Consider the following 57463-nt stretch of genomic DNA (forward strand, 5'->3'; position numbering starts at 1 on the left):
TCCCATCACTTCGAGTGAGTAAGATCCCTCAGAGACGATGAGGTTGATAGGTCCGAGGTGGAAGCGTGGTGACACGTGGAGCTGACGGATACTAATAGATCGAGGACTTAACTAATTAATACTGATGTAATGTTGATGTAGAGCTCTTATTTAGTTTTTAGGGTATAAATTTACAAAAAGCCCTTGCATTTTTTCTTGAAAATGCATATAATATATTTTGTCTTTCAATTTAAGGACATGTCTGGTAGCATTAGCGGAGAGGACACACCTGTTCCCATGCCGAACACAGTAGTTAAGCTCTCCAGCGCCGATGGTAGTTGGGGCTTTGCCCCTGCAAGAGTAGGACGCCGCCAGGCATTATAAAAAGCTAAGGTACAACATTGTATCTTAGCTTTTTTATATAGAAATTTATAAATTGCCTTTTGCCTAATTAACGATGCAACTGATTCTACTACCCAGCTTAAGCAGCAGTGGGGTTTTGAGTCCATTACCTTGCCGACCGGTGGCCAAAGTTCATACTTTCATATGCTCGCTCAGAATTTAAATTCGTTCAAGACATTGAGATAATTTCCTTCAGAACTTACAGATAAAGCAACTTCAGTTATCATGAACGTCCACATCTTTTAGCTCTTGTAAGCGCTAAAGCCAAAAGTGCTATCACACCCTTTAGATTAGTCAGTTATCATTGTGATTTCTGAATGGAGCATCATCTTTTTCATAAGAGGTGCATTGGATTTCCTGTTGGTGTTTGGCTATTAACGATCGAAAAACGAGTAAGTCCTATAATTGTGTAAAAAGAAAATTAGAAAACTTAGCTTATCGTCAAGCCTTAATATAGAAAATCCTTAGTTGCACTTATGCAATAAGAAAGTATTTATACTTTCTTATCTGCTAAAGAAGGGCCAAATTAATTCCTTATGATAAAATGTTTATCAACCACGAAAAACAAGGAGGAATTGATTATAACCCATCTACATTTTAACCTAAATAAGGACTTTTTAAATGACTCATCAATGAACTCAAATATCTATAATGTTGTTAAATATTCTATTAGTTTAGTGAGTAAATGAAAAAAGAGCGTAATCAGTATTTAGAAGTGCTACATAAACTATTCTTTTATGTAGCAAGCCGTATCTGATCTGACTTTCAACCAACGCTTAAAAGCGATGGACTTTCTCGTTCGTGAAAATTTGTAATTTAGTTTAAAATAAAAGGATATATATGTGGTGAGGAGGATAGTGGATGATTGAATATATAAATCAATTTTTTGGCGATAATTTTTTAATTATTATGGTTCGTGTATTGATAGCTTTGTTACTTTCAGGTTTAATCGGATTTGAACGAGAAATAAAAAATCATTCTGCAGGATTTCGGACCCATATTTTGGTAGGGGTTGGCTCTTGTTTAATGATGTTATTATCTTTATATGGTTTTGAAGAATTTATTGGCGAATACGATAATATTCGGTTTGATCCAGCTCGTATACCTTCTTATGTAATAAGTGGCATCGGTTTTCTTGGTGCGGGTACTATTATTGTTAATGGAATGACTATTCGTGGGCTAACTACTGCAGCGTCTATATGGGCTGTTGCTGGACTAGGACTAGTAGTAGGTGCTGGGATGTATGCTCCTGCAATGTTTACAACACTAATTATTTTGTTAAGTTTAGTATTTCTAAACAATTTTGAAAAGCTATTTACTAAAGGACGATCATCTTACTTAATTGAAATCGTTGCGATGCCTGATTTAAAAGTTAATAATATTGTATCAATATTTGAAGAGTATAATTTATCTATTAAGCAAGTCGAAATCGAACGTGTTGATAACGATCTTCGCAATATCTTTATTAAGATTGACCGGGATAAGGATTTAGATCGGGTATCGCTGTTCGCTGAAGTATCAAAAATAAAGCATGTCAAAAATATTATCGAACGAAAATAAAACTGAGAACCTTACGATTAATTTTGTAAGGTTTTTTTAAAAGACTTTTTTACTGCATAAGTGGAATTAAGGGTTATCTATATTAAAGGCTTTACGATAAGCCAAGTTTTCTAATGTTTCATTTAGCTTCAACTTGTCTAAAATAGGTATAGATCATTGTATTTGCATATGAATTAATTTAAAGTATAATAAAAATATAGTCAAAGTTAGTCAAAGTCAAAGCTTAAAATTAAAAAGTGCAGGAAAGACATATAAATGTAATTCATAAGATGAAAGAGGGGGAGGGTATATGAGTAACATTTCGGATATTATAGAACAACATTTAAAGAAAATTCTGGAGGCTGCAAGGCAGGATGCGATTGAGATTAAGCGAAGTGAGATTGCTGATCAATTTCATTGTGTGCCATCACAAATTAACTATGTGATTAATACACGCTTCACTGTGGAAAAAGGATATATAGTTGAAAGTAAGCGTGGTGGTGGAGGTTATATTCGGATTATCCGGATTCAGCATCAGGACAAATCTGAATTAATTGATGATATTTTAGAAATGATAACTCCCCAAGTAACACAGCAGGCTGCTCTTGATATACTGGAAAGGTTGCTGGAAGAAGAAATTGTTACAGAGCGTGAAGCAAAAATTATTTTAAGCGCAATTGGCAGAAATACACTGGCATTTCAATTGCCATTGCGCGATGAGGTTCGTGCCCGTATATTAACCTCGATGCTGTCGACTTTAAAATATTTAAACAAATAAAGGGGGAGATAAGAATGGAATGCCAAAAGTGCCATAAACGGCAAGCTACCCTCCATTTTTCACAAGTTATAAATGGAAATAAAACAGAAGTGCACGTTTGTGAAGTCTGTGCAAAAGAAAAAGGATATATGTCCTATCCTGAAGAAGCGTATTCTCTTCATAATTTATTATCCGGTTTATTCAACTTTGATTCTTCATCTATAGACAGTCCAAAAGGCTCATCACATAAACAGGCTGAAGATTTGCAGTGCCCGCAATGTGAAATGACGTTTTCTGAATTTAAACGTGTCGGTAAGTTTGGCTGTGCTGAATGCTACCGGACTTTTTCAGAACGTCTGGATCCAATTCTTCGTCGTGTGCATAGCGGAAATACGAAGCACCACGGCAAGATCCCTACCCGTAAAGGTGGAGATTTGCATTTGAAGAAGGAAATAGAGTCACATAAGGCAGAACTGCACCATCTAATTGAAAATGAGGCTTTCGAGGATGCTGCAAAGGTCCGGGACGAAATTAAGGAATTGGAAAAACAGATGCGAGGTGATAAAACATGACCTTACAACAATTTATGAATGAAGCTATTAGTCCATGGATGAGAGAAGATGGCCCTGACAGTGATATTGTTTTAAGTAGCCGGATTAGACTGGCTCGTAATTTTGCAGATTACTCCTATCCAATATTAGCTAACCAGAAGGATCTTCAAAGTATCAGTAAGTTTATCCAAGATGAATATGAACAGAAGTCTTTTCAGGATTATCAGAATTTCGAATTTATATCTCTCAGTGAATTAAAACCGGTGGAAAAACGTGTTTTGGTCGAAAAACATTTAATTAGCCCGCATCTAGTAGAGCACGGAGACTTTGCAGCAACACTCATTTCAAAAAATGAGCAAGTATCTGTTATGATAAATGAAGAGGATCACATCCGGGCCCAGCTTTATTTTCCCGGGTTTCAATTAAATGAGGCACTTGAAAAAGCTTTTGAATTTGATGATTGGCTGGAGGAAAAAATTGATTATGCATTTGATGAAAAACATGGTTATTTAACAACTTGCCCGACAAATGTTGGAACGGGAATGCGTGCTTCTGTTATGATGCATCTTCCAGCATTAGCCTGGACTCAGCAAATCAATCGGATGATACCGTCAATTAATCAGCTTGGGCTTGTAGTTCGTGGTATCTATGGTGAGGGAAGCGAATCAATTGGAAATATATTCCAAATTTCCAATCAGATTACACTTGGCAAGTCTGAAGAAGATATTGTTGAGGATTTACAAAGTGTTGTCCAACAGTTAATTGAACACGAACGTAATGCCAGAAATAGAATAATGGAACAGTCGAGTATTAAGTTAGAGAACAGAATTTATCGCTCATACGGAGTATTGGAATATAGTAGAATACTGGAATCAAAAGAAGCCGCAAAATGTTTATCAAATGTTCGGCTGGGAATTGATTTGGGAATTATAGAAAAAGTACCACGTAATATACTTAGCGAGTTAATGGTTCTCACGCAACCTGGTTTTTTACAGCAATATGCAAAAAAGACTTTAACAGCGGATGAGCGAGATGTGTTTAGAGCATCACTAGTTCGTGAACGGCTGCAATTAGAGAAATAGGTAGGAGGAAATCGATATGATGTTTGGACGATTTACGGAAAGAGCTCAAAAAGTGTTGGCATTATCCCAGGAAGAAGCAGTACGGCTGGGCCACAATAATATTGGTACAGAGCATGTATTGTTAGGACTTGTCCGTGAAGGGGAAGGAATCGCTGCAAAAGCATTGCAATCATTAGGATTAGAGGTTCCGAAAATACAGGAGGAAGTGGAGAAGCTAATTGGTGTAGGCAAACAGCCAATGCAAACGATTCATTATACGCCGCGTGCCAAAAAAGTAGTCGAGTTATCTCAGGATGAGGCACGTAAGCTAGGTCATTCCTATGTAGGAACAGAACATATTCTATTAGGTTTAATTCGTGAAGGCGAAGGTGTTGCAGCACGTGTTCTTAATAACCTTGGTGTTAGCTTGAATAAGGCACGGCAACAAGTACTTCAGCTATTAGGCAGTAACGAATCACAAGCAGGTCGCCAGGGACGTGGTAATGCACAAGCATCAAGTGCAAACACTCCGACATTAGATTCTTTGGCACGTGACTTAACTGTTAGTGCAAAAGAAGGAAATGTTGATCCGGTTATTGGCCGTGGAAAAGAAATTGAAAGAGTAATTCAAGTACTTAGTCGCCGAACTAAAAACAATCCTGTCTTAATCGGGGAGCCGGGTGTTGGTAAAACCGCTGTTGCGGAAGGATTGGCTCAGCAAATAGTCGATAATGAGATTCCAGAAACATTACGTGATAAACGTGTTATGACACTTGATATGGGAACTGTTGTTGCAGGAACCAAATATCGTGGTGAATTTGAAGACCGGCTTAAAAAAGTGATGGAGGAAATTCGTCAGGCAGGAAACATTATCCTGTTCATTGACGAATTGCATACATTAATTGGAGCTGGTGGTGCGGAAGGTGCTATCGATGCATCCAATATTCTTAAACCAGCATTATCCCGTGGCGAACTGCAATGTATTGGTGCCACTACACTTGACGAATACCGTAAATATATTGAAAAAGATGCTGCGCTAGAACGTAGATTCCAGCCAATACAGGTCGATGAGCCAACATTGGAAGAAACAGTTCAAATCTTGAGGGGATTACGTGATCGCTATGAGGCCCATCATCGTGTGACGATTCCGGATGAGGCTGTAGAGGCAGCTGCAAATCTGTCAAACCGTTATATTACCGACCGGTTTTTACCAGATAAGGCAATTGATTTAATCGATGAAGCAGGATCTAAAGTTCGATTGCGTTCGTATACAATTCCGCCAAACTTAAAAGAACTGGAACAGAAACTGGAAGAAGTTCGCAAAGAGAAGGATTCCGCAGTACAAAGTCAGGAATTTGAAAAAGCTGCATCGCTACGTGATTCAGAACAGCGTCTGCGTGAAGAATTAGAAGAAACCAAGAGTAAGTGGAAAGAAAAGCAAGGTCAGGAAACTTCTGAGGTAACGGTAGAAGATATTGCTAAAGTTGTTTCTACATGGACCGGTGTGCCTGTTTCTAATCTCACTAAAGATGAAAGTGACCGACTGTTAAACCTCGAAAAAACGTTACATGGCCGTGTTATCGGTCAAGAAGAGTCCGTAAACGCAGTATCAAAAGCAATCCGTCGCGCTCGTGCTGGATTAAAAGATCCTAAACGGCCAATTGGTTCATTCATTTTCCTAGGTCCAACAGGAGTTGGTAAAACCGAGCTTGCACGTGCGTTAGCTGAGGCAATGTTTGCTGATGAGGAAGCGATGATTCGAATTGATATGTCTGAATACATGGAAAAACATTCAACTTCCCGTCTTGTAGGTTCACCACCCGGATATGTAGGTTATGAAGAAGGTGGCCAGCTTACGGAGAAAGTACGAAGAAAACCTTATTCTGTTGTATTATTAGATGAAGTTGAGAAGGCCCACCCGGAAGTATTCAATATCTTACTGCAGGTACTTGAGGATGGTCGTTTAACTGATTCAAAGGGCCGCGTCATTGATTTTCGTAATACCGTTCTCATCATGACTTCCAACGTAGGTGCAGATGAATTGAGGCGGAATAAATATGTTGGTTTTAACTTAGAAGAAGAGAATCAGGATTACAATAATATGAAAACCAAAGTAACCGAAGAGTTGAAAAAAGCATTTAGACCAGAGTTCTTGAATCGAATTGATGAAACGATTGTATTCCATTCATTAGAGCGTAAACACATGAAAGATATTGTGACACTAATGATAAAACAATTGCAGCAACGCTTGAAACAACAGGAAATCGAATTTACGCTTACCGATAAAGCGATTGAAAAGATTGCTAATGAAGGATTTAATCCGGAATATGGGGCACGCCCATTACGCAGATCCATTCAAAAGAATATAGAAGATTTACTATCTGAAGAATTGCTGAAAGAAACAATCTCAAAAGGTGAAAAAGTAAAAATAGGGTTAAATAACAAGGGAGAATTTACTGTCTTAACCTAAAACCAATTAAATACCCTGCAAAAAGCTGAAAGGGAACTCCCTTTCAGCTTTTTTATGCAATGGCTAAAAGTTATTGATTTAACTCAACTTTCGCATTTATAGAAAAAGCTCAAACAGCTATCCGCATAATCCCAGAACCTTTTTAAATTGTTGCCTCAACAATATTGATTAAAGTATTTTGTACACATAAGATATAAAATGCGACGTAGTGTAGATAAATACTTGAGTGCTATGACACCGCTCCGGAAATACACTTCGCGCACCTAGGGCGGCTGATGAGCCTCCTTGCTCCTACGTCGCTGCGTAGTCTCATCTAGGCCTCAGCTCCCACAGGAGTCTACGTGTATTTCCTTCGCTGGGTTTTGCTCACTTTATCCTGTAAATTAATTAATGCTTATTGTGACATTGTTTCTTAGCCATAGGGAACAACTTCAGTAGTGAAGGCTTTCTGATTAATGCGTAGTTATAGTCCAGGAGTTCATGGAGTTATTCTAAGCTGCGGAAAAATGCGAGACTCCTATGGGTCATCGGCTAAGAACGGTCACGTCCTGTGACCAACGCCGATACTAGAACGTCCTGTTCGTCGAAGGAACAGTCTGAAGACCCCGCAACGAGCGATTTTTGCTCGTGAGGAGGCTGAAGCGTTCCCCATGGAAAGCGAGTATTTTTCCGAAGCGTTGGATTAGCACTCATATTATAAAGAATGGAAGGAATTTACGATAAAGTTACTTTGCTGGCAAACATCAATCTCACTAGAAGAGCATTAGCAGTTAAGAAAGCTCTTACTCTCAACATAGCAAAACATCAGAATCCTTTTAACGATTAGTCAGGATTTCTAATTCATCACCCTTAACAGGGAAAGATGTTAAACTAGTTCTTGTGGCATAAGTATGTAAATTTTTTTGTTTAATTGATAGAATTCTGTAACCTTCATGTTATGTTTTTCGTATAGAATAGAAGTTGAACTGAAAGGGTTGAATCACATTGGCAAAACGAAAAGTTAAGTTTGTTTGTCAGGATTGCGGCTATGAATCTGCAAAATGGATGGGTAAATGTCCAGGCTGTCATAATTGGAACACATTAGTAGAAGAAATTGAAGCATCAAGTATGAAAAACAGACATACAGTAGGTGGGGAAGCAAAAGCAGCCCGTAAACCTGAGAGTATTACAGCAATAGATTCAGAGAAAGAACCACGTATGACAACAACGATGATTGAATTTAATCGTGTGCTAGGCGGTGGTATTGTTCCGGGTTCACTAGCGTTAATTGGTGGTGACCCAGGTATCGGAAAATCTACATTACTTTTACAAATCTCAGCCCAATTAGCTGAAAAGCAATTGCCTGTTCTTTATATATCTGGTGAGGAATCTACCCGCCAAACAAAGCTCCGTGCTGACAGATTGGGAGTCAAGTCTGATTTGTTATATGTATTGGCAGAAACTAATTTACTTGATATCACTAACCAAATTGAACAAATTAAACCATCTTTCGTTGTAATTGATTCCATTCAGACTATTTTTCGTGAAGAAGTTACAAGTGCACCAGGAAGTGTATCCCAAGTGCGTGAATGTACGAGTGAATTAATGAGGATTGCCAAAACAAATGGGATTCCTATCTTTATTGTTGGACACGTAACGAAAGAGGGTGCCATTGCGGGGCCTCGAATGCTTGAACATATGGTTGATGCAGTTCTTTATTTTGAAGGGGAACAACATCATACACATCGTATTTTGCGCGGGGTTAAGAATCGCTTTGGAAGTACACATGAAATGGGAATATTTGAAATGAAGGAAGAAGGACTTAGGGAAGTGTTAAATCCTTCTGAAATTTTCCTAGAGGAACGCTCCCAAGGTACGTCAGGATCAACTGTTGTTGCCTCCATGGAGGGGACAAGACCCGTTTTGGTTGAAATTCAGGCATTAATATCACCTTCAAGCTTTGGAAATCCAAGACGAATGGCAACAGGAATTGACTCAAATCGTGTTCCATTGTTAATGGCTGTATTAGAGAAACGTGTTGGATTGATGCTACAGAACCAGGATGCCTATATAAAAGTAGCTGGAGGAGTTAAGCTTGATGAACCAGCAATAGACTTAGCGGTTGCGGTGAGTATTGCGTCGAGTTTCCGTGATCAGGCTACCAAGCCGGAAGATATAATTATTGGAGAGGTAGGACTGACAGGAGAAATAAGGCGTGTATCCCGAATTGAGCAACGCGTCCAGGAAGCGGCAAAACTGGGATTTAAACGAGTCATTTGTCCAAAGAAAAACCTAGAGGGCTGGAATGCACCTGAATCGATACAGGTTGTTGGTGTTAATACTGTACAAGAAGCATTGGATATTGGATTGGATAGATAGATCATTAATTCAGTGTGAAATTAATTGACAGGTATAATGTCATGTGTTAAAATTTATTGTTTATTAAATTGACTGTTAATTGCAGTTATGCTATGGTTTAGTTGATATTATAAGTTTTTTACACTTCCAAGATTATTTTTATTTAGGGTTATTTTTAGAAAAATAGGTAATAATAAAAAGATAGGAGGTGACGGTGGTGCTGAAAAAAATTGTCCATTTATTTTTTATCATTAGTGGAGGTACCATTGGGTATTTATATATACCGGATATTATAGAATTATTAGATTTTACAGATGCAAGTTGGATAGCATCCCCATATGTTGGTTTAGTTTTGGGTGCAATTATACTATCTCTTATTTCTTATTGGCTGACTGATTATATTGTCGGATTATTAAGGTGGATCGAGGAGGCACTCATTAAGGTGCCTGTTGGCGATTTATTTTTTGGCAGCCTAGGATTAATTATTGGTTTAGTTGTTGCATATCTGATCAATATTGCACTGAAGGATATTGATATTGAGTTTGTTTCACAGGTGATTCCATTATTTGTTACCATTTTACTTGGTTACTTTGGTTTTCAGGTTGGGTTTAGACGAAGAGAAGAATTCGTGAACTTATTAAATATCAGTAAAAAGGAACGCGATAAGCGGAATACAACTGATGGTGACTCTAGTGAACAGACACAGCCTAAAGCTAAAATCTTAGATACAAGTGTTATTATTGATGGACGTATCGCGGATATTTGCCAAACTAGTTTCTTAGAAGGAACCATTGTAATTCCACAGTTTGTATTAGGAGAATTGCAGCATATTGCTGACTCATCAGATGTATTGAAACGTAACCGCGGACGACGTGGGTTGGACGTTTTGAATCGTATTCAAAAGGAATTGCCGGTTAAAGTTGAAATATACGAAGGTGACTTTGAAGAGATTCAGGAAGTTGACAGTAAACTGATAAAACTAGCAAAAGTGATCAATGGTATCGTTGTTACAAATGACTTTAATCTGAACAAAGTATGTGACCTTCAAGGTGTACACGTGCTAAATATTAATGATCTTGCAAATGCTGTGAAACCAGTAGTACTTCCGGGAGAAGAACTGATGGTTCAAGTAATAAAAGACGGTAAAGAACAAAATCAGGGTATTGCTTATTTGGATGACGGCACCATGATTGTTGTTGAAGAAGGCCGTGATTACATCGGTAAAACAATAGAGGTACTTATTACTAGTGTTCTGCAAACATCTGCAGGTCGAATGATTTTTGCTAAACCGAAATTACTTGAAAAAGCACTGTAAAAAAGGTATAACTTATAGAGGATGAAAAAGTGATAACGTAGTATGTTATCACTTTTTTCTAATACTAAATGTACTGTTCTTTATATATTGTTAACTAATAGAAAGGGGTACCTAACATGACAGATCAAGTTCGTGTTCGTTATGCGCCAAGTCCTACTGGTAATTTACATATAGGGAATGCGCGGACGGCACTGTTTAATTATTTATATGCGAAACATTTTGATGGGAAGTTCATTATCCGGACGGAGGATACTGATGAGAAGCGAAATGTAGCCGGAGGAGAAGAGAGTCAGCTTAAATATTTAAAATGGCTCGGCATCGAATGGGATGAAGGTGCTGACATTGGTGGAGACTATGGCCCATACCGTCAGATGGAACGACTGGATATATATGATAAATACGTAGATGAATTGCTTGAAAAGGGTTTAGCCTACAAATGTTATATGACCGAAGAAGAACTTGATCAGGAACGAGAAGAGCAACGTGCTAAAGGACAAGTCCCAAAATACTCTGGTGCACACGGTGATTTAACGGCAGAAGATATTGTCCAGTTTGAACAGGAAGGACGTAAGCCGAGTATCCGTATGCGTGTTCCTGCTAATAAGGATTATACGTTTAATGATATTGTACGGGGTAACATAAAGTTTGAATCAAGTGATTTTGGTGACTGGGTTATTGTTAAGAAAAGTGGGACACCAACATACAATTTTGCCGTTGCGATTGATGATCATTTAATGCAGATTTCACATATCCTGCGCGGTGAAGAGCATATTTCCAACACGCCTAAACAAATGATGGTGTATGATGCCTTTGGATGGGAAGCGCCAAGATTTGGTCATATGACTCTCATTCTGAATGAAGATCGTAAAAAACTGAGCAAACGTGATGAGCATATTCTGCAATTTATTGAACAATATCGTAACTTAGGCTATTTGCCTGAAGCATTATTTAACTTCATTACGTTGCTTGGCTGGTCTCCGGTAGGCGAAGATGAAATCTTTAATCAAGAAAAATTAATTGAGATTTTTGATCCTGAGCGGTTATCCACGTCTGCGGCAATTTTTGATCAGCATAAATTAAAATGGATGAATAACGAGTATATTAAAGCAACTGATATTGAGAAAGTAATAGAATTAGCAATGCCACACCTGATTGAGGCTGGAAGATTACCTGAAGACATGGATGCTTCTACAAGGGAATGGGCAGATAATGTTATCACATTGTATCGGGAACAACTGCGATACGGAGCAGAAATCGTTGAATTAACGGAGTTGTTTTTCAAGGAATCCATAGAATATGATGAAAATGCTATGGAAATATTGCAACAGGAGCAGGTACCTGAAGTATTGCAGGTTTTTGCTGATAAACTAATCCATCTGGATGACTTTACGAAGGATTCTATTAAAGCTGAAATTAAGGCAACGCAAAAAGAAACAGGCCACCGAGGTAAAAAGCTATTCATGCCTATTCGTGTTGCAACAACAGGACAAGCACATGGACCTGAGCTTCCAATGGCGATAGAATTATTAGGAAAAGAAATTATTTTAAGCAGACTGGATAAAGTGTTAAATAAATTAGAAGCTTAATTAATTCACATCGAGCCAAAAATATAATATAGTAGTAATACAATATTGAGCGTTGATAAGGAGAAGTAAAAAACGGAGGACTTATCCAGAGAGAATCGCCTGGGCTGGGAGCGATTTAAAGTACCGTTTTTGAAATGCACCTTTGAGCCCGTTATGGAAGAAATGTACATAACGGCGGTACTCTGCCGTTATTAGAGTATAAGTTGGGAGAAGCAATTATCTCCAAACAGAGTGGAACCGCGCCATAAGCGTCTCTGTGTATTGAATACACAGAGGCGTTTTTTAATGCAAAGATTTTGGGGAGGAGGCGTTGTTATCATGGGATTTTTTAAACGAATAAAAGAAGATATGGATGTAGTTTTTGAACAGGATCCGGCAGCACGGAACTATTTTGAAGTATGCTTAACATATTCCGGTTTGCATGCAATTTGGAATCACCGTATTGCCCATTTTTTCTTTAAGCGCCGATTATATTTTATTGCACGTGCTATATCGCAAATAAGCCGCTTTTTAACTGGTATTGAAATACACCCTGGTGCGAAAATCGGCAGGAAGTTTTTTATCGACCATGGCATGGGAGTTGTGATTGGTGAAACCTGTGAGATAGGTGATAATGTTACCGTTTTTCAGGGGGTAACGTTAGGAGGAACAGGCAAAGAAAAAGGAAAACGTCATCCTACTATTAAAGACAATGCCCTTATCGCTACAGGCGCCAAGGTGCTTGGCTCTATAACCATCGGCGAAAGTTCAAAGGTCGGTGGTGGTTCGGTAGTACTAAAAGATGTACCTGATCACTCAACGGTTGTGGGGGTTCCTGGACGTGTTGTTGTTCAGAACGGTCAAAAGTTACGTAAAAATCTCGACCACCATAAATTGCCGGATCCTGTAGCAGATCGCTGTGATCAGCTTCAAGAGGAAATTAACTCATTACAAGAAGAATTAGCAAAGCTGAAAGAAGGGAAGCAAAATGCCGATAACCATTTATAATACATTAACCCGTCAAAAAGAAGTGTTTAAGCCACTTGAAGAAGGCAGAGTCAGCATGTACGTGTGTGGCCCGACTGTCTACAATTATATTCATATAGGGAATGCACGTCCTGCAATTGTTTTTGATACGGTACGAAGGTATCTGGAATATAAGGAATATCAAGTCGACTATGTATTAAATTTTACAGATGTTGATGATAAGATCATTAAGGCGGCAAATGAGTTAGGTAATGAAGTATCGGATGTGGCAAATCGCTTTATTGACGCTTATTTGGAGGATGTTGAATCACTAGGCGTGAAAAAGGCAACCTATAATCCACGTGTTACCGAATCAATGAATGATATCTTAACTTTTATTGAAGCGTTAATTGCAAAAGGATATGCATATGAAGTCGACGGGGATGTCTACTTTAAGCCTCGTTCATTTGATGGATATGGAAAATTATCACACCAATCAATTGATGAATTGCGCTCAGGTGCACGAATCAAGGTTGGTGAGAAAAAAGAAGACCCACTTGATTTTGCGTTGTGGAAAAAAGCAAAGGATGATGAAATAGCCTGGGACTCTCCGTGGGGACAAGGCAGGCCGGGGTGGCATATCGAGTGCTCCGCAATGGCCAAAAAATACCTTGCTGAAACAATTGATATTCATGCCGGTGGACAGGATTTAGCGTTTCCGCATCATGAAAATGAAATCGCACAATCTGAGGCAATGACAGGTAAATCTTTTGCGAGATACTGGATGCATAATGGATACATTAATATTGATAATGAAAAAATGTCCAAATCGCTGGGTAATTTCGTATTAACGCGGGATATCATTCAACAGCATGACCCGCAGGTGGTTCGGTTCTTTATGCTAAGTGTTCATTATCGTAATCCGATAAATTTTACCGAGGAATTGCTGGATGGCGCCAAAAATAGCCTGGACCGTATTAAAAATGCATACTTCAACTTGGAGCATCGTAAGCAAACAAGTATGGACATGGATAAAAATGCAGAACAGTGGCTGGAAAAAGTTACGAAGCTGAATGAGCAATTTGAGGAATCGATGGATGATGACTTTAATACTGCAAATGCAATTTCGGTCTTATTTGAATTGACTAAAGAAGCGAACCTCTATCTGCAGGGAAAACACACCTCCATAAAAGTAATTGAAGAAATTCAAAACAGCTTCACCACTTTACTGGATGTGTTAGGGATTTATATTGAGCAGGAAGAGGAATTACTTGATGAAGAAATCGAAGCACTATTGCAAGAACGAGTAGAAGCCAGAAAGAAGCGTAACTTTAATCGGGCAGACGAAATACGCGATAGTCTAAAAGAAAAGAATATTATCTTAGAGGATACGCCTCAAGGAACCCGCTGGAAAAGGGATAGTAATGAATCCTGATGTGAAGCTGATGAAAAGTTTAGCTCTTGCTTACATGGGTGATGCTGTTTATGAAGTCCATGTAAGAGAGTATTTATTACAAACTGGCAATGTGAAACCGAATCAGTTACATCGATCGGCCATTTCCTTTGTGTCGGCAAAGGCACAAGCTGCAGTTATATTACATTGGCTGGAAACGGAACTTCTTTCTAATGAAGAGAAAGGAGTTGTTTCCAGAGGGCGTAATGCAAAGTCTGGAACAGTCCCTAAAAATACGAGTGTACAGGCGTATAATTATAGTACGGCGTTTGAGGCGTTAATCGGTTATCATTACTTGCAAAAGAATGAAAGCAGGTTAGAAGAATTGATAACACAAGCAATTCAATTCAGTGAAGGGAGGAGAGGCTAACCATGGATCAGGAGATTATTATCGGTAAGAACCCTGTAATCGAGGCACTGAACTCTGGTCGATCAGTAAACAAGGTATTAGTATCAGAACAACTGAACAAACAATTGTTTGGGAAACTGCAAAAACTTAGCAGGAATGCTGGCACTACGATTCAGAAAGTACCTAAAAAGAAGCTTGATCAGCTTGTGGAAGGTTCGCATCAAGGTATTGCAGCCTATGTGGCATCCTATCAGTATGCTTCTTTGGAAGACCTGTTTGATAAAGCAGAGAACAAAAAAGAAATGCCGTTTTTTATCATACTGGACGAGTTAGAGGATCCTCATAATTTAGGATCAATCTTAAGGACTGCTGATGCCACAGGTGTTCACGGGGTAATTATTCCAAAACACAGGTCAGTTGGTCTAACTTCAACCGTGGCAAAAACTGCAGCAGGCGCACTGGAGCATATTCCTGTTGCCAGGGTGACGAATATTGCAAATACCATTGATGAATTAAAGCAACGTTATGTCTGGGTTGTTGGAACAGCAGCTGATGGTACAGAAGATTACCGTGAGCTTGATGGTGATATATCAATAGCCGTTGTGATTGGAAATGAAGGTAAAGGGATAAGCCGTTTGGTTAAAGACAAGTGCGATTGGACTGTTAGCCTTCCCATGACTGGACATGTTTCCTCCTTGAACGCGTCTGTTGCATGCAGTTTATTGTTGTATGAAATATATCGAAAAAGATTTCCGCTTGGTGATTAGTGATGTTTATACTAGTAGTTGACGGTTATAATATCATCGGAGCGTGGGAAGAACTGCAGAAACTTAAGGAAAAAGATATCGGACAGGCGCGGGACAGGTTAATTGAACGTATGGCAGAATATCAGTCATATTCAGGTTCCCGGGTTATCATTGTATTTGATGCTTACTACGTAAAAGGTATTGAAAGCAAGCATAAATCATACAAGGTTGAGGTTATTTACACAAAAGAAAATGAAACAGCCGACGAGTGTATTGAAAGGCTTGTTAAGGGACTGAAGAATGTTAAAAATCAAGTGTATGTCGCAACTTCAGACTATGCAGAACAGCGAACTATTTTTGGGCGTGGAGCTTTACGGAAGTCAGCGAGAGAATTATATATTGAATTCAAGGATATTGAAAGAGAGATTGAAAAAGATATAGAAGTTCACAAGCAGGTACAACCTAAAATTAAAATCCCATTAAGAAAAGAAGTACAAGAAAAATTTGAAAAGTGGAGACGAGGGGGCAAGTGATCCTGGTTCTCCGCTTTTTTGCGTTTAATAAACCAACATGGCTACCGAGTGTCCGCTGAAAAAACAAAAGGCTTGAAAATATGTATTTAATTAATTCAACTTTTCGCAGCGTAAATGAACGCACGCATAAACCTTGAAGGAATAAGAAAGGTTGAAGATACACCACTTGAGTTAACTTTGGATCAACGGTACGTATTTGATATAAAATGCGGAGTAGACTGAAGGTAACCGATTGGTAGTATTTAGTGTAGTTCTCTAACCACGCAGTTGGAATATACTCGCTTTCCGTGGGCTCACCACGAGCCTCCGACGCACAGGACGTGCTAGTGCAGACGTTGTCACAGGACGTGGCGTACTTAGTCTGCCTTGCTCGCAAAGAACGCTCCCTGTGGGGTCTCTTAGGATCGCTGTCCCACAGGAGTCTTGCATATTCCAACTGCTAGTTTAGTGGTATAAAATCTTGTTTTATAAGTTCTAGTGAGCAAAACCCAGCGGAATGTATTCCCGGAGCGGTGTCATAGCACTCAGCTATTTTTCCATGTTACTTCGCACTTTATATCCTATGTTTACAAAAAATTTATCAATGTTGTTTAGAAAACTTAACATTCGCCAATCCTTAATGGCGAATGCCTTAGTTTATGCAGTAAGAAAGGATTTATACTTTCTTGACTGCCAATGCAAACAAGTAAAATCGTTCTGAGATTATCAAGATAGCTGTTTGAACATATTCTATAGATGTAAAAATTGAGTAATTAATTCTTTTATAAAGCAGTTAAAGAATCTCCGTGGTTCCGCAACGCGCAGTTATTATCTATATTGCCTTTGTAAAACCCCCTTTTAACAACCGGACAAGTTTTCTAGTAATTACCAGATAGTATTGACGTTAGTAAAGCGCTTACTGTATAATACGTTTAAATTGACTACACTGTAGTCGGGGGGTCATTTTTGGTGAGTGTCAAGCTAGCAGCAGAAAAGAACCAAAGCCTAAAGACGCTGGATGATGATAGTATTATCCTTCTTGTGCATGAAGGGAATAGTCAAGCACTGGATTTTTTAATAAATAAATATATCAGTTTTGTACGAGCTAAAGCACGGACTTATTTCATTATTGGCGCAGACAAAGAGGATATTATACAAGAAGGCATGATAGGGCTGTATAAGGCAATTCGCGACTATGATGGGGACAAGCTATCATCATTTAAAGCGTTTGCCGAACTTTGTGTGACCCGACAAATTATTACAGCAATTAAAACAGCTACACGACAAAAACATATACCTCTTAATTCGTATGTATCACTTGATAAACCAATTTATGACGAAGAATCAGATAGGACTTTGCTGGATGTTGTAGCTGGGTCAAAGGCAATTGATCCACAGGAATTACTCGTAAACAGAGAAAAATTTGGTGATATGGAAACTAGATTGTCAGAATTACTTAGCGAGTTAGAGAAAGAAGTATTGCGATTATATCTCGATGGACAAACTTATCAGGAGATTTCAGTCAAATTAAAACGTCACGTGAAATCGATAGATAATGCTTTGCAGCGGGTGAAACGTAAACTCGAACAACTCCTGGAATCGAATGAAACAGCACATAACAGCCATTGACACATCGAGGGAACCGTGCTACAGTTATATGAGTAAAAAACCCTAAAATGGGGTGATATAGTGAATAAAAAGATAACATTAGCGTGTGCAATTTGTTCCAATAGAAACTATACAACTAGTAAAAATGTATCCACACAACCTATGCGTATGGAAGTGAAAAAGTATTGCAAAACATGTGGGAAGCATACATTGCACCGTGAGACGAAATAATAGCACTCTTCGGGTAGAGTTTGGGGGTACAAGCATGAATCTTGTTCAATTTTTTAAGAATGTATCTCGGGAAATGAAAAAGGTAAGTTGGCCAAAAGGTCGTGAATTGACTAGTTACACAATAACCGTTATTTCAACAGTAGTGTTTGTGGCATTGTTTTTCACAGTAATAGATCTTGGCATTTCCGAAATTTTAAGTTCATTCTTTGAATAATTAAGCTATAAATATGTTATAATGGAATATAATATTTCGATTAAAAAAAACCCGGTGTAAACGGGTTTTTTAATATTGCAATACTTTTGGGCAGTTAGAAAGTGTAAACACTTTCCTGCTGTACAAGTGTAACTAGAGATTTCGCCATTAAGGCCTGGCTGGCAACAATAAGCCGGAGTTTTCAAGGGGTAACTTTAAAGTTTTAAGCTAAGGGAGGGAAGGGCAAGTAAATTTGTCCTGCTGAAATGGAAAAAAATTGGTATGCAGTTCATACATATTCGGGGTATGAAAACAAAGTAAAAACAAATTTAGAGAAACGTGTGGAATCGATGGGCATGGAAGATAGAATCTTTCGTGTGATCGTGCCTGAAGATGAAGAAACGGAAATTAAAAACGGCAAGAAAAAAGTTGTTAAAAAGAAATTCTTCCCTGGGTATGTTCTGGCAGAGATGGTCATGACTGATGATTCATGGTATGTTGTTCGAAATACACCTGGCGTAACCGGATTCGTGGGATCAAGTGGACATGGAACGAAACCGACATCGCTTTTACCTGACGAGGTAGATGCAGTTCTGAAGCGTATGGGAGTAGCCGAACCTGTTATGCAGATTGACTTTGAAATAAAAGAAAATGTACGAGTCAACGATGGACCGTTCACAAACTTCACAGGAACAATTGAGCATATTGATGTTGATAAGCAAAAAGTTAAGGTACATGTTAATATGTTCGGGCGTGAGACACCAGTTGAACTGGATTTCTCGCAGATTGAAAAATTATAAAAGGAATAGTTTATGGCTGTTTTATAAAAGTGTTTCAACAAAACCTTGCATAATTTTATGATTCATGCTAAAATTCTTTTGTTATTTATGTTCTCGATATTCGAGGGAAATGGCTAATAATGAGTGGGAGGGGAATTTCCCCAATTACCACATCACGGACTTTAAGGAGGTGTGTCTCGTGGCTAAAAAAGTAATCAAGTTAGTTAAATTACAAATTCCAGCTGGTAAAGCAAACCCAGCACCACCAGTAGGGCCGGCTTTAGGCCAAGCAGGTGTTAATATCATGGGATTCTGTAAGGAATTTAATGCGCGTACGCAAGATGATGCTGGTATGATTATTCCGGTTGAAATCACGGTATTTGAAGACCGTTCATTTACATTTATCACTAAAACCCCACCCGCTGCTGTATTGTTGAAAAAAGCAGCTGGTATTGAAACAGCTTCAGGTGAACCAAACCGTAATAAAGTTGCTACTGTTAAGCGTGATAAAGTACAGGAAATTGCGGAAACAAAAATGCCTGATTTAAACGCCGCTGATCTAGAAGCAGCGATGCGCATGGTTGAAGGAACTGCACGCAGTATGGGCATTACGATTGAAGACTAATGTCTAACAATTTTTAATATGTATAGGTTGCGGAAATGGATTACCATCCATCGCAACCTTTTTGCAAGCTATAAAAGTATTCGTGCTTTTATAAGTGGGAGGTCTTACCGCTATAACCACAATTGAGGAGGAAACAAAATGGCTAAAAAGAGTAAACGACTTCAAGAAGCTGCTAAGCTTGTTGATCGTACGAAATCATATGAAGTAGAAGAATCTGTTGCATTGTTGAAAGAAACAGCAAAAGCAAACTTTGATGAAACTGTAGAAGCAGCATTTCGTTTAGGTGTAGACCCTAAGAAAGCTGATCAGCAAATTCGTGGAGCAATGGTATTGCCGCATGGTACTGGTAAAACACAACGTGTACTAGTATTTGCAAAAGGTGATAAAGCGAAAGAAGCTGAAGAAGCTGGAGCAGATTATGTTGGAGAACAAGATCTAATCAATAAAATCAACCAAGGTTGGTTTGAGTTTGATGTAATTGTTGCAACTCCCGACATGATGGCTGAAGTTGGTAAACTTGGTCGTGTATTAGGACCAAAAGGACTAATGCCTAACCCGAAAACCGGCACAGTTACGTTTGAAATTGAAAAAGCTGTTAACGATATTAAAGCTGGTAAAGTGGAATATCGTGTTGATAAATCAGCTAACATTCATGTTCCAATTGGAAAAATTTCATTCGACAATCAAAAATTAATCGAAAACTTTGAAGCAATTACAGAAGCACTTGTGAAAGCTAAGCCACAAGCTGCTAAAGGTATCTACATGCGTAATGCATCCGTGACTTCAACAATGGGACCTGGAATCAAAGTAGATATCTCAAGTTATGTTCGCGGCTAATTTGCTGTTGACATTCTAACAACAATTAGGTATACTAAATTGCGTTGTAAAAATGAATACGTTGTACCGTAGACAGTAGGTGCGAGCAATCGCTTAATTTCCTGCCGAGGTGTTTAAAAGCAGATTAAATGATCGTTGTTGATTATAAATTTGTCATAAAAGCCTCCATGTCTACATGGGGGCTTTATTAGTCTCGTTATCGGTAACGTTAAAACGTTAATAGGAGGTGGAACAATGTCCAATAGCAATATTATTGAACAAAAACAACAACTCGTACAAGAGATTGCTTCTAAATTTCGTGACAGCCAATCTACTTTGCTAGTAGATTATCGTGGTCTTGATGTAGCGGAAGTAACAGAATTGCGTAAGCAGCTTCGTGAAGCCGACGTTGAATTCAAAGTTTACAAAAACTCAATGGCTCGTCGTGCTGCGGATGCTGTAGAACTAGGGGAGTTATCAGATACATTGGTTGGCCCAACTGCAATTGCATTTAGTAATGAGGATGTAGTGGCACCAGCTAAAATTTTGAATAACTTCGCAAAAGATCATAACGAACTAGAAATTAAAGGTGGCGTAATTGAAGGTCAGGTTGCATCACTAGAGCAAATTAAAGAACTTGCCGATCTGCCAAATTACGAAGGTATGGTATCTATGCTTCTTAGCGTATTACAAGCACCTATCCGTAACCTTGCTTACGCAACACAAGCAATTGCAGATCAAAAAGAAGAAGAACAAGGTGCATAAATTGCCTCTAGTGCAATTTGGCATTCCGGAAATATTAAATTAAAAGAAAAATGGAGGAATATATCATGACTAATGAACAAATCATTGAAGCGGTTAAAGAAATGTCTGTTTTAGAACTAAACGATCTTGTTAAAGCAATTGAAGAAGAATTTGGTGTAAGTGCTGCAGCTCCAGTTGCTGCTGCCGGTGCTGCTGGTGGAGCAGAAGAAGTTGAAGAACAAACTGAATTTGACGTAGTACTTGAAAGTGCTGGAGATTCAAAAATTAAAGTAGTTAAAGCTGTTCGCGAAATTACTGGTCTTGGTCTTAAAGACGCAAAAGACCTAGTAGACAACGCTCCTAAAGCAGTTAAAGAAGGTACTTCTAAAGAAGACGCTGAAGAAATCAAAGGCAAGCTTGAAGAAGTTGGAGCATCAATCGAAGTTAAGTAATATTATTTTTTATGAAAAGAGCTCGTCGGAATATACGACGGGCTCTATATATATTTATTTCTTCAGAATACACACAAAGTAGGTGCCCTAATGTCAGAGCATTACTTTTCGCAAAATCCTCAATCTAAAAGTTCACCCAAGAAATGGAATTACCAATTAAGGGGCAAAGTTTACACATTTGAAAGTGATTATGGTGTTTTTTCGAAAAATGAAGTGGACTTTGGCTCACGTTTACTGATTGAAGCATTTAAAGAACCATTGATAACAGGCGATTTTCTAGACCTGGGTTGTGGTTATGGCCCAATTGGAATTACATTAGCAGATTGTTATAATGACCGAACCATGATTTTGACAGATATTAACGAACGCGCTATCAACCTTGCCCAAAAAAATGCCGACTATAATAATGTAGTAAATACAGAATTTGTGCAAAGTGATCGTTTTAGTAATCTAACAAACCGTTCATTTGCTGCTATAGTGACTAATCCACCGATTAGAGCAGGAAAAAAAGTAGTTCATCAAATGTTTGAAGACAGCAAGAATGCTCTATTAAAAGATGGTCAATTGTGGGTAGTTATTCAGAAGAAGCAAGGCGCCCCGTCAGCTAAAGCAAAATTAAATGAATTATTTGAGAATGTTGAGGTAGTTCAGCGGGATAAAGGGTATTTTATATTGAAGGCTACAAATGATTGACCTTATAATTTACATGTGTTAATATAGTAAAATGCTAACATGGGACTTCCTTTGTCAAGGGGAAATTTCATGAGAAATGAAACGTATAATTCATTGGTAATCGGAGACACTGTTAAAATCCCAAAAATTAAACACATTGTCAAAAGGCTATTTTCGCAGTTTAAGACTGTGAGAGTGTTTAAAGTCTACACTCCAAGGTGATAAGGGTTTCGGGGAAGGTAAAACATGCTTTCAGGAAACCTATTAACGATAAGTCGTGTTTTCTAATATTTTTAATTATATCACATTATAGCGTGTTATATTACTGATGAATGATTTTTTTTACTTGTATAACTCCGAATTACAAGTTTGTTCAGCATGTTTTGCGGATGGTGGCAATTGGCTATCGTTGATTCGCATTAACACAAAAATAGGATTCAAAAAACAACTGATTTAAGCACTATTTAATCAGTTCGTTTTTGCTAAATATTATTAGTCATTTTTCAACAGGGCGTATTAACGCTTTATGAGAAATGCTTGATTTGAGGGGTGAAGTTGTTGACAGGTCAACTAGTTCAGTATGGACGGCACCGCCAACGCAGGAGCTATGCGCGTATTAGCGAGGTGTTAGAATTACCAAATCTAATCGAGATTCAAACCGCTTCTTATGAGTGGTTTTTAGAAGAAGGTTTGAGAGAAATGTTTAAGGATATTTCTCCTATTGAGGATTTTACAGGCAACCTTTCGCTGGAATTTGTAGATTACAGTCTGGGGGAACCAAAATATCCTGTAGATGAATCAAAAGATCGAGATGTCACGTATAATGCTCCGCTTCGCGTGAAGGTTCGTTTAATCAATAATGAGACCGGTGAAGTAAAAGAACAAGAAGTATTCATGGGTGATTTCCCACTTATGACAGACACAGGTACATTTATCATAAATGGGGCTGAACGTGTCATCGTTTCCCAGCTTGTACGTTCACCTAGTGTTTATTATAACGAAAAATTCGACAAAAATGGTAAACGCGGTGTTACAGCAACGGTTATTCCGAATCGTGGTGCATGGCTGGAGTTTGAAACAGATGCCAAAGATGTCGCATATGTAAGAATTGATCGCACACGTAAATTGCCAATCACGGTACTTTTACGTGCACTTGGTTTTGGTTCAGATCAGGAAATCATCGATCTGCTGGGTGAAAGCGAGTACCTTAAGAATACATTGGAAAAAGATAATACCGAAACAACGGATAAAGCCTTGTTAGAAATTTATGAACGTCTGCGCCCTGGTGAACCACCAACAGTAGATAATGCCAAGAGTTTACTGGTTTCACGTTTCTTTGATCCGAAGCGTTACGACCTGGCACATGTAGGTCGCTATAAAATGAATAAAAAGCTGGATATTAAAAACCGCCTGTTTAATCAGGTGCTGGCTGAACCAATTGTCGATCCGGAAACTGGCGAAGTTCTAGCACAAAAAGGTGATAAATTAGAGCGGAAACTGCTTGATAAGATAATTCCTTATTTGGAAAAAGATGAAGAGAAACTCGGTGAAAAAAGCGTTGAACTGCAGGAAAGTGTTCTTGAAGACCCGATTCTTGTACAATCCATTAAAATAGTAGACCCTACTGATCCAAGTGGTGAAAGAGAATTGAATGTTGTTGGCAATGCTGGTGTGGACAGAGACGTTAAGAATATAATGCCTGCTGACATTCTATCAGCGGTCAATTATTTCTTTAACCTACTGCACCATGTTGGAGGCACAGATGACATAGACCATCTGGGTAACCGCAGACTTCGTTCTGTTGGGGAGTTATTACAAAATCAATTCCGTATTGGGTTGTCTCGTATGGAACGTGTTGTGCGTGAAAGAATGTCGATTCAGGATACGTCCAGTATTACACCACAACAACTAATAAATATTCGACCTGTGATTGCATCGATTAAGGAATTTTTCGGTAGTTCACAGTTATCACAATTTATGGACCAAACAAATCCATTAGCAGAATTAACGCATAAGCGTCGTTTGTCTGCCTTGGGACCAGGTGGTTTAACACGTGAGCGTGCAGGATTCGAAGTTCGTGACGTTCACTATTCTCACTATGGTCGAATGTGTCCGATTGAGACACCAGAGGGGCCGAATATCGGTTTAATAAACTCGTTGTCAAGTTATGCGAAAGTTAATGAATTTGGCTTTATCGAAACGCCGTATCGCAGGGTTGATCCTGAAACAGGCAGAGTAACAGCACGAATTGATTACCTTACAGCAGATGAAGAGGATAATTACATTGTAGCTCAGGCTAATGCTCGTTTAAACGAAGATGGTAGTTTTACAGACGAGGAAGTAATTGCTCGTTTCCGTGGTGAGAACACAGCTGTACCACGTGAACAACTTGATTACATGGATGTATCTCCTAAACAAGTTGTTTCTGCTGCAACAGCATGTATTCCATTCTTGGAAAACGATGACTCAAACCGTGCGTTAATGGGAGCTAACATGCAACGTCAAGCAGTACCATTGTTGCAACCTGAAGCCCCTGTTGTTGGAACCGGTATGGAATATGTGTCTGGGAAAGACTCAGGCGCGGCAATTATTTGCAGTAATGATGGTGTTGTTGAACGTGTAGAAGCAAAAGAAGTTCATGTTCGTCGTGTTTCTGAAGTAGACGGAAAAGAAGTTAAAGGTGATTTAGACACTTATCGTTTGCAAAAATATATTCGTTCGAACCAAGGAAGCTGTTACAACCAACGCCCTATCGTAAGCGAAGGAGATCGTGTTACAAAAGGCGAAATCCTTGCAGATGGTCCTTCAATGGAAGATGGGGAACTAGCGTTAGGCCGAAATGTCCTAACAGGCTTCATGACTTGGGAAGGTTATAACTACGAAGATGCGATCATCATGAGCGAACGACTTGTGAAGGATGACGTTTATACTTCAATTCATATAGAAGAGTACGAATCTGAAGCTCGTGATACAAAACTCGGGCCAGAGGAAATTACCAGAGATATTCCGAATGTTGGCGAGGATGCCTTGAAGGATCTGGATGAAGAAGGGATCATTCGTGTAGGTGCTGAAGTCACGGATGGTGATATCCTGGTTGGAAAGGTTACGCCTAAAGGGGTAACTGAACTATCTGCTGAAGAACGTTTATTACATGCAATATTTGGCGAAAAAGCACGTGAAGTTCGTGACACATCTTTACGAGTACCCCATGGTGCTGGCGGAATTGTTCTGGATGTTAAAATCTTCAACCGTGAAGATGGCGATGAACTCCCACCAGGTGTTAATCAGCTTGTCCGAGCATATATTGTTCAGAAGCGTAAGATATCTGAAGGTGATAAAATGGCTGGGCGACATGGTAACAAAGGTGTTATTTCCAAAATATTGCCTGAAGAAGATATGCCGTTCTTACCAGATGGGACACCAATCGACATTATGCTTAACCCATTAGGTGTACCATCGCGTATGAATATCGGACAGGTGTTCGAAATGCACTTGGGTATGGCTGCACGTCAGCTTGGTCTCCATGTTGCAACACCAGTATTTGATGGTGCCTCAGAGCAAGATGTATGGGATACTCTGGAAGAGGCAGGAATGCCAAAAGACGCTAAGTCGATTTTATATGATGGAAGAACGGGAGAGCCGTTTGATAATCGTATATCAGTAGGTGTCATGTACATGATTAAACTTGCGCACATGGTCGATGACAAGTTACACGCTCGTTCAACAGGTCCATATTCACTTGTGACACAGCAACCACTAGGCGGGAAAGCACAATTTGGTGGACAGCGTTTCGGTGAAATGGAAGTTTGGGCACTTGAAGCGTACGGTGCCGCTTATACACTTCAGGAAATCCTGACGGTTAAATCAGATGATATTGTCGGTCGTGTCAAAACGTATGAGTCAATCGTTAAAGGTGATAATGTTGCCGAACCAGGTGTACCAGAATCCTTTAAAGTCCTTATTAAGGAATTACAGAGTCTTGGTATGGACGTTAAGATGCTCGCAAGCGATGAATCTGAAATAGAGATGCGTGACCTCGAAGAAGAGGAAACGCAAGCAGCAAGCAAACTGAACTTAGAAGTAGAAGGCAACTAAAAATAACGGAGTGCTGACTCTATGCCGGGTCAGCACCTCCATCTATATAATTCTAAGTAAATGGTAAAATCGGACACTAAAAGGGAGGTAGGCCCCTTGCTAGATGTAAATAACTTTGAGTATATGAAAATAGGTTTAGCTTCATCAGAAAAAATACGCTCTTGGTCATACGGCGAGGTCAAAAAACCAGAAACGATTAACTACCGCACATTAAAACCAGAGAAAGATGGTTTATTTTGTGAACGGATTTTCGGCCCACAGAAGGACTGGGAATGTCATTGCGGGAAATATAAGCGTGTACGGTATAAAGGCGTTGTTTGTGATCGATGTGGTGTAGAAGTTACGAAAGCTAAAGTACGTCGTGAGCGTATGGGTCATATTGAACTAGCTGCACCCGTTTCACATATCTGGTATTTTAAAGGAATCCCGAGTCGAATGGGTCTTGTATTAGATATGTCACCACGTGCGTTAGAAGAAGTAATTTATTTTGCTGCATATATTGTTACAGAAACAGGCGATACACCATTAGAGAAAAAACAACTTCTATCTGAAAAAGAGTATCGTGCATATTATGACAAATATGGCAAAACATTCAAGGCGCAAATGGGTGCTGAAGCGATTCGCAAGCTTTTGCAGGATATCGACCTTGAAAAAGAAGTTGAAACATTGCAGGAAGAGCTGAAAACAGCTCAAGGACAACGCAGAACCCGTGCGATCAAACGTTTAGATGTTTTAGAGGCATTTCGCCATTCAGGTAATGATACTTCATGGATGGTTCTTGATGTTCTTCCAATTATTCCACCAGAAATTCGCCCAATGGTACAGCTTGATGGTGGACGCTTTGCCACATCCGATCTGAACGATTTATATCGTCGTGTTATTAACCGTAATAATCGTTTGAAACGTTTATTGGATCTTGGTGCACCAAGTATTATTGTGCAAAACGAGAAACGTATGCTGCAGGAAGCTGTTGACGCATTGGTTGACAATGGTCGTCGCGGCCGTCCTGTTACAGGCCCAGGAAACAGACCGTTAAAATCCTTATCTCATATGTTAAAAGGTAAGCAAGGCCGTTTCCGTCAGAATCTACTTGGTAAACGTGTAGACTATTCCGGTCGTTCGGTAATTGTTGTAGGTCCAAGTCTGAAAATGTATCAGTGTGGTTTGCCGAAAGAAATGGCGCTTGAGTTATTTAAGCCATTTATTATGAAAGAACTCGTTGAAAGAGGAATAGCTCATAATATTAAATCAGCAAAACGCAAAATTGAACGCGTGCATCCAGATGTTTGGGATGTATTAGAAGAAGTAATTAAAGAGCACCCTGTATTGCTTAACCGTGCTCCAACATTGCACCGTTTGGGTATTCAGGCGTTCGAACCTACATTGGTAGAAGGGCGGGCAATTCGCCTTCACCCATTAGTGTGTACAGCTTATAACGCTGACTTTGATGGTGACCAAATGGCGGTCCACGTGCCACTATCAGCTGAGGCACAAGCCGAGGCACGTATTCTAATGCTTGCTGCTCAAAACATTTTGAATCCAAAAGATGGTAAACCTGTTGTAACACCATCACAGGATATGGTATTAGGAAACTATTACGTGACACTAGAACGTGAGAATGCAATCGGAGAAGGAAGCGTATTTAAAGATCTCGATGAGGCGCTGATAGCTTATCAAAATGGCTATGTTCATTTACACACAAGAGTTGCCGTGCAGGCATCCAGCTTGAACAAAAAATCATTTACTGATGAACAGCAGACCCAATTGTTAATAACGACAGTAGGTAAGCTTATCTTTAATGAGATATTACCGGAATCGTTCCCGTATATTAACGAACCAACAAATGACAACCTGGAAATTAAGACGCCAGGAAAGTATTTTGTTGAAAAAGGAACAAATATTGGAGAAGAAATTAAAACACGTGAAATTATTCCTCCATTTAAGAAAGGAATACTTGGAGATATAATTGCTGAAGTGTTTAAACGGTTTAAAATTAGCGAAACATCGAAAATGCTTGACCGCATGAAAGACCTTGGATTCAGTTATTCCACAAAAGCGGGTATGACTGTTGGTGTATCTGATATCGTTGTATTAGCTGAAAAACAAACTATAATTGAAAAGTCACAAACTAAAGTTGATACTGTATCTAAACAGTTCAGACGTGGTTTGATTACTGACGAAGAGCGTTATGACCGAGTTATAGCTATTTGGTCTAAAGCAAAAGACGATATTCAGGAACGATTAATGCAATCACTTAACCCAAGAAACCCAATATTTATGATGAGTGATTCAGGTGCAAGAGGTAACGCATCTAACTTTACACAGCTTGCAGGTATGCGTGGTTTAATGGCCAACCCGGCTGGTAAAATCATTGAATTACCGATCAAATCAAGTTTCCGTGAAGGGTTAACAGTATTGGAATACTTTATTTCTACACACGGTGCTCGTAAAGGGCTTGCCGATACAGCACTAAAAACAGCTGACTCTGGTTACTTAACCCGTCGTCTGGTGGATGTAGCGCAGGATGTAATCATTCGCGAAGATGATTGTGGTACAGACCGCGGATTAACTGTCTCAGCATTGACAGATGGAACGGAATTAATCGAACCACTGTTGGATCGCCTAATCGGACGTACAGCATTTGAAAAGGTTAGTCATCCTGAAACAGGCGAAGTCATTGTCGATACCAATGAAGTTATTTCAGAAGACCAAGCGAAACAAATTATTGAAGCAGGGCACGAGCAGGTATTAATAAGAACTGCCTTCACATGTAATACAAAACATGGCGTTTGTAAGAAATGCTATGGTCGTAACCTAGCAACTGGCGATGAGGTAGAAGTTGGTGAAGCGGTAGGTATTATTGCTGCACAATCTATTGGTGAGCCAGGTACACAGCTTACTATGCGTACATTCCACACAGGTGGGGTTGCAGGAGACGATATTACTCAAGGTCTACCGCGTATTCAGGAACTGGTTGAAGCGCGTCATCCTAAAGGGCAGGCAGTTATCAGTGAAGTTCACGGTACTGTCCATGAAATAAAAGAAGTGAAAGATAAGCAGGAAATTGTTGTTCAAGGTGATGTAGAACAACGTTCCTATCCTGTTCCGTACAATGCGCGCATGAAAGTGACTGTTGGTGATGAAGTGGCTGCCGGTCAAGAACTTACAGAAGGTTCTGTTGATCCAAAAGAACTTCTTCGTGCACAAGGCGTTCAGGGTGTTCAATCTTACTTGTTACGTGAAGTGCAGCGTGTTTACCGCATGCAAGGTGTTGAAATCGGGGATAAACACGTAGAGGTAATGGTTCGCCAGATGCTTCGTAAAATTCGTGTTGTTGAATCCGGAGATACAAATGTACTTCCTGGGTCATTACTCGAAATTCACCAATTTAAAGAAGCAAACAATGCAGTATTACAGGAAGGAAAACAGCCAGCTGTTGGTAAACCTGTATTACTGGGAATCACAAAAGCGTCACTGGAAACTGATTCATTCTTATCAGCTGCATCCTTCCAGGAAACAACTCGTGTGTTAACGGATGCTGCTATTAAAGGTAAACGTGACGAACTGCTAGGACTTAAAGAGAATGTTATTATTGGTAAACTGGTTCCTGCCGGGACAGGGATGAACCGTTACCGAAAAATCAAATCATCTTTAGATCAGCCAAAAGAAAATGAAGAAGAGCAAGAAGAAACAGAAACGGTAAAATAACCATTTTTAAAACAAGTGACTAAAATTCGGAAGCACTTAAAAATAGTAAAATTTCAGTTGACATTAAAAAACGAGAATGATACTATATTTAAGGTGTTTCCGATTCTACTTGTTACTTTGGAGGATATGCTAATGTCTTATGAAAAAGTAACTCAGGTTCAAACACAGTTGATAATCGGAACGAAGCAAACACTTAAAGCTATGAAAAATGGTGATGTAAGTGAAGTTTTTATTGCTGATGATGCAGACCAACAAATCACACAAAAGGTAGAGCGTTTAGCTAATGAGCTGGATGTGCCTTGTCACCGTGTTGATTCGATGGAACGACTAGGCGCTGCTTGCGGCATAGACGTTGGTGCATCGACAGTAGCAGTAAAACAATAGAGGTTTTGGCGAAGATTTTCGCGAAGGCTTTGTTTTTTGCTAAAGGATGAACCACCTGGATATGTGGGATTACAAATAACCAAAAATTGGGTGGCAACTGGTTTTTACTAGTTTATAAACAAGAAGGGAGGATAACAATTATGCCTACAATAAATCAACTTGTACGTAAAGGTCGTGTGAACAAACCAAAAAAGTCTGACTCTCCTGCACTAAATAGAGGGTACAACAGCTTTAAGAAAAGAGCTACAGATGAAAATTCACCACACAAACGTGGCGTTTGCACACGTGTCGGTACATTAACTCCGAAGAAACCGAACTCTGCACTTCGTAAGTATGCGCGTGTTCGTTTGTCAAACAACATGGAGGTAACTGCATATATTCCTGGAATTGGACACAATCTACAGGAGCACAGTGTAGTATTGATCCGTGGCGGTCGTGTTAAAGACTTACCTGGTGTTCGTTACCACATTGTACGTGGGGCGCTTGATACCGCTGGTGTACAAGGCCGTGCACAAGGTCGTTCTAAATATGGTGCAAAAAAACCTAAAAAGAAATAATATTATAATATAGATATAGGAAAGGAGGGGGACATATGCCACGTAAAGGACCAGTACCTAAACGCGATGTCTTGCCAGATCCGCTTTATAATTCAAAGCTAGTTACACGTTTAATCAATCAAATCATGATAGACGGTAAAAGAGGTAAAGCACAAAAAATTCTTTATAATGCGTTTGAACTTGTTGCAGAAAGAAGTGGACAAAACGCAATGGAAGTCTTTGAACAAGCAATGAAGAATGTAATGCCAGTACTTGAGGTTCGTGCACGTCGTGTTGGTGGTTCAAACTACCAAGTACCGATGGAAGTACGCCCAGAACGCCGTCAAGCACTAGGTTTACGTTATGTTGTTAATTACTCACGTCTTCGCGGAGAAAAAACTATGGAAGAGCGACTTGCTAATGAAATTCTTGACGCTTCCAACAACACAGGTTCATCAGTTAAAAAACGCGAAGAATTGCATAAGATGGCTGAAGCAAACAAAGCATTTGCTCACTATCGCTGGTAATAAAACAAAATAAAGATTTTAACAGGAAGGAGAAGAATACATGGCTAGAGAGTTCTCCTTGGAAAAGACGCGTAATCTTGGTATTATGGCACACATTGATGCAGGTAAGACCACTACTACTGAGCGTATTCTTTTCTATACAGGACGTATTCATAAAATTGGTGAAACTCACGAAGGCGCTTCTCAAATGGACTGGATGGAGCAGGAACAAGAGCGCGGAATCACAATCACATCTGCAGCAACTACTGCTCAATGGAAAGGTTATCGTATTAACATCATTGATACTCCAGGACACGTTGACTTCACAGTAGAAGTGGAACGTTCACTGCGTGTACTTGATGGGGCGGTAACTGTTCTTGATGCGCAATCAGGTGTGGAACCACAAACCGAAACTGTATGGCGCCAGGCAACGACTTACGGTGTGCCTAGAGTGGTATTCATTAACAAAATGGATAAAGTGGGCGCGGATTTCCTTTACTCCACTAATACACTTAAAGAACGTTTAGGTGCTAATGCTCATCCAGTTCAGCTACCAATCGGTGCTGAGGATGATTTTGAGGGTATTATTGACCTCATTACAATGGAAGCTTACTATTATCTTGATGATCTTGGTACTCGTGCAGAATCGCGCGAAATTCCAGCAGAATATAAAGAAAAAGCAGAAGAACTGCGTGCTAGCTTAGTAGAAGCTGTATCTGAGCTTGACGAAGAGCTTATGATGAAGTATCTAGAAGGAGAAGAAGTCTCCAATGAGGAACTTAAAAAAGCAATTCGTACGGCTACACTAAACATTGAGTTTTACCCTGTATTTGTTGGTTCAGCATTTAAAAACAAAGGTGTTCAACTAATGTTGGATGGTGTAATTGACTATCTGCCAGCACCAACTGATGTACCTCCAATTGAAGGGAAAATACCTGGTACGGAAGAGCAAGTAGTTCGTGAGTCATCTGATGACGCACCTTTTTCTGCACTGGCATTTAAAGTAGCGACAGACCCATTCGTTGGTAAGTTAACATTCTTCCGCGTATATTCCGGGACATTATCTGCTGGTACTTATGTTAAAAACTCAGTAAAAGATAAGCGTGAACGTGTAGGACGGATCCTGCAAATGCACGCAAATTCCCGTGAAGAGATATCGACTGTATATGCCGGAGAGATTGCCGCCGGAATTGGTTTGAAAGATACATCAACAGGGGATACACTTTGTGGTGAAAAGGATCTTGTAGTCTTAGAGTCAATGGACTTCCCGGAACCGGTAATCGGTGTTGCAATTGAGCCTAAAACAAAAGCTGACCAAGATAAAATGGCAATTGCTTTAGGTAAACTTGCTGAAGAGGATCCAACATTCAGAACAGAAACAGACGTAGAAACTGGTCAAACCATTATATCTGGTATGGGTGAGCTTCACCTTGACATTATCGTTGATCGTCTGAAAAGAGAATTCAAAGTAGATGCAACAGTTGGTGCGCCACAGGTAGCATACCGTGAAACATTCCGAGGATCAGCTGAAGTTGAAGGTAAATTTGTACGTCAGTCTGGTGGTCGTGGACAATACGGTCACGTTTGGGTTAAATTTGAGCCAAACGAAGAGGGTGCAGGCTTCGAATTTGCGAATAAAATCGTTGGTGGTGTTGTACCACGTGAATACATCGCATCTGTTGAACATGGTATTAGAGAATCAACAGCGAATGGTGTATTAGCTGGTTACCCATTAATCGATATTAAAGCAACTTTATATGATGGAAGCTATCATGATGTAGACTCGAACGAGATGGCATTTAAAATAGCTGGGTCAATGGCTTTAAAGGCTGCTAAAAATAAATGTCAGCCAGTTCTTTTAGAGCCTATGATGAAAGTGGAAATTGTTATCCCTGAAGAATACATGGGAGATATCATGGGTGATGTTACTTCTCGTCGTGGACGTGTAGAAGGAATGGAACCACGTGGACCAGCACAGCTTGTTAAATCATTTGTTCCACTTTCAGAAATGTTCGGTTATGCAACTGCATTACGTTCAAATACGCAAGGCCGTGGGACATTCACAATGCACTTTGATCACTATGAACAAGTACCAAAAAGCATTTCAGAAGAAATAATCAAGAAAAATTCTGGTGAATAATTGATTTTTTTGTAATTCTGAAGTATAACTTTTATTGAAGGCTAAGAGATAACATTAATCGTTATTTCTTAGCTGGACATATAAAATAAAATAAACTTTTACTTATTTAAGGAGGAACTATAAATGGCTAAAGAAAAGTTCGATCGCTCAAAAAGTCACGTTAACATTGGTACAATTGGACACGTTGACCATGGTAAAACGACATTAACTGCTGCAATTACTACTACATTGCACAAACAATCTGGTGAGGGTACTGCAATGGCATTTGACCAAATCGACCATGCTCCAGAAGAAAGAGAACGTGGTATTACAATCGCAACATCTCACGTTGAGTACGAAACAGAAACTCGTCACTATGCTCACGTTGACTGCCCAGGACACGCTGACTATGTTAAAAACATGATCACAGGTGCAGCGCAAATGGATGGTGCAATTCTAGTTGTATCTGCTGCTGATGGTCCAATGCCACAAACACGTGAACACATCTTGCTTTCACGCAACGTTGGTGTTCCGGCAATTGTTGTTTTCCTTAACAAAACAGATATGGTAGATGACGAAGAATTACTAGAACTAGTTGAAATGGAAGTTCGCGATTTATTAACAGAATATGACTTCCCTGGTGACGATATCCCAGTAATTAAAGGTTCTGCACTTAAAGCTCTTGAAGGAGATGCAGATTACGAAGAAAAAATCTTCGAACTTATGGCTGCGGTTGATGAGTATATTCCAACTCCAGAACGTGACAATAACAAGCCGTTCATGATGCCAGTTGAGGATGTATTCTCAATTACTGGCCGTGGAACAGTTGCAACTGGCCGTGTTGAACGTGGATCAATTAAAGTTGGTGACGATATTGAGATTATCGGTCTTGCTGAAGCACCATCAAAAAGTACTGTAACTGGTGTTGAAATGTTCCGTAAGCTTCTTGATTACGCTGAAGCAGGTGACAATATTGGTGCACTTCTACGTGGGGTATCACGCGATGATATCAACCGTGGTCAAGTACTAGCTAAACCAGGTTCAATCACACCACATACAAATTTTAAAGCAGAAGTTTATGTTCTATCTAAGGAAGAAGGTGGACGTCATACTCCATTCTTCGCTAACTACCGTCCACAGTTCTACTTCCGTACAACTGACGTAACTGGAGTTATTCAACTTCCAGAAGGAGTAGAAATGGTAATGCCTGGTGATAACATCGAAATGGATGTTGAGCTAATTTCAAAAATCGCTATTGAAGACGGTACTCGTTTCTCAATCCGAGAAGGCGGACGTACTGTTGGGTCAGGCGTCGTAACTTCAATTCAAAAATAATTATAGTTTAGATTAAAAGCAGACAGCGTGACGACGCTGTCTGCTTTTTAGTTACGCTCTTTTCGGCAGGTAAGAAAGTAACTTGGCTGTCGAATGCGCAGCAACCATTTGTCATGAAAATTATTTTTTATATAGCCAATTTGAGGTTAACGGACACCAGGGACCTTATTTGGCAAAGCCCACGAAAATGGTGGTGTTTTCGGACACCAAGGACCTAATTTCACACATATAACAGTTAAATAATCATGATATATGATTCAATAGTACAGATTTCTAAATCACAGGCTTCTTTCTTCCAACAATAGAAAATTACGTAAAAATTGGTATACCATTTCGGAACGAGGATCCGTTTCGACTGTTTGGCGGATCCTCATTCCGTTATTTCCCTAAAAACCCTCGTTTCGAGTCTGGGTTCGGATCCTCGTTCCGCTATTTGTCATTTTCAACTCAAAATTTGCTGATTTCCATCTATTAGCGGAATGAGGATCCGTCTCACTCCCCCAAGAGTACCTTTTATACTATTTAGCGGAATGAGGATTCATCTCAATTGTTCTGTCGGATCCTTGTTCCGTTATTTCAGCGAAAACCCTCGTTTAAGCTTGGGTTCAGACCATCATTCCGAGTGGCAAACTTCATACCTCAAGGTACGCGTAGTAAATTTCCGGCGAGTTATTATGAGTTGGTAAAAGTGCCTGGCATTTGCGGTAATTCTCGAGATACATCAAATGATAACTCAATAATAAAATGAGAGATTAAGTTGAGTGGTCACGCACCCAAAACCCGCTCAACAGAACTTAATTAGACCATATTGGAATCCGATTTCCGGTTTCAGCAAATTTCTACAAAAAAATTTCCTCAACTCCTTGCAATCAGTGGAATATGTTTGTATAATACATAGATGTGCAATCAAATTGTTATTTATAAAAAAAGGTTGCATTGACCACGTTTTTTCTTTATAATATTAATGTTGGTCCAAAAAAGGCGATGAAGTGAAAGGTTGTTGACACACCCGGCCCCTTTGCCATGGCGGATGGTCAAGAAATTTTCACGGAGAATGTCTGTTATAAAATGGGCGAAAAGGAGGGAAAATAATGGCAAAAGAAAAGATTAGAATTCGATTAAAAGCATATGATCACCGTATTTTAGATCAGTCCTCTGAAAAGATTGTAGATACAGCGAAACGTTCTGGTGCAAATGTTTCTGGACCGATTCCGTTGCCTACAGAAAGATCTGTTTACACTGTATTACGTGCCGTGCACAAATACAAAGATGCTCGTGAGCAGTTCGAAATGCGTACTCATAAGCGCTTGATCGACATTGTTAATCCAACACCACAAACGGTTGATTCACTAATGCGTCTTGACTTACCATCTGGTGTGGATATTGAAATTAAATTATAAATTATTGAATTATATAGGAGGTGTAACGGATGACGAAAGGAATCTTAGGTCGTAAAATCGGCATGACTCAGTTATTTTCTGACGAGGGAGAATTAGTCCCGGTAACAGTTGTTCAGGCTGAGCCAAACGTAGTATTACAAAAAAGAACACTTGAAAATGATGGCTATGAAGCACTACAAATCGGTTTTGCAGATGAAAAGGAATCACGTACAAACAAAGCGGAAAAAGGCCATGCTGATAAAGCAAACACAGCCCCTAAGCGCTGCGTTCGTGAATTCCGTAACGCAAATCTTGATGAATATGATGTTGGTCAAGAGATCAGTGTTGATATTTTTCAGACTGGCGATAAAGTAGATGTTACCGGAACTTCTAAAGGGAAAGGTTTCCAAGGGGTTATCAAACGCCACGGACAACAACGCGGACCGTCAACTCACGGGTCCCATTTCCATAGATCGCCAGGTGCAATGGGTGTAATTGACCCAATGCGTGTTTTCAAAGGTAAGAAACTTCCAGGTCAAATGGGTGGTAGACAAATCACTATTGAAAACCTTGATATTGTAAAAGTAGATACTGAACGCAATCTTCTTTTAATCAGAGGTAATATTCCTGGTGCAAAAAAATCATTCGTAAGAATTGCGAGTGCATTAAAGGCTAACTAATCATATACACGAAGGGAGGATATGTCATGCCTAAAGTAGCACTATTAAAACAAGACGGATCGAAAGCCGGAGATTTTGAATTAAATGACTCCGTATTCGGTATCGAACCGAACAAACATGTTTTGAATGAAGCAGTACTAATGCAACGTTCATCACTACGTCAAGGCACACATGCTGTTAAGAATCGTTCACAAGTTCGCGGCGGCGGTGCTAAACCGTGGAGACAAAAAGGAACAGGTCGTGCACGTCAAGGTTCAACCCGTTCACCGCAATGGGTAGGTGGCGGAACAGTTTTTGGTCCAACACCACGTAGCTATAGCTACAAATTACCGAAAAAAGTACGTCGACTAGCTCTTAAGTCTGCACTTTCTTCAAAAGCAAAGGAAGAGGACTTAATTGTAGTGGAAAACATTGCAATTGATGCTCCAAAAACAAAAGAAGTAGTACAGATGCTAAATGCGCTTAATGCAGATAAAAAAGTATTAATCGTTACAGCTGACAGAGATGAAACAGTAGTTCGCTCTGCAAATAATCTTCAGAAAGTAAATGTACTTACTGTAGAAGAAGTAAATGTACTAGACTTGCTTACGCATGACAAGCTGATCATAACCAAGGATGCAGCTGAAAAAGCAGGGGAGGTGCTTGCATAATGAAAGATCCACGTGATATTATAAAGCGCCCTGTCATTACAGAAGGTTCTGCTGACTTAATGGCAGAAAAAAAATATACGTTCGAAGTAACTCCAAAGGCAAATAAAACAGAGATTAAAGATGCTGTTGAACTAGTATTTGGTGTGAAGGTAGAAAAAGTAAACACTATGAATATTAAAGGTAAATTCAAGCGAATGGGCCGTTACGGCGGATACCGTTCAGATCGTAAAAAGGCTATTGTGCAGCTTTCAGAAGATAGTAAAGACCTAGACTTCTTTGAAGGTTAAATAGAGAAACTAGTGAAGGAGGGAAAACAAAATGGCTATTAAAAAATTCAGACCAACAACAAACGGCAGACGTTTCATGTCTTCATCTGACTTTGCAGAGGTTACTACGGATACTCCGGAAAAATCTCTATTAAGTTCAATTTACAAGCGTGGCGGTCGTAACAACCAAGGTAAGCTTACAGTTCGTCATAAAGGCGGAGGTCATAAGCGCCAATACCGCATCATCGACTTTAAGCGTGATAAAGATGGAATACCTGGACGCGTTGCTACAGTAGAATATGATCCGAACCGCTCAGCTAATATTGCATTAATTCATTATGCGGACGGAGAAAAGCGTTATATATTAGCGCCAAAAGGAATCAAAGTAGGACAGCGAATTGAGTCTGGTGAGCAAGCAGATATCAAATTAGGTAATGCTCTTGCACTTCAAAACATCCCGGTGGGTACCATCATCCATAACGTTGAGTTGAAGCCTGGACGTGGCGGACAACTTGTGCGCTCAGCTGGAGCTGAAGCACAAATCCTTGGTCGTGAAGATAAATATACGTTAGTACGCTTGAAATCAGGCGAAGTTCGCTTGGTATTATCTTCTTGTCGCGCAACAATTGGTCAAGTTGGAAACCTTGAACATGAGCTTATAACTATAGGTAAAGCTGGTCGTTCCCGTTGGTTAGGCAAGCGCCCGACTGTCCGTGGTTCTGTTATGAACCCTAATGATCACCCACATGGTGGTGGTGAAGGACGTGCGCCAATTGGACGCAAATCACCAATGTCACCTTGGGGTAAACCTACTCTTGGTTACAAGACGCGTCAGCGTAACAAACCTACAGATAAATATATCGTTCGTAAGCGTAAAAAATAAACGGATGAGACGACGGGCAATGAGATCCGTCGTTCAATTACGAAAGGAGGTTTATCCATGGGTCGTAGCTTGAAAAAGGGACCTTTTGCAGATGACCATCTATTGAAAAAGATCGATACGTTAAATGAATCTGACAAGAAACAAGTTGTTAAATCTTGGTCTCGTCGTTCAACAATTTTCCCTACTTTTGTTGGTCATACGATTGCTGTATATGACGGACGTAAACACGTGCCTGTCTATGTAACAGAAGATATGGTCGGACATAAATTAGGTGAATTCGCGCCAACCCGTTCTTTTAGAGGACACGGTGGCGATGATAAGAAAACAAAACGCTAATGAGAGGAGGCGCTCCACATGCAAGCTAAAGCCGTTGCGAAATCTGTTCGTATTGCTCCTCGTAAAGTTCGTTTAGTCGTAGATTTGATTCGAGGAAAAGAAGTTGGTGAAGCAGTAGGAATACTACGCCATACACAACGTGGTGCTTCTCCAGTTGTAGAAAAAGTACTAAATTCTGCAATTGCGAATGCGGAACACAACTACGAAATGGAAGCAGATAATCTGGTAGTTTCTGAAGTATTTGTAAATGAAGGTGCTACATTGAAACGTTTTCGTCCACGTGCACAAGGACGTGCAAGTAAAATTAATAAACGCACAAGCCATATTACAGTGGTTGTAACTGAAAAGAAGGAGGGATAGTCAGTGGGTCAAAAAGTAAATCCAAAAGGTCTTCGCGTCGGTATCATTCGTGACTGGGAGTCAAAGTGGTATGCAGGTAAAGACTATGCAGACTTACTACATGAAGATATCAAGATTAGAGAATATCTTGAAAATCGCTTACGCATTGCTGCTGTTTCTTCTATCGATATCGAACGTGCAGCAAACCGTGTAAATATTACCATTAACACTGGTAAGCCAGGTATGGTTATTGGTAAAGGCGGTTCCGAAGTAGAAGCTCTACGTAAATCATTAAACAGTTTGACTGGCAAACGTGTTCACATTAACATCGTTGAAATCAAGAAAGTTGATTTAAACGCTGCATTAGTTGCTGATAACATTGCTCGTCAATTAGAAAATCGTATTTCATTCCGTCGTGCACAAAAGCAAACTATCCAACGTGCAATGCGCGGAGGAGCTAAAGGAATTAAAACACAAGTATCCGGACGTCTAGGCGGCGCAGACATCGCTCGTGCGGAACATTATAGCGAAGGAACAGTACCACTACACACATTACGTGCTGATATTGACTATGGCACAGCAGAAGCTGACACAACTTATGGTAAGTTGGGCGTTAAAGTGTGGATCTATCGTGGAGAAGTCCTTCCAACTAAAACTAACAAGTAAGGAAGGGGGAAATGCATTATGTTAATGCCTAAACGTGTAAAATATCGTAAGCAACATCGTGGTAAAATGAATGGCCGTGCTAAGGGTGGAACTACAGTAGCTTTTGGTGAATATGGTCTACAAGCACTTGAAGCTTCTTGGATTACAAGTCGTCAAATCGAGGCTGCTCGTATTGCAATGACTCGTTACATGAAACGTGGCGGTAAAGTTTGGATTAAAATCTTTCCTGACAAACCATATACTGCAAAACCCCTAGAGGTCCGTATGGGTTCCGGTAAAGGTGCTCCAGAAGGATGGGTAGCAGTAGTTAAACCAGGAAAAATCATGTTTGAAATCGCTGGTGTACCAGAAGAAGTTGCGCGTGAAGCGTTGCGTCTTGCTTCTCACAAACTGCCGATTCGAACTAAATTTGTAAAACGTGAAGAAATTGGTGGTGAAATCAATGAAGGCTAATGAAATTAGAGAACTAACCACTGCCGAAATTGAACAAAAAGTTAAATCGTTAAAAGAAGAACTATTTAATTTACGCTTTCAGCTAGCAACAGGCCAACTGGAAAACACCGCACGTCTTCGTGAGGTAAGAAAGTCTATTGCTCGTATGAAAACAGTTGTACGTCAACGTGAAGTAAGCGTGAATAACTGAAACAAGAGAGGAGGATAACCTCAATGACTGAGCGTAATGATCGTAAAGTATATACAGGCCGTGTCGTTTCAGACAAAATGGATAAAACAATTACTGTTTTAGTTGAAACCTACAAGTTTCATTCCTTATACGGTAAGCGTGTAAAGTACTCTAAAAAATTCAAAACACATGATGAAAATAATCAAGCTAAAAATAATGATGTTGTTCAAATCATGGAAACTCGTCCGCTATCAGCAACTAAACGTTTCCGTCTAGTTGAAATCGTTGAAGAAGCGGTAATAATATAACAAAGTTCGCTCGGAAGGTATCCGAAGGGAGGTCACAGCGATATGATTCAACAAGAAACTCGTTTAAAAGTTGCAGATAACTCTGGTGCACGTGAAGTATTAACCATTAAAGTATTGGGTGGTTCTGGACGTAAGACAGCTAATATTGGTGATGTAATTGTTTGTTCCGTAAAACATGCAACACCAGGTGGCGTTGTTAAAAAAGGTGAGGTTGTAAGAGCCGTTATCGTACGTTCAAAAACAGGAATGCGCCGTAAAGATGGATCATATATTCGTTTTGATGAAAATGCTGCCGTAATTATCCGTGATGATAAAGGTCCACGAGGTACTCGTATCTTCGGACCAGTTGCACGTGAATTACGTGATGCAAAATTCATGAAAATCGTATCTCTAGCTCCAGAAGTTCTATAAAGAGTAATGAAAAGCCTTGTCAAGGAGGTGCGTAAAGCATGCATGTAAAAAAAGGTGATAAAGTCAAAGTAATATCCGGTAAAGACCGCGACAAACAAGGTACTATTTTAGAAGCATATCCTAAGAAAGAACGTGTCTTGGTAGAAGGAATCAATATGATTAAAAAGCACGCAAAGCCTTCTCAAGACAATCCACAAGGTGGAATTCTTAACCAGGAAGCACCAATTCATGTTTCTAACGTAATGCCATTAGATCCAAAATCCGGTGAACCAACTCGCGTTGGATATGAAGATCGTGACGGAAAAAAAGTCCGCATCGCTAAAAAATCCGGTGAAGCATTAGATAAATAGTTTAGCGACGAAAGGAGGGCGACATGATGAATGAACTTAAACAAAAGTATCAAGACGACGTACTGCCGTCATTAATGAATAAATTTAACTATGATTCTGTAATGCAAGCACCAGCTGTTGAAAAGATTGTAGTAAACATGGGTGTTGGTGATGCAGTTCAGAATTCAAAAGCATTGGATAATGCAGTAGAAGAACTTGGACTAATTTCTGGGCAAAAACCGATGGTGACTCGTGCTAAAAAGTCGATTGCCGGATTTCGTTTACGTGAGGGAATGCCAATTGGAGCAAAAGTAACGCTTCGTGGCGAACGTATGCATGAATTCTTGCAAAAGCTTATTGCAGTTTCGCTTCCACGTGTTCGTGATTTCCGTGGTATTTCAAAGAAAGCATTTGATGGTCGAGGTAACTATACATTAGGTGTTAAAGAACAGCTAATTTTCCCAGAAATCAACTATGATAAAATAAGTAAAGTTCGTGGTATGGATATTGTTATTGTAACAAGTGCCAATACTGACGAAGAAGCACGTGAACTTTTAGCTCAGCTTGGCATGCCTTTCCGTAAGTAAGCTAGGAGCTAATACAAGGAGGGAAAATTGTGGCTAAAAAATCAATGATTGCGAAACAAAAACGCCCACAAAAGTACAAAGTACGTGAATATACACGTTGTGAACGATGTGGACGCCCACATTCTGTAATTCGTAAATTTAAACTTTGCCGTATTTGTTTCCGCGAACTTGCCCATAAAGGTCAAATTCCTGGTGTCAAAAAAGCAAGCTGGTAAACCCCGATTCGGGAAGGAGGTAATGTAGTAATGGTTATGACAGATCCAATCGCAGATATGCTAACTCGTATTCGTAATGCAAACATGGTGCGCCATGAAAAGTTAGAGCTTCCGGCTTCAAAAATCAAGAAAGAAATCGCCGACATCCTTAAACGTGAAGGTTTTGTACGTGATTATGAATTTGTTGAAGACAATAAGCAAGGCGTTCTGCGTATTTTCCTTAAGTACGGTGCAAGCAACGAACGAGTAATTACAGGTATCAAACGTATTAGTAAGCCAGGTTTGCGTGTCTACGCAAAAGCTGACGAAGTACCTCGTGTACTAAATGGCTTGGGTATTGCTGTTGTATCAACATCAAATGGAGTGCTTTCTGATAAAGAGGCGCGCACACAAGCTGTTGGTGGCGAAGTACTAGCGTACGTTTGGTAATTTATACTTTTAAAGACAGGAGGTGCATGGGATGTCTCGTATAGGACTTAAACCAGTGGAAATTCCAGAAGGTGTTGAAGTAAACATTAATGGAAACACTGCTACAGTAAAAGGCCCCAAAGGTGAATTAACAAGAGATTTTCATCAGGATATGAAAGTCGTTATAGAAGACAATGTTTTAACTGTTGGACGTCCAAGTGACCATAAAGAATACCGAGCTCTACACGGTACGACTCGTAGTCTGATTGGTAACATGATTGAAGGAGTTCATAAAGGTTTTGAGAAGAAACTTGAAATCACTGGTGTTGGTTACCGTGCTTTAAAACAAGGCGATAAAGTCGTTATTAACGCAGGTTATTCACATCCGGTTGAACTTGACCCGATTGATGGTATCGAGATTGATGTTCCTAAAAACACTCAAATTATCGTAAAAGGTATCAGTAAAGAATTGGTCGGTGAGGTTGCAGCAAATATTAGAGCAATCAGACCACCAGAACCTTATAAAGGTAAAGGTATTCGCTATGAAGGTGAATATGTACGACAAAAAGAAGGTAAAACTGCTAAGTAAGGTTAGTTAGGGAGCAGAAAGGAGTGACCTAGATGATCACAAAGCCTGACAAAAACGCTGTACGCAAGAGAAGACATGCGCGTGTTCGTAAATCCGTTGTTGGAACAACTGAACAGCCTCGTCTGAATGTGTACCGTTCAAATAAACACATCTATGCACAATTAATTGATGATACGCAAGGAGTTACTGTTGCAAGTGCTTCTACAAAAGAAAATGATTTGAAGATTGAAGCAACAGGTAATGTAGATGCAGCTAAGCAAATCGGAGAATTGGTTGCAAAACGTGCCCACGATAAAGGTTTCAAATCGGTTGTGTTTGATCGCGGAGGCTACCTTTATCATGGACGTGTGAAAGCATTAGCTGACGCTGCCCGCGAGGCAGGTCTTGAATTTTAATCGATAGATAAAGGAGGGACATAGATGCATACTAGCATTGATCCGAACAAATTAGATCTTGAAGAACGCGTTGTTACAATCAACCGTGTAGCAAAAGTTGTTAAAGGTGGACGTCGCTTCCGCTTTGCTGCATTGGTTGTAGTTGGAGATAAAAACGGCCATGTAGGTTTTGGTACAGGTAAAGCACAGGAAGTACCAGAAGCAATTAAAAAGGCTGTTGATGATGCAAAGAAAAATCTAATCACAGTACCAATCGTTGGAACAACTATTCCACATCAAATTAATGGAAGATTTGGTTCAGGTAACGTGTTAATGAAGCCTGCAACTGAAGGTACTGGAGTTATTTCCGGAGGACCTGTTCGTGCTATACTAGAACTTGCAGGTGTCGGCGATATATTAACAAAATCACTTGGTTCAAATACACCAATCAACATGATTCGTGCAACACTAAGTGGACTATCAAACTTAAAACGTGCAGAAGACGTAGCAAAACTACGTGGAAAGTCTGTAGAAGAACTGTTAGGATAAGGAGGGAAATACTATGTCTAAAAAATTAGAAATCACCCTCACGCGAAGTGTTATTGGTCGGACAGAAGTACAACGCCAAACTGTTCAAACACTAGGTCTGAAAAAAATTCATCAATCCGTAGTTCGTGAAGATACTCCAGCTGTACGCGGCATGGTCAACAAAGTATCTCATCTCATAGCGGTTAAAGAAGTTTAATTAAACATTAGCGTAAAGAGGAGGTGCTCGAATGAAACTTCATGAATTGAAGGCGTCAGAAGGAACTCGCAAAAAGCGTAATCGCGTAGGTCGTGGGATGTCATCTGGTAACGGAAAAACTTCCGGAAGAGGACATAAAGGACAAAAAGCACGTTCAGGTGGAAACACTCGTCCGGGCTTTGAAGGTGGCCAATTGCCATTATTCCAACGTCTGCCTAAACGAGGATTTACAAATATTCACCGTAAAGAATTTGCGATTGTAAACTTGGATGCATTAAATAAATTTGAAGAAGGCACAGAAATCACACCTGAGCTATTACTTGAAGAAGGTGCCGTTAGCAATCTTAAAGCTGGTATCAAGGTACTAGGTAAGGGTGCTGTTGAAAAGAAACTTACTGTAAAAGCTCATAAGTTCTCTGCTTCAGCGAAGGAAGCTATCGAAGCAGCGGGCGGTAAAACAGAGGTGATTTAATGTTCCGTACGATTTCCAATTTAATGCGAGTAGGTGACATTAGACGGAAAATCATATTCACACTATTAATGTTAGTTGTTTTCCGTCTTGGTACATTTATTCCAGTGCCATATACAGATAAAGAAGCTATTGATTTTATGAATCAACAAAACGTATTCGGCTTTTTAAACACATTTGGTGGTGGGGCATTACAAAACTTCTCCATTTTCGCGATGGGGATTATGCCTTACATTACTGCAGCGATTATTATGCAATTACTGCAAATGGATGTTGTACCAAAGTTCACTGAATGGAAAAAGCAAGGAGAAATGGGCCGCAAGAAGTTAGCACAAATTACTCGTTACGGCACAGTTGCACTTGCGTTTGTCCAGGCGATCGCGATGTCAATTGGTTTTAATGCAATGGCTGGTGGATTATTAATAGCTGACCCGAGCGTATTAAAATTTATTATCATTGCTCTCGTACTAACAAGTGGAACAACATTCTTGATGTGGTTGGGTGAACAGATCACAGCAAATGGTGTTGGAAACGGAATCTCTATTTTAATTTTTGCTGGTATCGTAGCAGCGGTTCCAAATGGAGTAAATCAATTATATAGCCAGTATTTTGTAGATCCTGGTGATGAGTTATTTATTAACATTATAATTGTTGCATTAATTGCATTGGTGGTAGTAGCAGTAGTTGTCGGAGTTATCTTTATTCAGCAAGCACTGCGTAAAATTCCAATTCAATATGCTAAAAAGCTTGTAAATCGTTCTCCAGTAGGTGGACACTCAACACATTTACCGTTAAAAGTAAATGCTGCCGGAGTTATCCCGGTAATTTTTGCAATAGCATTTATTATCGCGCCAAGAACGGTTGCAGGGTTATTTGAAGGTAATGAGTTTGCTGCAACAATTGAATCGATATTTGATTATACCCAGCCAATTGGCATGGTCATTTATGTAGCATTAATCATTGCATTCACCTATTTCTATACGTTTGTTCAAGTAAATCCAGAACAAATGGCAGAGAACTTGCAAAAACAAGGTGGATATATACCGGGTATTCGTCCTGGTAAAAATACAGAAACGTATCTTACACGCGTTATGTATCGTTTAACATTTGTAGGGTCTATCTTCCTAGCAGCTGTTTCTGTGCTTCCTATCCTCTTAGGTGGTCTTGCAAATCTGCCGCAAGCAGTACAAATCGGTGGCACAAGCTTACTAATCGTTGTAGGTGTTGCACTGCAAACCATGAAACAATTGGAAAGTCAGTTAGTAAAGCGACACTATAAAGGTTTTATTAAGTAAACAGATTGCTGCCAATGAGAGCGAGGGGAAAGTTGTTGAATTTAATTTTGATGGGTCTGCCTGGTGCAGGTAAAGGTACACAAGCAGAAAAAATAAACGAAAAGTATCAAATCCCTCATATTTCAACAGGAGATATGTTCCGGTTAGCGATTAAAGAAGGAACAGACCTTGGTAAGAAGGCTAAGGAATTTATGGACCAAGGTGAACTTGTTCCGGATGAAGTAACAATAGGAATTGTAAAAGAGCGTTTAGGAAAAGATGATTGTAAAAATGGTTTTTTATTGGATGGATTTCCAAGAACTATTGCACAAGCTGAAGCATTGCAATCTCTTTTAACCGACTTGAAGGAATCAATTGACTATGTCCTGCATGTAGATGTACCGGAAGAAAATTTAGTGGAGCGTCTAACGGGTCGTAGAATTTGTCCGAATTGTGGAGCAACCTATCATGTCATGTATAATCCTCCTAAACAGTCAGGAATATGTGATAATGATGGCTCTGAACTGATACAACGTGAAGATGACCAAGCAGATACGGTGAAAAAGCGTTTGGAAGTTAATATGAAACAAACGCAACCGTTATTGGATTTTTATCAAGAAAAAGGATATCTTGTAACTGTTGACGGTGATCAGGAAATTGATCAAGTCTTTCGGGATATTCAAACGAAAATAGAAAAGTAAGTATTTTTGGCTGTATTACCAGCACAGGATAGATGCAATTCTTTTTTGTTAAAGTTATAATGGAAGTCGTATATTATGCGGCAGCATGCGTATTACTTGATATAACAGTGACACAGAATAGCAACTGGTAGTGTGCCTGTGATTGGCAGGATTTAAATAAAAGCCTAAGTGAAGGTGATCGTTGTTGAGCGAAACTGATTCGATTCCGCGGATAGGTCAAGTTGTTCGTATAAAGCAAGGGCGAGAAGCAGGGCAATATGCGATAATATTAAAATTGTTAGATGACCGATTTGTCTTGCTTGCAGATGGGGAAAAACGTAAATATGATCGACCAAAGAAAAAGAATCTGCATCATATTGAAGTTATGGATTATATTTCTCCGGAAGTCCAAAACAGCCTTCTAGAAACTGGTCGTGTCACAAATGGTAAGTTACGATTTGCCATAGATAAATTTGTCAAAGAAATTGTGACTGATTTAATGAAGGGAGATCAACACGATGGCGAAAGACGATGTAATTGAAGTGGAAGGTACCGTAACTGACACATTGCCGAATGCACAGTTTAATGTCGAACTTGAAAATGGCCATACGGTTTTAGCCCATGTATCTGGCAAAATCCGTATGCATTTCATCCGCATTTTACCTGGTGATAAAGTGACGGTAGAACTTTCCCCGTATGATTTAACAAGAGGACGAATTACGTACCGTTATAAATAGACGAGTGAGCTCCGATATAAAAGGAGGTAAAGATGATGAAAGTAAGAGCATCTGTAAAGCCAATATGTGAAAAATGCAAAGTCATTAAACGTAAAGGCAAAGTAATGGTGATTTGTGAAAACCCTAAACACAAGCAAAAACAAGGCTAATAAACAAGGAGGTGCATTGAGATATGGCACGTGTTGCAGGTATAGATATTCCCCGTGATAAACGTGTAGTTATTTCATTAACCTATATTTATGGTGTTGGAAAAACTACTGCACAGGAAGTCCTTAAAGAAGCAGGCGTTTCAGAAAGTACTCGTGTACGTGATTTAACAGAAGATGAATTAGGCAATATCCGTAAAGCAATTAATGACTTTACAGTTGAAGGTGATCTTCGTCGTGAAGTATCCCTAAACATTAAACGTCTAATCGAAATCGGTTCTTATCGAGGAATCAGACACCGTCGCGGATTGCCGTTGCGTGGTCAAAAAACGAAAAACAATTCGCGTACTCGTAAAGGTCCGCGTCGTACGATGGCAAACAAGAAAAAGTAACGTAAAGGAGGTAAGCTAATCAATGGTTCGTAAAACAAATACTCGTAAGCGTCGTGTGAAAAAGAATATTGATACGGGTGTCGCACACATTCGTTCTACATTTAACAACACAATTGTTACAATTACGGATGTTCAAGGGAATTCTATTGGCTGGAGCTCTTCTGGCGCGCTAGGATTTAAAGGCTCTCGTAAGTCTACACCTTTTGCTGCACAAATGGCCGCTGAATCGGCAGCGAAAACTGCAGTTGACAACGGTATGAAAACATTAGAAGTAACTGTTAAAGGCCCTGGTGCTGGACGTGAAGCAGCAATTCGTTCACTACAGGCAGCAGGATTGGAAGTTACGGCTATCCGTGACGTAACCCCAGTACCTCATAATGGTTGTCGCCCACCAAAACGTCGTCGTGTATAATTGTACTGTATAGAATTTGTCACCCTGTCTATAATGGGTTATGATAGCTAAAAGTATAAAGCATAAGGGGAATTCCCTTTTGAACAGACTTTACTATACAACATGACAGAGAAAAAGAGTACGAATGAAATTTAATAGCGCAGAAACGCCAACTGCCTATTTGAGGAATTTCGGTTAGACGCGAAAAGTCTAACCGGGGTTTCGACGTTTTAAAGGAGGGTTTTATTGAATGATCGAAATTGAAAAACCAATAATAGAAACGGTAGAAATCAGCGATGATGCTAAGTTTGGAAAGTTCGTCGTGGAACCGCTTGAACGTGGATATGGTGCCACTCTAGGAAACTCCTTGCGTCGTATCCTATTATCCTCACTTCCGGGTGCTGCTGTTACATCAGTTCAAATGGATGGAGCACATCACGAGTTTTCAACAATCGAAGGGGTTGCTGAAGACGTAACAACAATTATTTTGAACTTGAAAAAGCTTGCTCTAAAGATTTACTCAGAAGAAGAGAAAACCTTAGAGATTGATGTGCAGGGAGAAGGAAAAGTTACGGCTGCAGATCTGACATATGATAGTGACGTAGAGGTATTAAATCCTGACCTACCACTTGCTACAATAAACAGCAAAGGTAAATTGCATATGAAGATTACGGCAGAACGAGGCCGCGGCTATCGTCCAGCCGATGCAAACAATCATGATGAGCGACCAATCGGAGTAATTCCGGTTGATTCAATCTTTACACCAGTATCACGTGTAACTTATCAAGTCGAAAATACCCGTGTGGGGCAAGTTGCAAACTACGATAAATTAACAATGGATGTATCTACAGATGGAAGCATTCGCCCTGAAGAAGCAGTTTCTTTAGGTGCAAAAGTCTTTACAGAGCATCTGAATATTTTTGTAGGTTTGACAGATGAAGCACAAAACGCAGAAATTATGGTTGAAAAAGAAGAAGATCAAAAAGAAAAAGTTATGGAAATGACAATCGAAGAACTCGATTTATCTGTCAGATCCTATAATTGCTTAAAACGTGCTGGAATTAATACAGTTCAAGAGCTTTCAAATAAATCTGAAGAAGATATGATGAAGGTGCGTAACTTGGGTCGCAAATCACTAGTAGAAGTAAAAGTAAAACTAGAAGATTTAGGCTTAGGCTTACGTGACGACGACTGATCGATACAGACACCTTTAGAATAGAACAAAAGCGGAAGTGCCTGTTCAACGGCGTATGAACTGGACTGACCTGTTCAAGATAAAGGAAATCCAAAAGTGGTTTTCTTTTGTGATTGACTTATTGAAGTACAGGGAGGGAAGTTCACTAGACGTTAGGCGCTGGAGCTGGACGTGGCCCTGCGCAAATGTTCAATAATCAAGGTTACTAGAAGTAATTAATATCTATGTAACAGTATAAGGGAGGGATAGTCCATGGCTAGAAAATTAGGTCGTACAACAGACGCTCGTATGGCACTACTTCGCAACCTTGCATCTGATTTGATTATTCACGAACGGGTTGAAACAACAGAAGCAAAAGCGAAAGAGTTAAAATCAGCGGTAGAGAAAATGATTACACTAGGGAAACGCGGCGATCTTCACGCGCGTCGTCAAGCAGCAGCTTTCTTGTATAATCAAGAAGCGAACGAAAACGAAAGTGTTATGCAAAAACTCTTCGATGACGTCGCTGCACGCTACGAAGACAGACAAGGCGGATATACACGCGTTCTTAAGCTAGGAGCTCGTCAAGGTGACGGAGCAAAAATGGCAATCATTGAACTAGTTTAATGAATACGTGCGCTTAAGGGGCAGGACTGAATCTCTTCCATGAGGTGAATCCAAGCCCTTTTTTTGTATGCAGAATTAAGCAGAGGACTGTTTATAGGTGGACACGTGGAGACTTCGATAGAACGAAGTAACATCTACAGAAGAGCAGGAACGTCGATAAAACTGCCAAACATCTACTGGAAAATCCGAATATAACCTATGCTCCACCCAGCATGAAACAGAGCAGGAGGTACTATCACTATGAGAACAAAGCTAGTAGAATTTAGAAATGTGTCATTTAGGTACACGGAAGAACTTCCCTGGGTGTTGAAAAATTGCACGTTCGAAATCTATGAAAATGAGGAAGTTGCGATTATAGGCCATAATGGTTCTGGTAAATCAACTATTGCCAAGTTAATGAATGGCTTACTTTTTCCGCAAGAGGGCACAATCTTTATTAACGGAAAACAAGTAACACAAGATTCTATTTGGGAAATTCGGAAAGATGTTGGCATGGTTTTTCAAAATCCTGACAATCAGTTTGTTGGAACAACTGTACAGGATGATGTTGCATTTGGCATGGAAAATCGCGGGATACCACGTCCGGAAATGGTTAAACGGATCAATGAAACGCTTTCTGCAGTAGGTATGATGGATTACCTTATGACTGAACCACATAAACTTTCTGGAGGACAAAAGCAGCGAGTGGCCATCGCAAGTGTCTTAGCTATTTCTCCGCAGGTTCTCATATTGGATGAGGCTACTGCCATGCTGGATCCAAAAGGTCGAACAGAAATTATGGAAACAATCTCAAGTGTCCAGGAAGAACATCAACTTTCATTGATCATGATTACGCATGACCTGCAAGAAGTAGTTAGAGCTGAGCGTGTAATTGTGATGAATGAAGGTGGAATATGGGATGAAGCATCACCGCGTGAAGTTTTTGCAAAAAAAGATGAACTGCGGAAAATTGGTTTAGATGTGCCATTCATTGCGATTTTGTCAGATGCGTTAGTAAAATCAGGGGTATCGATTACAAATGAACCCTTAAATCAGGGAGAACTTCTGGAGGAACTATGGACATCAAATTCAAGAACGTAAACTATATTTATCAACCAGGCACACCATTTGCACATCAAGCAATTGAAGACCTTTCTTTTACTATTCCATCAGGTTCATTTGTAGCAATAATTGGACACACTGGCTCTGGTAAGTCGACACTTATTCAGCATCTTAATGGTTTAGTTCGTCCTAGTTCTGGAGAAGTTACGATCGGTGATTTTCATTTAACAAGTGATGCAAAAGTCAAAAATATGAAAGCATTACGAAGTCGCGTTGGCGTTGTTTTTCAATATCCGGAACACCAATTGTTTGAAGAAACCGTCGAAAAAGACATAGCATTTGGACCAGAAAACTTTGATGTTGAAAAGGATGAAATTCAACAAAGGATTCGGGAGATAACACCTGAAGTAGGAATATCGGAAGAGTTATTAAAACGCTCACCATTTGAATTGAGTGGCGGGCAAATGCGAAGAGTAGCTATTGCAGGGGTTCTTGCCATTAGGCCTGAGGTTCTTGTGTTGGATGAGCCGACTGCAGGACTTGATCCACGCGGCCAAAAAGAAATGATGAATATGTTCAATGAAATGCATAATCGGCAAGGACTCACGACCATTCTTGTAACTCATAGTATGGAAGATGCCCTTACATATGCCGATCATGTAATAATATTAAACAAAGGCACTAAATATATGGAGGGGAAGCCGGAAGAAGTGTTTACTCAGAAAGAAGCACTTCAAAAGGTCCAACTCGAAGTACCGGATATAATCCAATTTTTGAATGCCTTCGAGGAAAAATTTGGGGAAATTATACCATACAGGCGGCAATCAATTGAGGAAATTGCAAGTGAGATTCAGCAAGTTATAGAGGGAGCTGAATCATCATGAGCAATTCACTGATCATCGGGCAGTATGTCCCCGGTCAATCTATCATTCACCGGTTGGATCCGCGCACAAAGATTATCATTATTTTCTTTTTTGTGTTTATCGTATTTTTTGCAAACTCTGTTTTAAGCTATGGTGTTCTAACCGCCTTTGCGTTAGCAAGCATGTTTACGACTCGAATTCCGATGTACTATATTATCAAAGGATTAACACCTGTATGGTTCCTAATAGTGTTTACGTTCCTATTGCACCTGATCGTTACAAAAGAAGGATCAGTACTCATTGAATTTTTAGGTTTTAAAATTTACTCAGGTGCACTTATTCAAGGTTTTGCTATTTCGATGCGGTTTTTCCTGCTTATTCTAGTGACATCACTCCTGACCTTAACAACAACACCGATTGAAATAACAGATGCAATTGAAAACTTACTTCATCCGTTGAAAAAAATAAAGTTCCCTGTCCACGAGCTTGCACTTATGATGTCTATTTCATTACGATTTATTCCGACGCTTATGCAGGAAACAGAAAAAATATCAAGAGCACAAGCATCACGAGGTGTGGATTTTCGGACGGGTCCGCTAAAAGAACGTGTAAAGGCAGTTGTTCCCTTACTGATTCCGCTTTTCGTCAGTGCATTCAAGCGTGCTGAAGACCTTGCAATGGCCATGGAAGCACGTGGCTATCATGGAGGTGAAGGCCGAACAAAATTACGGGAGTTAAAAATCGAAAAACGTGATATATTTATTTATATTTTGTTTATCATTGTAGTTGCCGGTCTGCTTTTTACAAGAAACTGGAGTTAGACAGCAAGAAGGGTTGGAAGAAGCATGGAGAAAATCAAATGTGTTATAAGCTATGATGGTACGAACTTTTCAGGCTTTCAAATCCAGCCAAGGACACGTACTATTCAGGGAGAACTGGAAAAAGCATTAACTAAAATTCATAAAGGGGAGCATATCCGGGTACATGCTTCTGGACGTACAGACACAGGAGTGCATGCAAAGGGTCAGACAATCCATTTTCAAACACCCTACACACTACCTATCGATAATTGGAAACAGGCGCTTAACACCCTTCTTCCTGTCGATTTAAACGTATATCAAGTTGAGGTAGTCCCAGATTCATTCCATGCTCGCTATGATGTCGCCGAGAAAGAGTATCGTTATTATGTCTGGAATGAACGGGAGAAAGATGTTTTTAAGCAAAATTATTTGTACCAATTTCCATATTCCCTTGATATTCAAGCGATGCGAGAGGCGTGCCGTTATTTTGAAGGTACCCATGATTTCACTACATTTTCATCAGCCAAAGCAACTATAAAAGGAAGCAAAATACGCCATATGTATGAAGTAACCTGTAATAAAGAAGGAAGTCAGATCGAGTTTATCTTTCGTGGAAGTGGTTTTTTATATAATATGGTACGGATTATCATCGGGGCTCTTTTGGATATTGGACAGGGAAGGCGTGAACCATCAGATATTATTGATCTATTGGAAAAAAAGGATCGGAGGCTACTAGGTGAAACTGTGCCAGCACAAGGATTATATTTATGGCAGGTCAAGTATGAAGAACCTTACCAGTAAGCAAAGGATTCAGTATTGTTCAGAGCGTTCTATCCTTGTGAAGCTAAACACTTCGGCGACCGTATTGCCTAAGTACATTTAGCGGAACCGGGATCAATTTTACTTGTCGGATCCTCATTCCGTTATTTTCAATAAATCGGGTGTTTGAAGCACGTTATGTAATCCTCATTCCGCTATTTGTGCTTCACACCCTTATTTTTTCATTGTTTGGAGCAATTAGCGGAACGAGGATTCATCTCATCTTCTTTGGGGCGACTTTTCCTTCAATTAACGGAATGAGGATCCGCACCGCAGATTTATCGCTTCCTCATTCCGCTAATTATTGGACTCCTCACATAAGCAGCAATGACATTGTGAAAGGAGAATTTTCTAGATGCGCGGTTAAAAACCAATCAAATCTACGAAAAGAACTTCTTTTAAAAAATACTTCTAAAGCTTGACAAATGCATCAGTTATAGTATATGATGATTATTGGCATTTTATTTCTAAAACCGCGATTAGCCCCGGAATCTAATTGTGATGAATATATAGGAATAACAACTGAAACGAATTATTGAAATATGGAGGGAAAACCATCATGCGCACAACTTTCATGGCTAATGAAAATAACATTGAACGTAAATGGCTAGTTGTGGATGCTGAAGGTCTACGTTTAGGCCGGTTGGCAAGTGAGGTTGCTGCAGTCCTTCGCGGGAAGCATAAACCAACCTACACACCACACGCTGATACAGGTGATAATGTAATTGTTATTAACGCTGAAAAAATAGAACTATCAGGTAATAAATTGAATGACAAAATGTACTATCGTCATACAGGCCACCCAGGTGGAATAAAAGAACGCAATGCAAATGAAATGCGTACAAAGTACCCTGAACAAATGATCGAGCTTGCTATCAAAGGCATGCTTCCAAAAGGTCCTTTAGGCCGTAAAATGGGTAAGAAATTGCACGTATTCAGAGGTTCTGAACACAATCATCAAGCACAAAAACCAGAAGTTTACGAGCTTCGTGGATAATTAAAAGGAGGTTAATCAATTGGCACAAGTACAATACTACGGCACTGGTCGTCGTAAAAGATCAACTGCACGTGTACGTCTAGTTCCAGGAACTGGTCGTGTAGTGATAAATGACCGTGATGCACATGACTACTTTCCATATGAAACGCAACTATTAATTTTAAATCAACCACTTGCAACTACTGAAACACAAGGAACTTATGATGTTTTAGTAAACGTGCATGGTGGAGGATTTACTGGCCAAGCTGGTGCTATCCGCCACGGTGTCGCTCGTGCGCTTCTAAAAGCAGATCCTGAATACCGCGGTTCCCTAAAACGCGAAGGATATCTAACACGTGACGCACGTGAAACAGAACGTAAGAAATACGGTCTTAAAGGCGCTCGTCGTGCACCACAATTCTCAAAACGTTAATATTTTTTATTCAAAAGCGCTCTTCCTTTATCGGAAGAGCGCTTTTTTGATTTTTGATAGAGCTTACCGTGAAACTCTAGTATTATGAATATATGGATAAGAGTAAGGAGGAAAAATCATTGAACAAGATAAAAACTCTAACTGAAACGGACTATGATAAGGTATTTTCATTGTCGCAATATGCATTCCAACATGATCTGACTGAAGAAGCTTTAATCAAAAAGCAGGAGGAAGCAAAGCGGCACACTATATGGGGCTGGATGGAGAATGATCAGTTGGCGGCAAAGCTCCACCTCATTCCACTGTCCTGTTATATTAATGGCCAAGCGTTTGAAATGGGCGGGATAAGTTCTGTTGCAACATGGCCGGAGTATCGCAGACAAGGTGCAGTGAAACACTTGCTTCACCATGCACTTAAACACATGAGGGAACAGGGACAGGTTTTATCGTTTCTGCATCCATTTTCTTTTTCCTTTTATCGGAAGTATGGTTGGGAACATACTTTTTCGGAAAAAAAATACACCATTCCACTGGAAAAGTTAAAACGCAATTGGGGAGCTAATGGATATATACGACGTGTTGATTCAGAAGTATCCATGCTACATAAGATTTACACAGATTACGCCAAACAATTTAACGGTACGCTTGTCCGTGACGAGAAGTGGTGGGAGCAGCGTGTATTTAGGGGGGATTGGCATAAAGCAATCGCTTATAATGAAAATGACCAGGCAGAAGGTTATATCTTATACAAAGTGAAAGAAGAAAAAGTAACCGTCCATGAACTGGTATATAACACTCTGAATGCACAAAAGCTACTGCTCCAGTTCATTGCCAATCATGATTCGATGGCCGAAACAGTAGAGATGGTTGTACCGGAAAATGATAGCCTCCCTCTTTTACTCGATGAGCCAAGATTCACTCAAGAGACGGAAGCTTATTTTATGGCTCGTATTGTGGATATACTGGAATTCCTGAAGCAATACCCGTTCCATGATGGTGACACACAATTACTTTCCATACATGCAGTAGATTCTTTTCTTCCGGAAAACAGCGGGGTATATCAGCTGAGACAAATCGGCAGTGAAACAAAAGTAACCCATCAGTTAGATGAAGAGTGGAGGAATCAGGATGGAATTCATTGCACAGTCCAGTACCTTACATCGATGCTGTTAGGATATAAACGGCCAATGGAGCTATATCATCTTGGGCTAATCCAAGGTAATCAGGAACAAGTTAAGCAGCTGGATCAAATTATACCGAAGCGGCAAACCTTTTTTCCGGATTTCTTTTAATTCAACCTTCGCAGCGTAAAATGAACGCACAAACCTTCAAGGAATAAGAAAGGCTGAAAATAACTACTTGAGTTGACTTTGGATCAACGGTGCGTCTTTGATATATAATGCGAATTAACTTTATCGTAAATTCCTTGCATTCTTTATAAGATGAGTGCTAAACCATCGCTGCGGAAAAATACTCGCTTTCCATGGGGAACGCTTCAGCTGATTACAGCCAATGAAATGTACCAACAGTGACATCTTTTTTACCACTTAATGACAAGAAGTATAGCTGTTGAGAATTTCATTGTAAAAAATGAATATCTAAGTAAATTAAGAGAAGGAAATGTTCAGTTCAGATATAAATTATATGATGTTGACGATACTGTGATCGCTTATTACTTTACTGTGAAAAAAAATGGTGAAAATGTTGGGTACTTTGTAACTTCCGCCCGTGAGAATATTGATCCCATGCTACAATATGGATATGGTGATAATATTGGAGCAAATTTTGGCAATGAAATAAATAAAGGTAACAAAATTTATTACTTAGGCGGTCTTCAATATATGTATGCAAAGAACTCTACTGGACTAAAAGATAAGTATAAGAAAGCAAAACAGAAAAGTTTAAAACACAGCTCAGAAGCTTATAAGGAAATAAAAGAAAATAAACTTCAGGGATTAGAAAAAAGAAAAGATCGCAGCCCTGGATGGGAAGCATTACTAAAAAATATAGATTCCACTAGTAATGCAACGATTGCTAGTACTAGTTGGA

The 57463-nt window shown here is 39.6% G+C and carries 68 protein-coding genes, 2 rRNA genes and 2 other annotated features (1 of these 72 cut by a window edge); all 70 genes read left to right on the top strand.

Going from position 1 to position 57463, the window contains the following annotated elements; genetic code table 11:
* Positions 1–115 (top strand): 23S ribosomal RNA (locus ACTWQM_RS18630); the annotation flags it as partial.
* A 125-nt stretch (positions 116–240) separates the two neighbouring features.
* Positions 241–356: ribosomal RNA gene (rrf, locus tag ACTWQM_RS18635) — 5S ribosomal RNA — on the top strand.
* A gap of 886 nt (positions 357–1242) precedes the next feature.
* Positions 1243–1941 carry an MgtC/SapB family protein gene (locus tag ACTWQM_RS18640; protein WP_443259666.1) on the top strand — a complete coding sequence of 233 codons (699 nt, stop codon included), beginning with the start codon at positions 1243–1245 and terminating at the stop codon, positions 1939–1941.
* A 289-nt stretch (positions 1942–2230) separates the two neighbouring features.
* On the top strand, positions 2231–2698 hold the full coding sequence (locus tag ACTWQM_RS18645) for a CtsR family transcriptional regulator (RefSeq protein WP_443259667.1): 468 nt from the start codon (positions 2231–2233) through the stop codon (positions 2696–2698).
* A 14-nt stretch (positions 2699–2712) separates the two neighbouring features.
* Positions 2713–3249, top strand: coding sequence for a UvrB/UvrC motif-containing protein (locus ACTWQM_RS18650; RefSeq protein ID WP_443259668.1), 537 nt, complete (start codon positions 2713–2715; stop codon positions 3247–3249).
* Complete coding sequence (locus tag ACTWQM_RS18655; RefSeq protein ID WP_443259669.1) at positions 3246–4310, top strand: protein arginine kinase; 1065 nt, start codon at positions 3246–3248, stop codon at positions 4308–4310. Before ACTWQM_RS18650 ends, ACTWQM_RS18655 begins: the two co-directional genes overlap by 4 nt.
* A 16-nt stretch (positions 4311–4326) precedes the next feature.
* Positions 4327–6759: an ATP-dependent protease ATP-binding subunit ClpC gene (gene clpC / locus ACTWQM_RS18660; RefSeq protein WP_443259670.1), complete on the top strand. Its 2433-nt coding sequence runs from the start codon at positions 4327–4329 to the stop codon at positions 6757–6759.
* Between the two features lie 703 nt (positions 6760–7462).
* Positions 7463–7585, top strand: coding sequence for a hypothetical protein (locus ACTWQM_RS18665; RefSeq protein ID WP_443259671.1), 123 nt, complete (start codon positions 7463–7465; stop codon positions 7583–7585).
* 158 nt (positions 7586–7743) lie between these two features.
* Positions 7744–9117, top strand: coding sequence for a DNA repair protein RadA (gene radA / locus ACTWQM_RS18670; RefSeq protein ID WP_443259672.1), 1374 nt, complete (start codon positions 7744–7746; stop codon positions 9115–9117).
* A 196-nt stretch (positions 9118–9313) separates the two neighbouring features.
* Entirely contained in the window at positions 9314–10411 is a 1098-nt protein-coding gene (locus ACTWQM_RS18675) for a PIN/TRAM domain-containing protein (RefSeq protein ID WP_443259673.1), read from the top strand.
* A gap of 116 nt (positions 10412–10527) precedes the next feature.
* Positions 10528–11997, top strand: a complete 1470-nt coding sequence (gltX, locus tag ACTWQM_RS18680; RefSeq protein ID WP_443259674.1) for a glutamate--tRNA ligase — start codon at positions 10528–10530, stop codon at positions 11995–11997.
* A gap of 43 nt (positions 11998–12040) precedes the next feature.
* Positions 12041–12256 (top strand) — a binding site (T-box leader).
* A gap of 59 nt (positions 12257–12315) precedes the next feature.
* Entirely contained in the window at positions 12316–12984 is a 669-nt protein-coding gene (gene cysE / locus ACTWQM_RS18685; protein WP_443259675.1) for a serine O-acetyltransferase, read from the top strand.
* Positions 12965–14377, top strand: a complete 1413-nt coding sequence (cysS, locus tag ACTWQM_RS18690) for a cysteine--tRNA ligase (RefSeq protein WP_443259676.1) — start codon at positions 12965–12967, stop codon at positions 14375–14377. The genes cysE and cysS overlap by 20 nt, the downstream gene beginning before the upstream one ends.
* Positions 14378–14387: 10 nt before the next feature.
* Positions 14388–14765, top strand: coding sequence for a Mini-ribonuclease 3 (locus ACTWQM_RS18695; protein WP_443259677.1), 378 nt, complete (start codon positions 14388–14390; stop codon positions 14763–14765).
* Between the two features lie 2 nt (positions 14766–14767).
* On the top strand, positions 14768–15511 hold the full coding sequence (gene rlmB / locus ACTWQM_RS18700) for a 23S rRNA (guanosine(2251)-2'-O)-methyltransferase RlmB (RefSeq protein WP_443259678.1): 744 nt from the start codon (positions 14768–14770) through the stop codon (positions 15509–15511).
* Positions 15512–15513: 2 nt separating this feature from the next.
* Positions 15514–16023: an NYN domain-containing protein gene (locus tag ACTWQM_RS18705; protein WP_443259679.1), complete on the top strand. Its 510-nt coding sequence runs from the start codon at positions 15514–15516 to the stop codon at positions 16021–16023.
* A gap of 948 nt (positions 16024–16971) precedes the next feature.
* Positions 16972–17631 carry an RNA polymerase sporulation sigma factor SigH gene (sigH, locus tag ACTWQM_RS18710; RefSeq protein WP_443259680.1) on the top strand — a complete coding sequence of 220 codons (660 nt, stop codon included), beginning with the start codon at positions 16972–16974 and terminating at the stop codon, positions 17629–17631.
* Positions 17632–17691: 60 nt separating this feature from the next.
* Positions 17692–17841: a 50S ribosomal protein L33 gene (gene rpmG, locus ACTWQM_RS18715; protein WP_375054016.1), complete on the top strand. Its 150-nt coding sequence runs from the start codon at positions 17692–17694 to the stop codon at positions 17839–17841.
* Positions 17842–17875: 34 nt separating this feature from the next.
* Positions 17876–18055, top strand: a complete 180-nt coding sequence (secE, locus tag ACTWQM_RS18720; RefSeq protein ID WP_092494528.1) for a preprotein translocase subunit SecE — start codon at positions 17876–17878, stop codon at positions 18053–18055.
* Positions 18056–18300: 245 nt separating this feature from the next.
* Entirely contained in the window at positions 18301–18834 is a 534-nt protein-coding gene (nusG, locus tag ACTWQM_RS18725) for a transcription termination/antitermination protein NusG (protein ID WP_443259681.1), read from the top strand.
* 178 nt (positions 18835–19012) lie between these two features.
* Positions 19013–19438, top strand: coding sequence for a 50S ribosomal protein L11 (gene rplK / locus ACTWQM_RS18730; protein WP_375054015.1), 426 nt, complete (start codon positions 19013–19015; stop codon positions 19436–19438).
* A gap of 138 nt (positions 19439–19576) precedes the next feature.
* The gene (gene rplA / locus ACTWQM_RS18735; RefSeq protein ID WP_443259682.1) at positions 19577–20275 is read left to right on the top strand and encodes a 50S ribosomal protein L1; all 699 of its coding nucleotides are present in this window, start codon (positions 19577–19579) and stop codon (positions 20273–20275) included.
* Between the two features lie 48 nt (positions 20276–20323).
* Positions 20324–20473: a sequence feature (ribosomal protein L10 leader region), on the top strand.
* A gap of 36 nt (positions 20474–20509) precedes the next feature.
* A complete protein-coding gene (gene rplJ, locus ACTWQM_RS18740; RefSeq protein WP_443259683.1) occupies positions 20510–21019 on the top strand; it encodes a 50S ribosomal protein L10 in 510 nt (169 codons plus the stop codon).
* Between the two features lie 65 nt (positions 21020–21084).
* Complete coding sequence (gene rplL / locus ACTWQM_RS18745) at positions 21085–21450, top strand: 50S ribosomal protein L7/L12 (RefSeq protein ID WP_443259684.1); 366 nt, start codon at positions 21085–21087, stop codon at positions 21448–21450.
* Positions 21451–21540: 90 nt separating this feature from the next.
* Entirely contained in the window at positions 21541–22143 is a 603-nt protein-coding gene (locus ACTWQM_RS18750; protein ID WP_443259685.1) for a class I SAM-dependent methyltransferase, read from the top strand.
* Between the two features lie 537 nt (positions 22144–22680).
* Positions 22681–26217: a DNA-directed RNA polymerase subunit beta gene (gene rpoB, locus ACTWQM_RS18755; RefSeq protein WP_443259686.1), complete on the top strand. Its 3537-nt coding sequence runs from the start codon at positions 22681–22683 to the stop codon at positions 26215–26217.
* Between the two features lie 96 nt (positions 26218–26313).
* The gene (rpoC, locus tag ACTWQM_RS18760; protein WP_443259687.1) at positions 26314–29925 is read left to right on the top strand and encodes a DNA-directed RNA polymerase subunit beta'; all 3612 of its coding nucleotides are present in this window, start codon (positions 26314–26316) and stop codon (positions 29923–29925) included.
* Positions 29926–30057: 132 nt separating this feature from the next.
* The gene (locus tag ACTWQM_RS18765; RefSeq protein ID WP_375054029.1) at positions 30058–30309 is read left to right on the top strand and encodes a 50S ribosomal protein L7ae-like protein; all 252 of its coding nucleotides are present in this window, start codon (positions 30058–30060) and stop codon (positions 30307–30309) included.
* Between the two features lie 140 nt (positions 30310–30449).
* Positions 30450–30866: a 30S ribosomal protein S12 gene (rpsL, locus tag ACTWQM_RS18770; protein WP_443259688.1), complete on the top strand. Its 417-nt coding sequence runs from the start codon at positions 30450–30452 to the stop codon at positions 30864–30866.
* 35 nt (positions 30867–30901) lie between these two features.
* Positions 30902–31372, top strand: a complete 471-nt coding sequence (rpsG, locus tag ACTWQM_RS18775) for a 30S ribosomal protein S7 (RefSeq protein WP_092494517.1) — start codon at positions 30902–30904, stop codon at positions 31370–31372.
* Between the two features lie 40 nt (positions 31373–31412).
* Entirely contained in the window at positions 31413–33491 is a 2079-nt protein-coding gene (gene fusA / locus ACTWQM_RS18780; RefSeq protein WP_443259689.1) for an elongation factor G, read from the top strand.
* A gap of 123 nt (positions 33492–33614) precedes the next feature.
* On the top strand, positions 33615–34805 hold the full coding sequence (gene tuf, locus ACTWQM_RS18785) for an elongation factor Tu (protein ID WP_443259690.1): 1191 nt from the start codon (positions 33615–33617) through the stop codon (positions 34803–34805).
* A gap of 1091 nt (positions 34806–35896) precedes the next feature.
* Complete coding sequence (gene rpsJ / locus ACTWQM_RS18790) at positions 35897–36205, top strand: 30S ribosomal protein S10 (protein ID WP_375054002.1); 309 nt, start codon at positions 35897–35899, stop codon at positions 36203–36205.
* Between the two features lie 29 nt (positions 36206–36234).
* On the top strand, positions 36235–36864 hold the full coding sequence (rplC, locus tag ACTWQM_RS18795) for a 50S ribosomal protein L3 (RefSeq protein WP_443259691.1): 630 nt from the start codon (positions 36235–36237) through the stop codon (positions 36862–36864).
* A gap of 26 nt (positions 36865–36890) precedes the next feature.
* Positions 36891–37514 (top strand): 50S ribosomal protein L4, encoded by a 624-nt coding sequence (gene rplD, locus ACTWQM_RS18800; RefSeq protein ID WP_443259692.1) that lies wholly within the window; start codon positions 36891–36893, stop codon positions 37512–37514.
* Positions 37514–37801 (top strand): 50S ribosomal protein L23, encoded by a 288-nt coding sequence (gene rplW / locus ACTWQM_RS18805; protein ID WP_092494511.1) that lies wholly within the window; start codon positions 37514–37516, stop codon positions 37799–37801. The genes rplD and rplW overlap by 1 nt, the downstream gene beginning before the upstream one ends.
* Positions 37802–37832: 31 nt before the next feature.
* The gene (rplB, locus tag ACTWQM_RS18810; protein WP_443259693.1) at positions 37833–38663 is read left to right on the top strand and encodes a 50S ribosomal protein L2; all 831 of its coding nucleotides are present in this window, start codon (positions 37833–37835) and stop codon (positions 38661–38663) included.
* A gap of 57 nt (positions 38664–38720) precedes the next feature.
* Positions 38721–38999, top strand: a complete 279-nt coding sequence (gene rpsS / locus ACTWQM_RS18815; RefSeq protein ID WP_443259694.1) for a 30S ribosomal protein S19 — start codon at positions 38721–38723, stop codon at positions 38997–38999.
* An 18-nt stretch (positions 39000–39017) separates the two neighbouring features.
* Positions 39018–39359, top strand: coding sequence for a 50S ribosomal protein L22 (gene rplV / locus ACTWQM_RS18820; RefSeq protein WP_092494508.1), 342 nt, complete (start codon positions 39018–39020; stop codon positions 39357–39359).
* 3 nt (positions 39360–39362) lie between these two features.
* Positions 39363–40004, top strand: coding sequence for a 30S ribosomal protein S3 (rpsC, locus tag ACTWQM_RS18825; RefSeq protein ID WP_443259695.1), 642 nt, complete (start codon positions 39363–39365; stop codon positions 40002–40004).
* A gap of 18 nt (positions 40005–40022) precedes the next feature.
* Complete coding sequence (gene rplP, locus ACTWQM_RS18830) at positions 40023–40457, top strand: 50S ribosomal protein L16 (RefSeq protein WP_092494506.1); 435 nt, start codon at positions 40023–40025, stop codon at positions 40455–40457.
* A complete protein-coding gene (gene rpmC, locus ACTWQM_RS18835; protein ID WP_375053995.1) occupies positions 40447–40647 on the top strand; it encodes a 50S ribosomal protein L29 in 201 nt (66 codons plus the stop codon). The genes rplP and rpmC overlap by 11 nt, the downstream gene beginning before the upstream one ends.
* A 23-nt stretch (positions 40648–40670) precedes the next feature.
* Positions 40671–40934: a 30S ribosomal protein S17 gene (rpsQ, locus tag ACTWQM_RS18840; protein WP_092494505.1), complete on the top strand. Its 264-nt coding sequence runs from the start codon at positions 40671–40673 to the stop codon at positions 40932–40934.
* 42 nt (positions 40935–40976) lie between these two features.
* Complete coding sequence (gene rplN, locus ACTWQM_RS18845) at positions 40977–41345, top strand: 50S ribosomal protein L14 (protein WP_375053994.1); 369 nt, start codon at positions 40977–40979, stop codon at positions 41343–41345.
* A 38-nt stretch (positions 41346–41383) separates the two neighbouring features.
* Positions 41384–41695 carry a 50S ribosomal protein L24 gene (rplX, locus tag ACTWQM_RS18850; RefSeq protein WP_092494503.1) on the top strand — a complete coding sequence of 104 codons (312 nt, stop codon included), beginning with the start codon at positions 41384–41386 and terminating at the stop codon, positions 41693–41695.
* A 26-nt stretch (positions 41696–41721) separates the two neighbouring features.
* Positions 41722–42261, top strand: a complete 540-nt coding sequence (gene rplE, locus ACTWQM_RS18855) for a 50S ribosomal protein L5 (protein WP_443259696.1) — start codon at positions 41722–41724, stop codon at positions 42259–42261.
* 29 nt (positions 42262–42290) lie between these two features.
* The gene (locus ACTWQM_RS18860) at positions 42291–42476 is read left to right on the top strand and encodes a type Z 30S ribosomal protein S14 (RefSeq protein WP_110396545.1); all 186 of its coding nucleotides are present in this window, start codon (positions 42291–42293) and stop codon (positions 42474–42476) included.
* Positions 42477–42506: 30 nt separating this feature from the next.
* Positions 42507–42905, top strand: a complete 399-nt coding sequence (gene rpsH / locus ACTWQM_RS18865) for a 30S ribosomal protein S8 (protein ID WP_375053992.1) — start codon at positions 42507–42509, stop codon at positions 42903–42905.
* A gap of 31 nt (positions 42906–42936) precedes the next feature.
* The gene (gene rplF, locus ACTWQM_RS18870; RefSeq protein WP_443259697.1) at positions 42937–43473 is read left to right on the top strand and encodes a 50S ribosomal protein L6; all 537 of its coding nucleotides are present in this window, start codon (positions 42937–42939) and stop codon (positions 43471–43473) included.
* 32 nt (positions 43474–43505) lie between these two features.
* Positions 43506–43868 carry a 50S ribosomal protein L18 gene (gene rplR, locus ACTWQM_RS18875; protein ID WP_443259698.1) on the top strand — a complete coding sequence of 121 codons (363 nt, stop codon included), beginning with the start codon at positions 43506–43508 and terminating at the stop codon, positions 43866–43868.
* Positions 43869–43892: 24 nt separating this feature from the next.
* Entirely contained in the window at positions 43893–44396 is a 504-nt protein-coding gene (gene rpsE / locus ACTWQM_RS18880) for a 30S ribosomal protein S5 (protein WP_443259699.1), read from the top strand.
* A gap of 13 nt (positions 44397–44409) precedes the next feature.
* Positions 44410–44592, top strand: a complete 183-nt coding sequence (rpmD, locus tag ACTWQM_RS18885; RefSeq protein WP_092494496.1) for a 50S ribosomal protein L30 — start codon at positions 44410–44412, stop codon at positions 44590–44592.
* 31 nt (positions 44593–44623) lie between these two features.
* Positions 44624–45064, top strand: a complete 441-nt coding sequence (gene rplO / locus ACTWQM_RS18890; protein ID WP_209481479.1) for a 50S ribosomal protein L15 — start codon at positions 44624–44626, stop codon at positions 45062–45064.
* Positions 45064–46356 carry a preprotein translocase subunit SecY gene (secY, locus tag ACTWQM_RS18895; RefSeq protein WP_443259700.1) on the top strand — a complete coding sequence of 431 codons (1293 nt, stop codon included), beginning with the start codon at positions 45064–45066 and terminating at the stop codon, positions 46354–46356. The genes rplO and secY overlap by 1 nt, the downstream gene beginning before the upstream one ends.
* A gap of 35 nt (positions 46357–46391) precedes the next feature.
* Positions 46392–47036: an adenylate kinase gene (locus tag ACTWQM_RS18900; RefSeq protein ID WP_443259701.1), complete on the top strand. Its 645-nt coding sequence runs from the start codon at positions 46392–46394 to the stop codon at positions 47034–47036.
* A gap of 184 nt (positions 47037–47220) precedes the next feature.
* Positions 47221–47556, top strand: coding sequence for a KOW motif-containing protein (locus tag ACTWQM_RS18905; RefSeq protein WP_443259702.1), 336 nt, complete (start codon positions 47221–47223; stop codon positions 47554–47556).
* Entirely contained in the window at positions 47534–47752 is a 219-nt protein-coding gene (gene infA, locus ACTWQM_RS18910; protein WP_092494491.1) for a translation initiation factor IF-1, read from the top strand. The genes ACTWQM_RS18905 and infA overlap by 23 nt, the downstream gene beginning before the upstream one ends.
* A 35-nt stretch (positions 47753–47787) precedes the next feature.
* Positions 47788–47901, top strand: coding sequence for a 50S ribosomal protein L36 (gene rpmJ, locus ACTWQM_RS18915; RefSeq protein WP_010095733.1), 114 nt, complete (start codon positions 47788–47790; stop codon positions 47899–47901).
* Between the two features lie 23 nt (positions 47902–47924).
* Positions 47925–48290, top strand: a complete 366-nt coding sequence (gene rpsM / locus ACTWQM_RS18920; protein WP_443259703.1) for a 30S ribosomal protein S13 — start codon at positions 47925–47927, stop codon at positions 48288–48290.
* Positions 48291–48312: 22 nt separating this feature from the next.
* Positions 48313–48702 (top strand): 30S ribosomal protein S11, encoded by a 390-nt coding sequence (gene rpsK, locus ACTWQM_RS18925; RefSeq protein ID WP_443259704.1) that lies wholly within the window; start codon positions 48313–48315, stop codon positions 48700–48702.
* Positions 48703–48931: 229 nt separating this feature from the next.
* A complete protein-coding gene (locus tag ACTWQM_RS18930; protein WP_443259705.1) occupies positions 48932–49876 on the top strand; it encodes a DNA-directed RNA polymerase subunit alpha in 945 nt (314 codons plus the stop codon).
* Positions 49877–50128: 252 nt separating this feature from the next.
* The gene (rplQ, locus tag ACTWQM_RS18935; protein ID WP_375053982.1) at positions 50129–50482 is read left to right on the top strand and encodes a 50S ribosomal protein L17; all 354 of its coding nucleotides are present in this window, start codon (positions 50129–50131) and stop codon (positions 50480–50482) included.
* Positions 50483–50722: 240 nt separating this feature from the next.
* Positions 50723–51562, top strand: a complete 840-nt coding sequence (locus ACTWQM_RS18940) for an energy-coupling factor ABC transporter ATP-binding protein (RefSeq protein WP_443259706.1) — start codon at positions 50723–50725, stop codon at positions 51560–51562.
* Complete coding sequence (locus ACTWQM_RS18945) at positions 51538–52407, top strand: energy-coupling factor ABC transporter ATP-binding protein (protein ID WP_443259707.1); 870 nt, start codon at positions 51538–51540, stop codon at positions 52405–52407. The genes ACTWQM_RS18940 and ACTWQM_RS18945 overlap by 25 nt, the downstream gene beginning before the upstream one ends.
* The gene (locus ACTWQM_RS18950; RefSeq protein WP_443259708.1) at positions 52404–53207 is read left to right on the top strand and encodes an energy-coupling factor transporter transmembrane component T family protein; all 804 of its coding nucleotides are present in this window, start codon (positions 52404–52406) and stop codon (positions 53205–53207) included. The genes ACTWQM_RS18945 and ACTWQM_RS18950 overlap by 4 nt, the downstream gene beginning before the upstream one ends.
* Positions 53208–53231: 24 nt before the next feature.
* Positions 53232–53987: a tRNA pseudouridine(38-40) synthase TruA gene (gene truA, locus ACTWQM_RS18955; RefSeq protein ID WP_443259709.1), complete on the top strand. Its 756-nt coding sequence runs from the start codon at positions 53232–53234 to the stop codon at positions 53985–53987.
* A 577-nt stretch (positions 53988–54564) separates the two neighbouring features.
* Positions 54565–55002: a 50S ribosomal protein L13 gene (gene rplM / locus ACTWQM_RS18960; protein ID WP_443259710.1), complete on the top strand. Its 438-nt coding sequence runs from the start codon at positions 54565–54567 to the stop codon at positions 55000–55002.
* A gap of 19 nt (positions 55003–55021) precedes the next feature.
* Positions 55022–55414, top strand: a complete 393-nt coding sequence (rpsI, locus tag ACTWQM_RS18965; RefSeq protein ID WP_443259711.1) for a 30S ribosomal protein S9 — start codon at positions 55022–55024, stop codon at positions 55412–55414.
* Between the two features lie 119 nt (positions 55415–55533).
* Positions 55534–56706, top strand: coding sequence for a GNAT family N-acetyltransferase (locus ACTWQM_RS18970; RefSeq protein WP_443259712.1), 1173 nt, complete (start codon positions 55534–55536; stop codon positions 56704–56706).
* 258 nt (positions 56707–56964) lie between these two features.
* Positions 56965–57463 carry the beginning of a hypothetical protein gene (locus ACTWQM_RS18975; protein WP_443259713.1) on the top strand. Its footprint extends 551 nt past the window's final position, so the window shows 499 of its 1050 coding nt (coding positions 1–499); it begins with the start codon at positions 56965–56967; its stop codon lies off the right edge, out of view.

It is taken from the genome of Virgibacillus sp. L01, from assembly GCF_052246775.1.
Lineage (GTDB): Bacteria > Bacillota > Bacilli > Bacillales > Amphibacillaceae > Lentibacillus.

What these genes read in the sequence shown, in the direction of transcription:
- ACTWQM_RS18640 (WP_443259666.1), top strand. Translation starts at nt 1,243, where the DNA reads ATGATTGAATATATAAATCAATTTTTTGGCGATAATTTTTTAATTATT.
- ACTWQM_RS18645 (WP_443259667.1), top strand. Translation starts at nt 2,231, where the DNA reads ATGAGTAACATTTCGGATATTATAGAACAACATTTAAAGAAAATTCTG.
- ACTWQM_RS18650 (WP_443259668.1), top strand. Translation starts at nt 2,713, where the DNA reads ATGGAATGCCAAAAGTGCCATAAACGGCAAGCTACCCTCCATTTTTCA.
- ACTWQM_RS18655 (WP_443259669.1), top strand. Translation starts at nt 3,246, where the DNA reads ATGACCTTACAACAATTTATGAATGAAGCTATTAGTCCATGGATGAGA.
- clpC (WP_443259670.1), top strand. Translation starts at nt 4,327, where the DNA reads ATGATGTTTGGACGATTTACGGAAAGAGCTCAAAAAGTGTTGGCATTA.
- ACTWQM_RS18665 (WP_443259671.1), top strand. Translation starts at nt 7,463, where the DNA reads ATGGAAGGAATTTACGATAAAGTTACTTTGCTGGCAAACATCAATCTC.
- gltX (WP_443259674.1), top strand. Translation starts at nt 10,528, where the DNA reads ATGACAGATCAAGTTCGTGTTCGTTATGCGCCAAGTCCTACTGGTAAT.
- cysE (WP_443259675.1), top strand. Translation starts at nt 12,316, where the DNA reads ATGGGATTTTTTAAACGAATAAAAGAAGATATGGATGTAGTTTTTGAA.
- cysS (WP_443259676.1), top strand. Translation starts at nt 12,965, where the DNA reads ATGCCGATAACCATTTATAATACATTAACCCGTCAAAAAGAAGTGTTT.
- ACTWQM_RS18695 (WP_443259677.1), top strand. Translation starts at nt 14,388, where the DNA reads ATGAAAAGTTTAGCTCTTGCTTACATGGGTGATGCTGTTTATGAAGTC.
- rlmB (WP_443259678.1), top strand. Translation starts at nt 14,768, where the DNA reads ATGGATCAGGAGATTATTATCGGTAAGAACCCTGTAATCGAGGCACTG.
- ACTWQM_RS18705 (WP_443259679.1), top strand. Translation starts at nt 15,514, where the DNA reads ATGTTTATACTAGTAGTTGACGGTTATAATATCATCGGAGCGTGGGAA.
- secE (WP_092494528.1), top strand. Translation starts at nt 17,876, where the DNA reads ATGAATCTTGTTCAATTTTTTAAGAATGTATCTCGGGAAATGAAAAAG.
- nusG (WP_443259681.1), top strand. Translation starts at nt 18,301, where the DNA reads ATGGAAAAAAATTGGTATGCAGTTCATACATATTCGGGGTATGAAAAC.
- rplA (WP_443259682.1), top strand. Translation starts at nt 19,577, where the DNA reads ATGGCTAAAAAGAGTAAACGACTTCAAGAAGCTGCTAAGCTTGTTGAT.
- rplJ (WP_443259683.1), top strand. Translation starts at nt 20,510, where the DNA reads ATGTCCAATAGCAATATTATTGAACAAAAACAACAACTCGTACAAGAG.
- rplL (WP_443259684.1), top strand. Translation starts at nt 21,085, where the DNA reads ATGACTAATGAACAAATCATTGAAGCGGTTAAAGAAATGTCTGTTTTA.
- ACTWQM_RS18750 (WP_443259685.1), top strand. Translation starts at nt 21,541, where the DNA reads ATGTCAGAGCATTACTTTTCGCAAAATCCTCAATCTAAAAGTTCACCC.
- ACTWQM_RS18765 (WP_375054029.1), top strand. Translation starts at nt 30,058, where the DNA reads ATGTCTTATGAAAAAGTAACTCAGGTTCAAACACAGTTGATAATCGGA.
- rpsL (WP_443259688.1), top strand. Translation starts at nt 30,450, where the DNA reads ATGCCTACAATAAATCAACTTGTACGTAAAGGTCGTGTGAACAAACCA.
- rpsG (WP_092494517.1), top strand. Translation starts at nt 30,902, where the DNA reads ATGCCACGTAAAGGACCAGTACCTAAACGCGATGTCTTGCCAGATCCG.
- fusA (WP_443259689.1), top strand. Translation starts at nt 31,413, where the DNA reads ATGGCTAGAGAGTTCTCCTTGGAAAAGACGCGTAATCTTGGTATTATG.
- tuf (WP_443259690.1), top strand. Translation starts at nt 33,615, where the DNA reads ATGGCTAAAGAAAAGTTCGATCGCTCAAAAAGTCACGTTAACATTGGT.
- rpsJ (WP_375054002.1), top strand. Translation starts at nt 35,897, where the DNA reads ATGGCAAAAGAAAAGATTAGAATTCGATTAAAAGCATATGATCACCGT.
- rplC (WP_443259691.1), top strand. Translation starts at nt 36,235, where the DNA reads ATGACGAAAGGAATCTTAGGTCGTAAAATCGGCATGACTCAGTTATTT.
- rplD (WP_443259692.1), top strand. Translation starts at nt 36,891, where the DNA reads ATGCCTAAAGTAGCACTATTAAAACAAGACGGATCGAAAGCCGGAGAT.
- rplW (WP_092494511.1), top strand. Translation starts at nt 37,514, where the DNA reads ATGAAAGATCCACGTGATATTATAAAGCGCCCTGTCATTACAGAAGGT.
- rplB (WP_443259693.1), top strand. Translation starts at nt 37,833, where the DNA reads ATGGCTATTAAAAAATTCAGACCAACAACAAACGGCAGACGTTTCATG.
- rpsS (WP_443259694.1), top strand. Translation starts at nt 38,721, where the DNA reads ATGGGTCGTAGCTTGAAAAAGGGACCTTTTGCAGATGACCATCTATTG.
- rplV (WP_092494508.1), top strand. Translation starts at nt 39,018, where the DNA reads ATGCAAGCTAAAGCCGTTGCGAAATCTGTTCGTATTGCTCCTCGTAAA.
- rplP (WP_092494506.1), top strand. Translation starts at nt 40,023, where the DNA reads ATGTTAATGCCTAAACGTGTAAAATATCGTAAGCAACATCGTGGTAAA.
- rpmC (WP_375053995.1), top strand. Translation starts at nt 40,447, where the DNA reads ATGAAGGCTAATGAAATTAGAGAACTAACCACTGCCGAAATTGAACAA.
- rpsQ (WP_092494505.1), top strand. Translation starts at nt 40,671, where the DNA reads ATGACTGAGCGTAATGATCGTAAAGTATATACAGGCCGTGTCGTTTCA.
- rplN (WP_375053994.1), top strand. Translation starts at nt 40,977, where the DNA reads ATGATTCAACAAGAAACTCGTTTAAAAGTTGCAGATAACTCTGGTGCA.
- rplX (WP_092494503.1), top strand. Translation starts at nt 41,384, where the DNA reads ATGCATGTAAAAAAAGGTGATAAAGTCAAAGTAATATCCGGTAAAGAC.
- rplE (WP_443259696.1), top strand. Translation starts at nt 41,722, where the DNA reads ATGAATGAACTTAAACAAAAGTATCAAGACGACGTACTGCCGTCATTA.
- rpsH (WP_375053992.1), top strand. Translation starts at nt 42,507, where the DNA reads ATGGTTATGACAGATCCAATCGCAGATATGCTAACTCGTATTCGTAAT.
- rplF (WP_443259697.1), top strand. Translation starts at nt 42,937, where the DNA reads ATGTCTCGTATAGGACTTAAACCAGTGGAAATTCCAGAAGGTGTTGAA.
- rplR (WP_443259698.1), top strand. Translation starts at nt 43,506, where the DNA reads ATGATCACAAAGCCTGACAAAAACGCTGTACGCAAGAGAAGACATGCG.
- rpsE (WP_443259699.1), top strand. Translation starts at nt 43,893, where the DNA reads ATGCATACTAGCATTGATCCGAACAAATTAGATCTTGAAGAACGCGTT.
- rpmD (WP_092494496.1), top strand. Translation starts at nt 44,410, where the DNA reads ATGTCTAAAAAATTAGAAATCACCCTCACGCGAAGTGTTATTGGTCGG.
- rplO (WP_209481479.1), top strand. Translation starts at nt 44,624, where the DNA reads ATGAAACTTCATGAATTGAAGGCGTCAGAAGGAACTCGCAAAAAGCGT.
- secY (WP_443259700.1), top strand. Translation starts at nt 45,064, where the DNA reads ATGTTCCGTACGATTTCCAATTTAATGCGAGTAGGTGACATTAGACGG.
- infA (WP_092494491.1), top strand. Translation starts at nt 47,534, where the DNA reads ATGGCGAAAGACGATGTAATTGAAGTGGAAGGTACCGTAACTGACACA.
- rpmJ (WP_010095733.1), top strand. Translation starts at nt 47,788, where the DNA reads ATGAAAGTAAGAGCATCTGTAAAGCCAATATGTGAAAAATGCAAAGTC.
- rpsM (WP_443259703.1), top strand. Translation starts at nt 47,925, where the DNA reads ATGGCACGTGTTGCAGGTATAGATATTCCCCGTGATAAACGTGTAGTT.
- rpsK (WP_443259704.1), top strand. Translation starts at nt 48,313, where the DNA reads ATGGTTCGTAAAACAAATACTCGTAAGCGTCGTGTGAAAAAGAATATT.
- ACTWQM_RS18930 (WP_443259705.1), top strand. Translation starts at nt 48,932, where the DNA reads ATGATCGAAATTGAAAAACCAATAATAGAAACGGTAGAAATCAGCGAT.
- rplQ (WP_375053982.1), top strand. Translation starts at nt 50,129, where the DNA reads ATGGCTAGAAAATTAGGTCGTACAACAGACGCTCGTATGGCACTACTT.
- ACTWQM_RS18940 (WP_443259706.1), top strand. Translation starts at nt 50,723, where the DNA reads ATGAGAACAAAGCTAGTAGAATTTAGAAATGTGTCATTTAGGTACACG.
- ACTWQM_RS18945 (WP_443259707.1), top strand. Translation starts at nt 51,538, where the DNA reads ATGGACATCAAATTCAAGAACGTAAACTATATTTATCAACCAGGCACA.
- ACTWQM_RS18950 (WP_443259708.1), top strand. Translation starts at nt 52,404, where the DNA reads ATGAGCAATTCACTGATCATCGGGCAGTATGTCCCCGGTCAATCTATC.
- truA (WP_443259709.1), top strand. Translation starts at nt 53,232, where the DNA reads ATGGAGAAAATCAAATGTGTTATAAGCTATGATGGTACGAACTTTTCA.
- rplM (WP_443259710.1), top strand. Translation starts at nt 54,565, where the DNA reads ATGCGCACAACTTTCATGGCTAATGAAAATAACATTGAACGTAAATGG.